We start from the raw sequence: 54,606 nt of genomic DNA on the forward strand, positions 1-54,606 counted from the left end.
CTTCTCGCTCCGGCTCGACGCCGTTGCCCTTTCAGGCATGAGGCGAGATCTCCCCAGGTAAGAACGCACTCCTTCGCTGCGCAGCCGCCGGATTTACGCCGCCTCCCCTTGATCACGAGAACTTCGCGGCTTTTTGCCCGCTCGTCCTGGTCGGCACCGCCTTCTATCCGGTTCGTGTCCCTCGGCTCGCAGCTTCGCTCCACGCTTCCTCCCCACGATCGGTCGCCCTTTCGCAGTTGCGCTTCGCTTCGTTCGCTGTGATCAACTTACGGTGGGACTTGCACCCACAAGAGTGCGCCCATGCTGGGCGCACAAAAAAACGGCGCATGCCCAAGGGCATGCGCCGTCTTCTATCTAAAAGGCTGAGGTCGCGTCAGATCACGATGGTCTGGGCCTCGCCCTCGGCACGTTCGCGGATCTCACCGATCTGCCACACGGCTTCGCCGGCGGCCTGCAGGTGGCGGATGGCGCGTTCGGCGTCTTCCTTGGCCACGATCACGACCATGCCAATGCCGCAGTTGAAGACACGGTGCATTTCGTCGTCGGCCACGCGGCCTTGCGCCTGCAGCCACTGGAACAGCGGCGGCAGGGTCCAGGCATCACGATGCAGCACGGCCGTCACGTTCTGCGCCAGCACGCGCGGCACGTTCTCGGTCAGGCCGCCGCCGGTGATGTGGGCCATGCCCTTGACCGGCAGGGTTTCGATCAGCGACAGCAGCGGCTTCACGTAGATGCGCGTCGGCGCCATGATGGCATCCTGCAGGCGCTGGCCGTGGAAGTCGGCATTCAGGTCAGGCCTGGCCACCTCGATGATCTTGCGCACCAGCGAATAGCCATTGGAATGCGCGCCCGACGACGCCAGGCCCAGCACCACGTCGCCCGGGGTGATGGTGCTGCCGTCGATGATCTTCTTCTTTTCGACCGCGCCGACGGCAAAGCCGGCCAGGTCATATTCGCCGTCCGGGTACATGCTCGGCATTTCAGCGGTCTCGCCGCCAATCAGCGCGCAGCCGGCCAGTTCGCAGCCGCGGGCGATGCCCTGGATCACGGTGGCGGCGGTGTCGACGTCCAGCTTGCCGCAAGCGAAGTAGTCCAGGAAGAACAGCGGCTCGGCACCCTGCACCAGGATGTCGTTGACGCTCATTGCGACCAGGTCCTGGCCGACGGTGTCGTGGCGGTTCAGCTGGAACGCCAGCTTGAGCTTGGTGCCCACGCCGTCGGTGCCCGATACCAGCACCGGCTCCTGGAATTTCTTCGACAGCTCGAACAGCGCACCGAACCCGCCGATGCCGGCCATCACGCCTTCGCGCATGGTGCGCTTGGCAAACGGCTTGATGCGGTCGACCAGCGCGTCGCCGGCATCGATGTCAACACCGGCGTCGCGGTAGGAAAGGCCGGCCTGGCCGTCGGTCGGGGATGCGCTCATGGGAACCTGCTTGTCCTGGAGGAATAAAGGGAGGAACTAAAGTGACAAATCCGGCGCTCGCGCAGTCGGGCTTTCCGTCGCAGCTTCCGTCGCTTGGCATCGGAAGGCGGGCGCGAGTCCAGTAGAATCGCAATTTTAACGGATAGAGGCCCCCGGCTTCCAGTTTCCGGCACACTTGGGCCGCAAACCGGCCCCAAGTGCCTCGTCGCCCTCCTTATTGATGAACGCCCCGCTGCTGAACCACGAGACCAAACGCATCCTGCTCTGGATCGCAGTGGCCGCCGCCCTGTTCGCCGCGATCATCGCGCTGGCGCCGGTGCTGACGCCGTTCCTGTTCGCGTTCATCTTCGCCTATATCCTGAACCCCGGCGTGGACTGGCTGCAACGGCGCCGGGTGCCGCGCGCGATCGGCGTGACGCTGATGATCCTGCTGCTGACGGTGATCTGCGTGATGCTGGTGCTGCTGCTGATCGCGGTGCTCCAGCGCGAGATCCCGCAGGTGCGCGAGCAGTTGCCGATCCTGCTCAAGAAGCTCAATGCCGTGGTGGCGCCGCGCCTGGCGGAGTTCGGCGTGCGTATCCGCTTTGACTTCCCGGGGCTGCGCAACATGATGTCGGACCGCTTCGCGGCCAGCCCGGAAGACCTGCTGGTGGTGTTGCTGAACTACGTCAAGATGTCGGGTTCGGCGCTGCTCGAGGTGGCCGGCATCATCTTTATCGTGCCTATTGTCATGTTCTACCTGATGATGGATTGGCACATGGTGATGCGCCGTATCGAGGGCGTGGTGCCGCGCCGCTGGGTGCCCAAGGTGCGCGAGCTGACCAACGAGACGGATGCCCTGCTGTCGCAATACCTGCGCGGCCAGATCCTGGTGATGGTGATCCTGGCGGCGATCTATTCGATCGGGCTGACCATTGCCGGCTTCGATATCGGCGTGCCGGTCGGGGTGTTCACCGGGCTGGCGGTCTTTATCCCGTACATCGGCTTCGGCGTCGGGCTGGTCATGGCGATCCTGGCGGCGATGCTGCAGTTCGGCAACTGGTATGGCCTGGGCGCGGTGGCGGTGGTGTACGGTTTCGGCCAGTTCATCGAGAGCTTCTACCTGACGCCTCGGCTGGTGGGCGAGCGCATCGGGCTGCACCCGCTGGTAGTGATCTTCGCGCTGCTCGCCTTCGGCCAGCTGTTCGGCTTTTTCGGCGTGCTGCTGGCGCTGCCGACATGCGCCGTGCTGCTGGTCGGCGCGCGCCAGCTACGCCGCGTTTACGTCGCCAGCGACCTGTACCGAAAATAGTCTCTGCCGATTGCCGCAATACTGACCGCACCACCGACCGCAACATCGCCCCCGACGCCCACCCCGGAAGTTAGCCATACGTCATGTCCCCGCGTCCCAACAAGCAACTGTCGCTCGAGCTGGGCAGTCCGCCGCCTTCGACCTTCGAGAATTTCGTGGTGGCGTCCAACCGCGAGCCGGTGCAGCGCCTGCAGGAACTACCCGCCGCGGTCGCGCAGGAGCGCGCCACCGACCGGCTGGTCTACCTGTGGGGCGAGGTCGGCTGCGGCCGCACCCACCTGCTGCACGCGGTCTGCGAGGCCGCGCCGCAACATGGCATCCGTTCGCGCTACCTGAGCCCGCACCACCCGTTGTCGGACTTCCTGTTCGACCCGTGGTGCCAGCTCTATACCGTCGACGATGTCGAACTGCTGGACGAAGCGCGCCAGATCGCGGTGTTCTCGCTGTATAACGAGGTGCGCGCCCACGTGCGCACCGCGCTGGTGGTCGCCGGCGGCCTGGCCCCGCGCGCCATGCCGGTGCGGGAAGACCTGCGCACCCGGCTGGGCTGGGGCCTGGTGTACCAGGTCGCGCCGCTGTCCGACGACGACAAGAAGGCTGCAGTGCTGCAAGCGGCACGCGAACGCGGCCTGCAGCTGTCGCCCGAGATCACGCACTGGCTGGTGACGCGCCATTATCGCGACATGCCCAGCCTGATGGCGCTGCTCGACGCGCTTGATACGTACTCGCTGGAACGCAAGCGGCCGGTCACGCTGCCGCTGCTGCGCGAGATGTTCGCTGAATTCCGGGACTAGGCGACGGCCCCGGCCCCGCCCGCTCCATTGCCCCATCCTGCCTTAAGGTAAAATCGCGCCCCATGAATCTGGCACTCTTTGACCTCGACCACACCCTGATCCCGACCGACAGCGACCATGAATGGGGCCGCTTCCTGGTCCGCCTGGGCATTGTCGACGAGGAAATTTACCGGCAGAAGAACGACGAGTTCTACAACCACTACAAGGCTGGCACGCTGGACATCCAGGCGTTCCTGCGCTTCGCGCTGGGGCCGCTGGCGGCCAACCCGCGCGACAAGCTCGACGCCATGCGCATGCAGTTCATGCACGAGGTGATCGACCCGGTGATCACGCCGCAGGCGCGCGCACTGGTCTACAAGCACATCGAGGCCGGTGACCTGTGCGCGGTGGTGACCGCCACCAACAGCTTCGTCACGGCGCCGATCGCCGCCGCCTTCGGCATCAAGCACCTGATCGCGACCGAGCCCGCCACCATCGACGGCAAGCCGGAAAGCCAGTTCACCGGCGAGGTCTTCGGCGTGCCCAGCTTCCGCGAAGGCAAGATCACCCGCGTCGAGGCCTGGCTGAAGGCCCAGGGCGCGGGCTGGGACAACTTCGAGACCACCACCTTCTACAGCGACTCGGCCAACGACCTGCCCCTGCTGGAAAAGGTCTCCGACCCGATCGCCACCAACCCGGACGATCGCCTGCGCCACCACGCCGCCGCAGCCGGCTGGCGCATCATGGATCTGTTCTGACGTGATCAAGAAGCTCATTACCCGGCTGCTGGGCAAACCCGGCCCCAAGCAGCGCCGCACCGGCCGCGCCCATACGCCGCGCATCGTCAACGTGGACGAACACCAGATCGATCCCACGCTGCTGTCTCGCAATGCCGTCAAGGTCACTTCCACGCTGCAGCAGGCCGGCTACCAGGCCTATGTCGTCGGCGGCGCCGTGCGCGACCTGCTGCTCGGCATCAAGCCCAAGGATTTCGACGTCGCGACCAATGCCACGCCCGAGCAGGTGCAGTCGCTGTTCCGCCGCTCGCGCATCATCGGCCGCCGCTTCCAGATCGTGCACGTCACCTTCTACGGCGGGCGCGAGCAGGAGATCATCGAAGTCTCCACCTTCCGCGCGCTGGTCGATGCCATCGCCAGCGAGACCCTGCCCGAAGGCCGACGCCTGAAGCGCGCCGAGCTCGACAGCAAGACCCATGCGATCGACGCCTCGGGCCGCGTGCTGAGGGACAACGTGTGGGGCTCGCAGGCCGAGGACGCGGAACGCCGCGACTTCACCATCAACGCGATGTACTACGACCCGGCCGCGCAGACCGTGCATGACTACCATCACGGCATGGAAGACATCCGCGCGCGCCTGCTGCGCATGATCGGCGACCCGGCCACGCGCTACCGCGAAGACCCGGTGCGGATGCTGCGTGTGGTGCGCTTCGCCGCCAAGACCGGCTTCGATATCGACGAGGCCACGCGCCACCCGGTCGCCGGCCTGGCCGAGCTGATCCACAACGTGCCGAGCGCGCGCCTGTTCGACGAGATGCTCAAGCTGCTGATGTCCGGCCACGCCTGGGCCTCGCTGCAGGAGTTGCGCAAGGCGGGCCTGCACAAGGGCCTGCTGCCGCTGCTGGACGTGGCGCTGGAGCAGCCCATGGGCCAGCGTTTCGTGCAGCTGGCACTGGACAACACCGACCGCCGCGTGCAGGCCGGCAAGCCGGTTTCGCCGGGCTTCCTGTTCGCGGCGCTGCTGTGGCACCACGTGCTGCAGCGCTGGAACCAGCTGCGCGAGGAAGGCGAACATGCCATTGCCGCACTCAACAGCGCCATGGACTCGGTGCTGGAAAAGCAGACCGGCCAGCTCGCGATCCAGCGCCGCTTCGTCACCGACATGCGCGATATCTGGGGCATGCAGCCGCGCTTCGAGAAGCGCGTGGGCCGCATGCCGTTCCGCCTGCTGGAGTCGCCGCGCTTCCGCGCCGGCTACGACTTCCTGCAGCTGCGCTGCCAGTCCGGCGAGTTGCCGGAAGAGCTGGCCGCCTGGTGGCACGACTTCCAGAACGCCGAGCCGCATGAGCGTGAGAACCTGATCGACGCCGTGCGCAGCGCGCGGGGCCAGGGTGGCGGCCAAGGTGGCGGCCAAGGCGGAGCCCAGGGTGCGGAAGGCGAAGGCCCGGCGCGCAAGAAGCGCCGCCGGCGCAGTCCGCGGAAATCGGATAAAGTTTCTTCCCGGAGCGACTCGGACGCGGGCCAGGCAGCACATGCCGGCCCCGGCCAGCCGGAGGAAACGTAAATGACTCTCGCCTTCATCGGCATCGGCGCCAATCTCGGCGATGCGCGCCAGGTCATCAAGGACGCCATCGTGTGCCTGGCCCAGCAGGTCGGCATCACGGTGCTGGCCCGTTCCTCGCTCTATCGCACCGCGCCGGTCGATGCAGGCGGCGACGACTACTACAACGCGGTGGTCAAGGTGCAGACTTCATTCACCGCGGCGCAGCTCTTGCGCATCTGCCACCACATCGAGGACCAGTTCGGCCGCGAGCGCCCGTTCCGCAACGCACCGCGCACACTCGACCTGGACCTCCTTGTGTTCGGCAACGAACAATGCGACGACGAGCACCTGACCGTGCCACATCCGCGCGTGACCGAGCGCGCCTTCACGCTGGTGCCGCTGGTGGAGCTTGACGCCGAGCTGTCGATCCCCGGGCGCGGCCGCGCCGCCGACTTCCTGGCCGGCGTGGCGTCCCAGCGCATAGAGAAAGTCTCCACCTGCAAGTGCCTGCGCCTGCAGGCCGAGGGCGGGGCCGGCCGTACCGGCTGAGGCCAGCCAGGCCATCCGCGCGAAGCGCCATGCTCGATCACCTGCGCCGCATCGTCGTCGAGGGCCCCGTCGGATCGGGCAAGACCTCGCTGGCCCAGCGCCTGGCGCGTACGCTGCAGGCGCACGAGCTGCCTGACTGCGCGCGCCGCAGTCCCTTCCTGGAACCGTTCTACCGCGATCCCGCGCGCCACGCGCTGGCGCTGCAGCTGTGGTGCCTGACCCAGCGCACCGTGCAGCTGCAGCAATGGCAGGCCGCGCTGCTGGCCGGCCAGCGCATGGTGACCAATTTCCTGATGGCGAAGGATCGCCTGCACGCGGCGCTGACGCTGGCGCCTGACGAACTGGCGCTGTACGACGCCATTGCCGCGCGCTTCAGCCTGCCGCCGCAGCGGGTCGACCTGGTCATCGTGCTGCAGGCCACGCCGTCGCTGCTGCGCGAGCGCATCGTGCGCCGCGGCGAGCCGGGCGAGGCCGGCATCGACGAACACTACCTGCAGCGGCTGGCCGACGCCTACGGCGAACTGTTCCACCGCTACGACGAGGCCCCCGTGCTGGTCGTCGATACCGCCCACTTCAATCCGGTGGACAACGATGACGATTTCCGTACACTACTGTCGCGCATTGAAAACATGCGCGGCCGCAAGGCCTTTCTCAATCTCGCTGCGCCCTGACAGGCCCCGCCTGCCAGCCACAACACAATAACGACGGCAGCCGTTGCCCTGCGTGGTATCGCGGGTAGTTTAGCGGCACAACCCGCCGTCACATTCGGGCACTGCCATGAGTTACCTCCTCGATCCCTCCCGCAAGACCATCACGATCCCCAAACTGCAGGCGATGCGCGACGCCGGCGAGAAAATCGCCATGCTGACCGCCTACGACTCCAGCTTTGCGGCGCTGCTCGATTACTGCGGCGTCGAGATGATCCTGGTTGGCGATTCGCTGGGTAACGTGATCCAGGGCCAGCAGACCACGCTGCCGGTGACGCTGGAACAGATGGCCTACCACACCGAATGCGTGGCCCGTGGCAACCAGACCGCCATGCTGGTGACCGACCTGCCGTTCGGCACCTACCCGACGCCGGAAGCCGCGTTTGCCAGCGCCGTCACGCTGATGAAAGCCGGCGCGCAGATGGTCAAGCTCGAAGGTGGCGACTGGCTCGCGCCCATCGTCAGGTTCCTGGTCGAGCGCAGCATCCCGGTGTGCGCGCATATCGGCCTGACGCCGCAGTCGGTGCATGCGCTGGGCGGCTTCAAGGTGCAGGGCAAGACCGACACGGGCGCCGCGCAGCTCAAGCGCGATGCGCTGGCGCTGCAGGAAGCAGGCGCGCAGGTGGTGCTGATGGAAGCGGTGCCGGCCAAGCTCGCCGGCGAGATCACGCAGCTGCTGAAGGTGCCGACCATCGGCATCGGCGCCGGCGCCGACTGCACCGGCCAGGTGCTGGTGCTGCAGGACATGATCAACGTCTACCCGGGGCGCAAGGCCAAGTTCGTGCGCAACTTCATGGAAGGCCAGGCCTCGATCGAAGGCGCCGTGCGCGCCTACGTGGCCGCGGTCAAGGACGGCAGCTTCCCCGCTCCCGAGCACACCTTCTCCGCCTGACCCGGTGGAGATCGCTGCCGCCACCGTCGCCGCATTCCGACTGCTCGGCAGCGGCGACCCGGGGCTGTGGTTCATCGTCTGGACCTCGCTGGCCATTGCGGTGCTGGGGCTGGCGATAGCCACCGTGCCCGCCATCGCCGCGGCCTGGCTCATCGCCACGCGGCAGTTCCCCGGCCGGCGAGTGGTGGTGGTGGTGGCGCAGGCTTTTCTCTCCTTCCCGACCGTGCTGGTCGGGCTGATCCTTTATCTCTTGCTGACGCGCCAGGGGCCGCTGGGCAGCCTGCACCTGCTGTTCACGCCCTCGGGCATGGTGCTTGGGCAGGCGGTGATCGGCTTCCCGGTGGTGCTGGCGTTTGCGTTGTCGACACTGCAGGGTGCCGATGTGCGCCTGCGCGAAACCGCATGGGTGCTGGGCGCCGGGCGCTGGCGCACCTTCTTCACGGTGCTGCGCGAGCTGCGCTTCGGGCTGATGGCGGCGGTGGTGGCGGGCTTCGGACGCGTGATCGCCGAGGTCGGCTCGGCGCTGATGATCGGCGGCAATATCGAAGGCTCCACCCGCACCATCACCACCGCGATCGCGCTGGAAACCAGCAAGGGCGAATTCGCGCAGGGCATCGCGCTGGGCATCGTGCTGGTGGCGCTGGCGCTGCTGGTCAATATCGGCATGGCGTGGCTGCAGGGCGCGGGAGGGTTCCGGCGATGACAGCCGCACCCCAGCCACCGGCATCCCCATTGCTGACCGTGCGTGGGCTGGCCCGCACCATCGGCCTGCGCCGCCTGTTTGCCATCGACGAACTTGTGGTCCCGCGCGCCACCGCGATCGTGCTGACCGGCATGAATGGCGCCGGCAAGACCACGATGCTGCGCATGCTGGCCGGGTTGGAGCGCGCGCCCGGCGCCACCGTCCAATGGACCGATGCCAACGGCCAGCCCCACAGCGCGCCGCTCGATCCGCTGCCGGCAGCGGTGCGCCAGCGCATTGCCTATCTGCACCAGCACCCCTACCTGTTCCGCACCTCGGTGCGTGCGAACATCGCCTACGGCCTGCATGCGCGCCGCATGCCGCACGACGAGATCGCGCGGCGCGTGGGCGAGGCGCTGGGCTGGGCCGGCGTGTCACACCTGCAGGACACCGACCCAGCGCACCTGTCGGGCGGCGAGATCCAGCGCGTGGCGCTGGCGCGCGCCAAGGTGCTGGAGCCTGAACTGCTGCTGTTGGACGAGCCTACCTCCAGTCTCGACGGACATGCGCGCGAACAGGTGATCGCGCTGGTCCGGGACCTGGCCACCGAAGGCCGCACCGTCATCATGGTGTGCCACGACCGCGAGCTGATCAACCTGCCGGGCGTGGTGCGCTGGAAGCTGGGCGACGGCGTGCTGGACACACATCACCCATAGCGCTCAGGTGAGAGTTGCCGGCAGCGCGCCGCGCAGTGCGTTGACTACCACGACGGCGTCGGCACGCGCCAGCATGGCGCGCGTGATGACGCCCTCCTCCACTGCTTCGCCGGGCGCGCCGAGTGCCGCGCCGCCTTGCTCCAGCACGACCGCGCGCATCACCCCGGGCAGGATGTCGGCCGACAGCGGCGGCGTCAGCCAGCGCCCATCGATGCGGACGAAGACCGAGCTGCGCCCGCCTTCCAGCAGCTCGTCGCGGGTATTGAAGAACAGGCGGTCGAAGCCGCCGGCGCGCTCGGCGGCCTGCCAGCCGGCGTCGTAGACCGCGCGGGCGCTGGTCTTGTGGCGGCGCAGCGGATCGGCGTCGGGCAATGGTTCGGGCGCCAGGTCGACCGCGACCAGCCCCTGCAAAGGCACCACTGCGCCGCTGGAGAAGGACAGCGTGCCCGCCTTGTCCAGCGCCAGACGCAAGCGCCAGGTACCGGCGCCAAGCTGCCCGGCCTGCGTGGCCACCGCCGCCCGTGCAGCGTCGGCATCGAAGGCAAACCCGAGCGCGCGCGCCGAGGCTCCAAGGCGCGCCAGGTGTCGGTCCGCCTGCAGGCATTCGCCGTCCTGCACGCGCATGGTCTCGAACAGCGTGAAGCCGGGATCGAGCCGCGTCAGGAAGCGCGCCTTCCAGCCGCATTCCGCGAATTCCCCGGCGGCCACGCTGTCGTGGACGATGCCGCCGCCGACGCCCATTTCGCCGCGACGCAGCCCGCTGGCCGATTGCGGCGCGAGCACCAGGGTGCGGATCGCCACGGACAGCGCAAACGGGCCCATGGCGGCGCCGGCTTGCGGGGCATCGAGCCAGCCGATCGCGCCGGTGTACAGGCCGCGCGGCGTGCCTTCCAGTTCGGCGATGATCTCCATGGTGCGCCGCTTGGGCGCGCCGGTGATCGAGCCGCACGGAAACAAAGCCGCCATCAGCGCGCCGAAGCCGGTGCCGGGACGCGCCGTGGCGGTGACCGTCGAGGTCATCTGCAGCACCGCGCCGAACGGCTGCACGGCAAAACGCTCGGGAACCGCCACGCTGCCCGGCTGGGCGATGCGGCCCAGGTCGTTGCGCAGCAGGTCGACGATCATCACGTTTTCGGCGCGGTTCTTGGCATCGGCGGCAAGTGCGGCCGCGGCCCGCGCATCGCGCTGCGCATCGCCCGAACGCGGGGCGGTGCCCTTCATCGGGCGCGTCAGCAGGTGGCCGCCGCCGTCGTGGCGCACGAACAGCTCCGGCGACAGCGACAGCACCCAGGCATCGCCCGGCAACCGTGCCAGCGTGCCGTAGGGCACCGGTTGCGCGGCGCGCAGCGCGGCGTACAGCGCTACCGGATCGCCGAAGGCATTGAAGCGCAGGCGCTGGGTGTAGTTGACCTGATAGGTGTCGCCGGCCTCGATCCACTGGTGGATGCGGGCGATGGCGTCATCGAAGGCCTCGCGCGGGGTGTCGGAAGCGACATCCATCAATCCGGCTGGCGCCGGCGCGGCGTTGGCCTGGAGCCAGTCGGCCACGGCCGCGCTGTCGAGGCGGCGCAGGTCGCGGAACCAGAGCAGGCGCAGCGCGCCGTCGTGGCATGGCATCTTCGCGCCGGTGTGGACCGGGGCATCGACCAGCGCGCCGCCGAACTCATAAGGGGCAAACAGCGTGGCGTGCCAGCCCTGGCGCCAGCCTTCGGCAAGCATCGCGTCGAGCCGGACGATATCGCTGCCGGCGGGCAGCACGTCTTCGCCGAGGAAGCCGGTGTAGAGGCGCGCTGCGGCTTGCGACGCGGGGGCGGTGGCGTCATCGAGAAGGACGAACACCTCTCCTTCCGCTGAGGGCGTGCTCCCCTCTCCCGCGCGCGGGAGAGGGGTCGGGGGGAAGGGCGGGGGCTGGATGCTTGCTACCACGGGGGCGAAACTCTGAGATTCAGCGGAACAGCCATGCATTATCGCGCGGCAATGAGCCTGGGGGAGAGCAACCGATAGGGCATCGGTACTGCCAGCGTCGGCCCTCACCCCCGGCCCCCTCCCGCGCGCGGGAGAGGGGAGAAAGAGGGAGCGTGCGTCGCGATCGTCGCACAAAAACAAAACCGGCCACGCTCACACGTGGCCGGTCTCATACAGCCAGGCCGGATCAGCTGAAGAAACTCTTCACCTTGTCCAGCCAGGATTGCTCCTGCGGGCTATGCCGCGAACCGCCCTCGTGCACCGAGCGGTCGAACTGGCGCAGCAGTTCCCTCTGCGCCTCGGTCAGCTTGACCGGCGTCTCCACGTTCACATGCACGTAGAGATCCCCCGGATAGCCCGAGCGCACGCCCTTGATGCCCTTGCCGCGCAGGCGGAAGGTCTTGCCCGATTGCGTCGCCTCGGGCACCGGGAAGGTGGCCTTGCCGTTCAGCGTCGGCACTTCCAGGTCGCCGCCCAGCGCCGCGGTGGCGAAGGAGATCGGCATCTGGCAGTGCAGGTCGTCGCCATCGCGCTCGAACACGGTGTGCTGCTTGATGTGGACTTCCACGTACAGGTCGCCCGGCGGCCCGCCGTTGATGCCCGGCTCGCCGTTACCCGACGAGCGGATGCGCATGCCTTCGTCGATGCCCGCCGGAATCTTCACTTCCAGCGTCTTTTGCGACTTCAGCTTGCCCTGGCCGTGGCACTTGGTGCACGGCTTGGGGATGAACTTGCCGCTGCCGTGGCACTTCGGGCAGGTCTGCTGCATGGTGAAGAAGCCCTGCGACACGCGCACCTGGCCGGCGCCATGGCAGGTCGGGCAGGTCTCGACGCTGGAGCCCGGCTCCGCGCCCTTGCCGTGGCAGTGGTCGCAGTCGTCCCAGTGCGGCACGCGGATCTGCGCCTCGTGGCCGTGCGCGGCCTGCTCCAGCGAGATTTCCATGCTGTAGCGCAGGTCGGCGCCGCGATAGGCCTGCGGGCCGCCAGCGCCGCGGCGACCGCCGCCCTGCTGGCCGAAGATATCGCCGAAGATGTCGCCGAAGGCCTCGGCGAAACCGCCGTAGCCCTGCGCGCCGCCGAAGCCGCCAGCCATGTTGGGATCGACGCCGGCGTGGCCGTACTGGTCATAGGCCGCTTTCTTCTCGGGGTCGGAAAGCATCTCGTAGGCCTCTTTGACCTCCTTGAATTTTTCCTCGGCTTCCTTGGCTTCCTTGCCTTCCGGATTGCGGTCCGGGTGGTACTTCATCGCGAGCTTGCGATAAGCCTTCTTGATTTCGTCGTCGCTCGCGTTCTTGCCTACCCCGAGCACTTCGTAGTAGTCACGTTTTGCCATGGTGGCTCATTACCCTTTGGCCGGCAGGCGCATGCGGCACCGTACCGGCGAATAGCAAAAAAGCCGAGCGAGGCATCCGACGGCGGTTTCCCGCTGGGTCCGATGGCCGCGCCCGGCGTCGGGGGCGGGAGCGGTGCCGGCCAGTGCCTGCACCGCCGCCCGCGTATCCCGATTACTTCTTGTCGTTGACTTCCTTGAATTCGGCGTCCACAACGTTGTCGTCCTGCGGCTGGGCTTGCTGCTGCGCGCCGGCACCCGCGGCACCCGCTGCGCCCTGCTCGCCGGCCTTGGCCTGCATGTCGGCGTAGACCTTCTCGCCCAGCTTCTGGCTGGCCTCCGACAGGGCGTTGACCTTGGCATCGATCTCGGCCTTGTCGCCGCCGCGGGCGGCGTCTTCCAGTTCCTTGATCGCGGCTTCGATCTTTTCCTTCTCGCCGGCTTCCAGCTTGTCGCCGTATTCGGTGACTGCCTTCTTGGTCGAGTGGATCAGCGCGTCGGCCTGGTTGCGGGCATCAGCCAGCTCGCGGGCCTTCTTGTCTTCCTCGGCGTTGGCCTCGGCGTCCTTGACCATGCGCTGGATCTCGTCTTCCGACAGGCCCGAGTTCGCCTTGATGGTGATCCGGTTTTCCTTTCCGGTCGCCTTGTCCTTGGCGCCCACGTGCAGGATGCCGTTGGCGTCGATGTCGAACGAGACTTCGATCTGCGGCGTGCCGCGCGCTGCGGGCGGAATGCCTTCCAGGTTGAACTCGCCCAGCAGCTTGTTGCCCGAGGCCATTTCACGCTCGCCCTGGAACACCTTGATGGTCACGGCCGGCTGGTTGTCGTCGGCGGTCGAGAACACCTGCGCATGCTTGGTCGGGATGGTGGTGTTCTTGGTGATCATCTTGGTCATCACGCCGCCCAGGGTCTCGATGCCCAGCGACAGCGGCGTCACGTCCAGCAGCAGCACGTCCTTGCGGTCGCCCGACAGCACCGAACCCTGGATCGCGGCACCGACGGCCACGGCTTCATCCGGGTTCACGTCCTTGCGCGCTTCCTTGCCGAAGAACTCCTTGACCTGTTCCTGCACCTTGGGCATGCGGGTCATGCCGCCGACCAGGATCACGTCGTCGATGTCGCTGACCTTGACGCCGGCGTCCTTGATCGCGGTGCGGCACGGCTCGATGGTGCGGGTGATCAGCTCTTCGACCAGCGATTCCAGCTTGGCGCGGGTGATCTTCAGGTTCAGGTGCTTCGGACCCGAGGCATCGGCCGTGATGTACGGCAGGTTGATCTCGGTCTGCTGCGAGCTCGACAGTTCGATCTTGGCCTTTTCAGCGGCTTCCTTCAGGCGCTGCAGCGCGAGCACGTCCTTGGACAGGTCCACGCCCTGGTCCTTCTTGAACTCGCCGATGATGTAGTCGATGATGCGCTGGTCGAAGTCTTCGCCGCCCAGGAACGTATCGCCGTTGGTCGACAGCACTTCGAACTGCTTCTCGCCGTCAACGTCCGCGATCTCGATGATCGAGATATCAAAGGTGCCGCCGCCGAGGTCATACACAGCGATCTTGCGGTCGCCCTTCTCGTTCTTGTCCAGGCCGAAGGCCAGCGCGGCCGCGGTCGGCTCGTTGATGATGCGCTTGACGTCCAGGCCGGCGATGCGGCCGGCGTCCTTGGTCGCCTGGCGCTGCGAGTCGTTGAAGTACGCCGGCACGGTGATCACGGCTTCGGTCACCGGCTCGCCGAGGTAGTCCTCGGCCGTCTTTTTCATCTTGCGCAGCACTTCGGCCGAAACCTGCGGCGGGGCCAGCTTCTGGTCGCGCACCGACACCCATGCGTCGCCGTTGTCGGCCTTGACGATGGAATACGGCATCAGGCCGATGTCCTTCTGGACTTCCTTCTCTTCGAACTTGCGGCCGATCAGGCGCTTGACCGCGTACAGCGTGTTACGCGGGTTGGTCACGGCCTGCCGCTTGGCGGGCGCGCCGACCAGGATTTCGCCGTCTTCCATGTAGGCGATGATCGACGGGGTGGTGCGTGCGCCTTCCGAGTTTTCGATGACCTTGGAGGTGTTGCCCTCCATGATCGACACGCAGCTATTGGTGGTACCGAGGTCGATACCGATGATCTTACCCATTATTCTCTCCTCTTGAGCCATCGCCATCCGCGCGGCTGCAATTCAACCTGAGGCCGAAATGTGGCCGTCCGGGGTCTTTTCAAGGGCAGAAGCGGCAAATCCGAGTAAATTTCTCGGATTTTGCGTTTCCTCAACGGCATTTGCGGCCGGTGCTTGAGCCAAAGCCCCGGCCGACGGCAAAAAAATGCCGCCTGATCTACTTCCGCGGCTCAGCTTCCCTGCCGGTCGCGCTGCCACAGCACGTCGGAGCCGCCGCCGGCCCGGTTCAGCACCCGCGCCAGCACGAACATCAGGTCCGAAAGCCGGTTCAGGTACTGGCGCGGCGCCTCGTTCAGCGGCTCGGCCGCGCCCAGCGCCACCAGCGCGCGCTCGGCGCGCCGGCACACGGTGCGGCACACGTGGGCCTGCGCCGCGGCGCGGCTGCCGCCGGGCAGGATGAACTCGGCCAGCCGCGGAAGGTTGGCGTTGTAGTCGGCCAGCCAGGTGTCGAGCTGCGCCACCTGCTCGGGCTTGAGCAGGGTGTAGCCGGGGATGGAAAGCTCGCCGCCCAGGTCGAACAGGTCGTGCTGGATATGCAGCAGCGCCGCGCGCACGTCGTCGGGAAGCGTCTCGGTCAGCAGCACGCCGAGGTGGCAGTTCAGTTCGTCGACGTCGCCGATGGCGGCGATGCGCAGGCTATCCTTGCCGGTGCGGCTGCCGTCGCCCAGGCCGGTGGTGCCGGCGTCGCCGGTGCGGGTGGCAATCTTGGACAGGCGGTTGCCCATGCCGGTCTCCTCTTGGCTGGTAAGCGTTGGGGGGAAATGGCGCATTATCGCGCCTGAGCGCATGGATCCGCCATGCGCGCGAGAGTCCGCCAGCCCCCTCCTTCGGTGCGTGGTCCCGCATGTGCGGCTCGCTTGTGCGGCTATCGGCCAGCCCGGCGCCGGCCAAGGGTGCATGAGCCGCCGCGCGGCGTAGAATGCCGTTATTCATCCATTCGACAACCGGGTCGCGCCCCGCCTGCCCCTCCGGACTACACCGGAACGCCACCGCCGGCAACACCGCCGCGCCGACCCGCCGGAGACCCGCATGAACCACCCCACGCCGCCCGCCGCGCTCGAACGCCGTCCCTTGCCGCCCGCCTTCAGCGAAGCCCTCGCGGCGCGCTTCGGCGAGCGCTTCACCACCTCGGCCGGCGTGCGCGAGCACCATGGGCGCGATGAATCGCCGTTCCCGCCCGCGGCGCCCGATGCGGTCGTGTTTGCCCACAGCACCGACGAAGTCGCCGAGGTGGCGCGCCTGTGCAACCACCACGGCGTGCCGCTGATTCCCTACGGCGCCGGCTCGTCGCTGGAAGGGCACCTGCTGGCCGTGGCCGGCGGCGTCAGCCTGGACCTGTCGCAGATGAACCGCGTGCTGGCGGTGCAGCCCGAGGACCTGACGGTGACCGTGCAGCCCGGCGTCACGCGCAAGCAGCTGAACCAGGAAATCAAGGACACCGGCCTGTTCTTCCCGATCGATCCTGGCGCGGACGCGTCGCTGGGCGGCATGTGCGCGACGCGCGCGTCCGGGACCAACGCGGTACGCTACGGCACCATGCGCGAGAACGTGCTGGCGCTGACCGTGGTGACCGCCGACGGCCGCGTGATCCGCACCGGCACGCACGCGCGCAAGTCGTCGGCCGGCTATGACCTGACCCGCCTCTTCATCGGCAGCGAAGGTACGCTCGGCATCATCACGGAGGTCACGGTGCGGCTCTACCCGCAGCCGGAGGCGATCTCGGCCGCGGTGTGCGCCTTCCCCAGCATGGGCAGCGCGGTGCAGGCCGTGATCCAGACCATCCAGCTGGGCGTGCCGGTGGCGCGCGTGGAGTTCGTCGATGCGCTCGCGATCCGCGCCATCAACCGCCACGACAGCCTGGCGCTGCCGGAAACCCCGCACCTGTTCTTCGAATTCCACGGCACCGAGGCCGGCGTGCGCGAGCAGGCCGAGACCGTGCAGCAGATGACCGCCGAGCACGGCGGCCAGGGCTTCGAGTGGGCCACGCGCCCGGAAGACCGCAGCCGGCTGTGGAACGCGCGCCATACCGCCTATTTTGCGATGCTGCAGCTCAAGCCGGGCTGCAAGTCGGTCACCACCGACGTGTGCGTGCCGATCTCGCGCCTGGCCGAGTGCGTGACCGAGACCGAGAAGGACCTGAACGCCTCCGCCCTGCCCTGCCCGATCGTCGGCCACGTCGGCGATGGCAACTTCCACGTGGCGATCCTGGTCGATCCCGACAAGCCCGAGGAAATGGCCGAAGCCGAGGCCATCAACCAGCGCATCGTCGAACGCGCGCTGGCGATGGGCGGCACCTGCACCGGCGAGCACGGCGTGGGTCTGCACAAGCAGCGCTTCCTGGTGAAGGAGCACGGCGAAGATGCGCTCGACCTGATGCGCGCGGTCAAGGACGCGCTCGATCCAAACCATATCCTCAACCCGGGCAAGATCTTCAGTGCCACCCGCGGCGGCGGCGCGCACTGAACCGGCCCGGCATGGCTTCCATGTTCAACCGCGTCCCGCCGCTGCACCTGCTGATCGCCTTCGAGGCCGCTGCGCGCCTGGGCAGCTTCGCGCGCGCGGCCGAGGAGTTGTCGGTCACGCCCAGTGCCGTATCGCACCGCATCAAGAACCTCGAGGAGCTATGGGGCGAGGACCTGTTCGTGCGCGCCAACGCCGCGCTGCGGCTGACCGCGGCCGGCACGCGCTACCTGCGCAACGTGCAGGACGCGCTCAAGTCGCTGAACGAGCTGGCGCGGCCCGAGTACAACAAGCTGCGCACGCGGCTGCGCGTGGCGATCCCGCCGACCTTCGGGCGCCAGCACCTGGTGCCGCGCCTGCCCGAGTTCGGCGCGCTGTACCCGCATATCGACCTGGAGTTGCATCTGGCGATCCCGTTCCTCGACGTCAAGGCCGAGGACACCGACGTGGAGATCCGCTACGGCACCGGCCGCTATCCCGACCTGAAGACCACCAGGCTGCTGGTCGAGCCGGTGTTCCCGGCATGCGGGCGCGAGTACTATGAACGCGTCAACGGCCGCGCCATCACCAGGCCCGAGCACCTGCACGGCCTGGTGCTGCTGCGCAGCCCGCTGGAGCCGTGGAAGCCGTGGTTCGAGACCGCCGGGCTGGACTGGCCCGAGCCACAGACCGGGCCGCAGTTCAACGACATCGGCCTGATGCTGGAGGCGATCGCGTCCAACCAGGGCGTGGCGCTGGTGCGCCAGCGCATGGCGCGGCACTGGCTGTCGCTGGGGCAGATGGTGCGGCTGCTCGATATCGAGTCGGTATCGCCGCACGGCTATTACATCGTCGAGCGGGAACAGGCGCCGCTGAAGCCCGAGGCGCGCTATTTCGTCGACTGGCTGCTGAGCCTGGACTGGTAGGAGACTGCCCATATGGAGATCCGGCTGCTGACCCCCGCCGATGCCGATGCCTTCCACGCGCTGCGCCTGCAAGGCCTGGCCGAGGCGCCGGAAGCCTTTGCCGCCAGCCTGGAGGAAGAACAGGACCTGCTGCCCGAGGCGGTGGCGCAGCGGCTCGCGCCAAGCGCCGACAAGGCCGTGTTTGGAGCCTTCGAGGGCACCGCGCTGGCCGGCGTGGTGGGCATCATGCGCGAGCCGAGGCGCAAGCACTGGCACAAGGCCTCGGTCTTCGGCATGTACGTGGCCCCGGGCTGGCGCGACCGCAAGCTCGGGCGCGCGCTGATGGAGCGCGCGCTGCAACAGGCCGCCGCCATGGAAGGCGTGCGCCAGGTGACGCTGTGCGTCAATGCCGGCAGCGCGGGCGCGGTGCGGCTGTACGAGTCGCTCGGCTTCGAGCGGTTCGGCCTGGAGCCCGAAGCGCTGAATGTCGCGCCGCACTTCTACGACAAGCTAGACATGGTGCTGCGGCTGCCGGCCTCGGCACGCTGAGGCGGAGGCGCCACCTTTCACGCACTCTCCGGCCGGTGCTACGCTGAAACCAGGGCCGGTGCCTGCCCGGCATGATGAGCATTTTTGATCGGCTTGCCATGCCGAATTCACGTGCCTGGCGGTGCGCGCGGCAAGAGGCCTGCGCTATAGTCAGCCGTCCCGTCAGCCGTCCCCACGGCGGGCCGCCCGCCCGGCCCGACCAGAGTCCAGGAGTCGCCATGAATGCCCCGCACGAAGCCCGCACCCTCGCCACCGAAGGCAGCGCAGGCGCGCAGGCCACCGCCGAAGGCCGCCGCAGCGCGCTGCTCGCCGGCCTGGCGCAGATCCTGCCGGATGCCGCACTGCTGTCCAAGCCAGAGGACACCGTGCCCTACGAGTGCGACGGCCTGGCCGCGTACCGCCAGGTGCCGATGGCCGTGGCGCTGCCCGACACCGAGGAACAGGTCTGCGCCATCCTGCGCCTGTGCCACAAGCTGGGCGTGCCGGTAGTGCCGCGCGGCGCCGGCACCAGCCTGTCCGGCGGCGCCATGCCGATTGCCGAGGGCCTGGTGCTGTCGCTGGCCAAGTTCAAGCGCATCCTGTCGGTCGACCCGTATTCGCGCACCGCGGTGGTCCAGCCGGGCGTGCGCAACCTGGCCATCTCCGATGCCGCCGCGCCCCACGACCTCTATTACGCGCCCGATCCCTCGTCGCAGATCGCCTGCACCATCGGCGGCAATGTCAGCGAGAACTCCGGTGGCGTGCACTGCCTGAAATACGGCCTGACCGTGCACAACGTGCTGCGCGTGCGCGCCGTGACGATGGAAGGCGAGGTGGTCGTGTTCGGCTCGAATGCGCCCGACTCGCCCGGCCTGGATCTGCTGGCCGTGCTGATCGGCTCCGAAGGCATGCTGGCCGTGGTCACCGAGGTGACCGTGCGGCTGATCCCCAAGCCGCAGCTGGCGCAAGTCATCATGGCGTGCTTCGACGACGTCGAGAAAGGCGGCAATGCGGTCGCCGACGTGATCGCCGCCGGCATCATCCCGGCCGGGCTGGAGATGATGGACAAGCCCGCCACCGCCGCCGTGGAAGAGTTCGTGCACGCCGGCTATGACCTCGATGCCGCCGCCATCCTGCTGTGTGAATCCGATGGCACGCCCGAGGAAGTCGCGGAAGAGATCGAACGCATGAGCGCGGTGCTGAAGGCGTCCGGCTGCACCCGCATCGTGGTCTCGCAGAACGAAGCCGAGCGCCTGCGCTTCTGGAGCGGGCGCAAGAACGCCTTCCCGGCCGCGGGCCGCATCTCGCCGGACTACTACTGCATGGATGGCACCATCCCGCGCAAGCACATCGGCACGCTGCTGCGGCGCATTGAGGAGATGGAACGCAAGTACGCCCTGCGCTGCATCAACGTGTTCCATGCCGGCGACGGCAACATGCACCCGCTGATCCTGTTCGATGGCTCGGACCAGGACGAATGGCACCGTGCCGAGCTGTTCGGCTCCGACATCCTGGAAGCGTGCGTCGAGCTGGGCGGCACCGTCACCGGCGAGCACGGCGTGGGCGTGGAGAAGCTCAACTCGATGTGCGTGCAGTTTTCGCCCAGCGAGCGCGAGGCGTTCTTCGGCGTCAAGGCGGCCTTCGACCCGGCACGGCTGCTGAACCCCGACAAGGCCATTCCCACGCTGGCGCGCTGCGCGGAATACGGCAAGATGCACGTCAGGAAGGGACTGCTGCCGCATCCGGACCTGCCGCGCTTCTGAAGCCCGCGCCATGGCCAACGAACGCCGACGCCAGCACCAGGAAGCGGTGGCTCGCCAGCGCCTGGGCCAGCCCGAGACCGGCTGGCGCCAGCGCTGGTACACCATCATCTTCGAGGCCGACACGCGCGAAGGGCGACTCTTCGACGTCTCGCTGCTGATCGCCATCGTCGCCAGCGTGATGGTGGTGATGCTCGACAGCATGGCCGCGGTGCACAGCCGGCTTGGGCTGCTGTTCACGGTGCTGGAGTGGACCTTCACGCTGTTCTTCACGGCCGAATACGTCATGCGCATCCTGGTGGTGCGCCGGCCGTGGCGCTATGTCATCAGCTTCTACGGCATCATCGACTTCATCTCGATCATGCCGACATGGCTGGCGTTCTTCGTGCCGGAGCTGCACTTCCTGATCGACGTGCGGCTGCTGCGGCTGCTGCGCGTGTTCCGGATCCTCAAGCTGACGGTGTACTTCGAGGAAGCCGAGATCCTGTACCGGGCGCTGGTCAACAGCCGGCGCAAGATCTTCGTGTTCCTGGGCACGGTGTTCATCATCACCGTGATCCTCGGCACGGTGATGCATGTGGTCGAAGGACCGGAGCACGGTTTCCACAGCATCCCGGTAAGCATGTACTGGGCAGTGGTGACGCTGACCACCACCGGCTTCGGCGACATGGTGCCGAAGACGCCGCTGGGGCAGTTCATCACCTCGCTGACGATCCTGCTGGGCTACGGCATCATCGCCTTCCCCACCGGCATCGTCGGCGCCGAGCTGGCCGCGAGCATCCTGAAGAAGCCGCTGACCACGCGCACCTGCACCCACTGCCTGACCGAGGGCCACGAGCCCGACGCGAAGTATTGCAAGCACTGCGGCAGCGCGCTGCCGGATTACCAGAACGACAGGCCCGAAGTCCCCGGCGGCCGCGACGGCAGCCCCGGATCCTGAGCCGCCAGAAACAATATCCTCCTCATCACCCACGCATATGCAAGCCACCCTCGACGCCTTCCGCGACGCCGTCAGGCAAGCCACCGAAACCCGCACGCCGCTGCGGCTGCGCGGTGGCGGCAGCAAGGACTTCTACGGCCAGGCACCTGAAGGCCAGGTGCTGGACACGCGCGCCTATGCCGGCATCGTCGACTACGACCCGGCCGAACTGGTGATCACCGCGCGCTGCGGCACGCCGCTGGCGCAGATCGAAGCCGCGCTGGCCGAGAAGCGCCAGGTGCTGGCATTCGAGCCGCCGCACTTCGCGCTGCCCGGCCAGGCCAGCACGGCCACGCTGGGCGGCGCGGTGGCCGCCGGCTTGTCGGGCCCGCGCCGGCAGTCGGTCGGTGCGCTGCGCGACTTCGTGCTGGGCGCACAACTGATGGACGGCAACGGCGAAGTGATGAACTTCGGCGGGCAGGTGATGAAGAACGTGGCCGGCTACGATGTATCGCGGCTGCTGGCGGGGTCGCTGGGCACGCTCGGGCTGGTGCTGGAAGTCTCGCTCAAGGTGCTGCCCGCGCCGTTCGACGAAGCCACGCTGCGTTTCGAGCTGGGGCAGGCCGATGCGATCCGGCAGCTGAACCAGTGGGGCGGCCAGCCGCTGCCGCTGGCCGCGTCTGCCTGGCATGACGGCGTGCTGCACGTGCGCCTGGCAGGCGCCACCGCGGCGGTGCGCGCCGCATGCGCACGGCTGGGTGGGGAACGTGTCGATGACGCCAAGGCCGCCGCGCTGTGGCAATCGCTGCGCGAGCAGACCCACGCTTTCTTCGCGCCGGCGCACGCGGGCCGCGCACTGTGGCGCCTGGCGGTGCCGCCGGTCGCCGCGCCGCTGGACCTGCCGGGCCAGCAACTGGTGGAATGGGGCGGCGGCCAGCGCTGGTGGCTGCCTGCCGATGGCGCCACCAGGACCGACGCCGAAAGCGTGCGCGCCGTGGCCCAGGCCGCCGGCGGCCATGCCACGCTGTTCCGCAACGGCGACAAGTCGGTGGGCGTGTTCACGCCGCTGGCCTCGCCGCTGGCCGCAATCCACCGGCGCCTGAAAGCGACGTTCGACCCGGCCGGCATCTTCAATCCGCAGCGCATGTATCCCGGACTCTGATCCGGACCACCCAAGCGTTCCCACGCCCAGGCAAAGACCTCCCCACACCATGCAAACGACCCTGGCCGATTTTCTCCGCAACACGCCCGAAGGCGAGGAAGCCCAATCCATCGTCGGCAAATGCGTGCATTGCGGCTTCTGCACCGCCACCTGTCCCACCTACCAGCTGCTCGGCGATGAACTGGACGGACCACGCGGGCGCATCTACCTGATGAAGCAGGTGTTCGAAGGCAACGCCATCACGGAAAGCACGCGCCTGCACCTGGACCGCTGCCTGACCTGCCGCAACTGCGAGTCGACCTGTCCGTCGGGCGTGCGCTACGGGCGCCTGGTGGACATCGGCCGCAAGATCGTCGACGACAAGCTCGAGGCCGAAGGCATCCAGCGCCCGGCCGGCCAGCGCATCGCGCGCTGGGTGCTGCGCGAGGGGCTGACGCGCCCGAAGCTGTTCAGCACCGCGCTGCGGCTCGGCCAGATGGTGCGGCCGATCCTGCCGGACGCGCTGCGCAGCAAGGTGCCGGCGCTGTCGCAAGCCGCCGAGCCGGGCGCCTGGCCCCGCAATGTCCACGCACGCAAGATGTTGTTGCTGGACGGTTGCGTGCAGCCGGCGATGTCGCCCAACATCAATGCCGCGACGGCGCGTGTGCTCGACCGTGTCGGCGTACAACTGGTGCTGGCGCGCGAGGCGGGCTGCTGCGGGGCAATCCGTTTCCACACCGGCGACCACGACGGCGGCCTCGACAATATGCGCCGCAATATCGATGCGTGGTGGCCGCATATCGAAGCCGGCGCCGAGGCCATCGTGATGACGGCCTCCGGCTGCGGCGCGATGGTCAAGGATTACGGGCATTTGCTGCGCAACGATCCGAAATACGCAGAACGCGCACGACGCGTTTCCGCATTGACCCGCGACCTGTCCGAGGTCCTGCCGGACTTTGCCAACGACCTGCATGCGCTGGCGGGCGCGGTACCGCGCGACAGCCGGCGCGTCGCCTACCACCCGCCTTGCACGCTGCAGCACGGCCAGCAGATCCGCGGCAAGGTGGAGGCGCTCTTGACCGGCCTCGGCGTGGAGGTCAAACTCTGCGCTGACAGCCACCTGTGCTGCGGCTCGGCGGGCACGTATTCGGTGCTGCAGCCGGAACTGGCCTACCGCCTGCGCGACGACAAGCTCGGCAAACTGCAGGCCACGCAGCCCGAAGCCATCGTGTCAGCCAATATCGGCTGCATCACGCACCTGCAGAGCGGTACCGATACGCCGGTGATGCACTGGGTCGAACTGGTCGACCGCATGCTGGGCTGACTGGCACACGGGGCCGGATCACGGCCGTGTGGTTGTCTCCCCTCTCCCGCTCGCGGGAGAGGGGCGGGGGTGAGGGTGAGCGGTTCGTCGGGCGATATCGCATCAAGACGCGCCGGCCCTCACCCCCGGCCCCTCTTCCATTCATGGGAGAGGGGAGAAACAGAGCGACCTACGACGCGACCGCCCCCATGCTCCAGACCTTTGCCATCCTGCTGGTTTTCCAATCCGTCGGCGAGGTGATCAGCTACGCGCTGCACCTGCCCGTGCCCGGCCCCGTGCTCGGCATGATCCTGCTGTTCGGCTGGCTCGTCTTCGACGACCGCCTGCTGCCCATCATCCAGGGCACTACCAGCGAACTGCTCAAGCACCTGTCGCTGCTGTTCGTTCCCGCCGGCGTCGGCATCATGGTGCACGCCAACCGCATCGAAGGCGAATGGATGCCGATCCTGGTGGCGCTGGTGATTTCCACCTGGCTCGCCATCGCCACGACGGCGGTGGTCACGCGCGTGCTCATGCGCAAGCGCACCAACGCGCCGGGCGCCGACGCAAAGGGAGAGCAGGCATGATGACGCCACGCCTGAACGAGATCTGGGTCTACCTGGCCGCGAGCCCGCTGGTCGGGCTGACCGCCACCCTGCTCGCCTACGTCTTCGCCTTCCGCATCTACGAGAAGTCGCGTTTCTCGCCGCTGGCCAACCCGGTGATGATCGCGGTGGCGCTGCTGGTCACGGTGCTGACCGTCACCGGCACGCCGTACAAGACCTATTTCGACGGCGCGCAGTTCGTGCATTTCCTGCTCGGGCCGGCCACCGTGGCGCTGGCGGTGCCGCTGTACATGCAGCTGCCCAAGCTGCGCACCCATGTGTTCCCGCTGCTGGCCGGCCTGGTGGCCGGCTCGGTGGTCGCGGTGGTGTCGGCGGTCGGTATCGCCTGGCTGCTTGGCGCCTCGCCGGAAACCGTGCGGTCGCTGGCACCCAAGTCCGTGACCATCCCCATCGCCATGGGCGTGGCCGAGAAGATCGGCGGCCTGCCGTCGCTGACCGCGGTGCTGGTGATGGGCACCGGCATCATCGGCGCGGTCAGTGCAACCGCCCTGTTGAACCTGCTGCGCATCCGCGACTACAGCGTGCGCGGCTTTGCCACCGGCGTGGCCGCGCACGGCATCGGCACCGCGCGCGCGTTCCAGGTGAACCAGGAAGCCGGCGCCTTCGCCGCGCTCGGCATGGGCCTGAACGGCGTGCTGACCGCGATCCTGGTGCCGGTGATGGCGGCCTGGATGCCTCGCTGATGCCTCGCTGATGCCACGCTGACGGCCTACTGACAGCACGCTGTCAGCAGCCCCCGCGCATGATGCGAGCTCCTCACTCCCCATCAACCGGAACCAAGGAGCCCGTCATGAGCAACCGTCTGATCAACTGGCTGGAAATCCCTGTCGTCGACATGGTCCGCGCCATCGGATTCTACGAACAGGTCTTCGACACCAAGCTGCGCCGCGAAACCATGAGCCAGGTCGACATGGCCGTGTTTCCGCACCCAGATCCCGGCGGCGCGCTCGTCGCCGGCGAAGGCTACCGCCCCAGCAACTACTATGGCACAGTGCCCTACCTGCACGCACCCGAGCTGGACGCGCTGCTGGAGCGCGCCGCGCGCGCCGGCGGCAAGACCGTGTTCGGGCCGCTGCGCCTGCCGGGCGAGATCGGCCGCATCGCCCATATCACCGACAGCGAAGGCAACCGCATCGGGCTGCACGAGCCTGTTGCCGGGTAAGGGCACCTTTGCCACATCAGGGACGCCGCCACGGATGAGCCGCCGCGCCGACCGCCTCTTCCAGATCGTCCAGGTCCTGCGCGGCCGCCGCCTGACCACGGCGGCGCTGCTGGCGCAGCGGCTCGGCGTATCGGAACGCACTGTCTATCGTGATATCCAGGCGCTGTCGCTGTCGGGCGTGCCCGTCGAAGGCGAGGCCGGCATCGGCTACCGGCTGCGCGCCGATTTCGATGTCCCGCCGCTGATGTTCAGTGCCTTGGAGGTGGAAGCGCTGGTGGCCGGCCTGCGGCTGCTGAAGGCCTGGGGCGGCGGCGCACTCGCCGCCGCGGCCGATCCGGCGCTGGAAAAGCTGGTCGCCGCATTGCCGCCGCCACGCCGGCTGGCGGCGCAGCAGAGCCGCGTGTTCGCGCCCGAGTACGTCAACCAGTCACATGTGCGCGAAGCCTTCGACGTCGTGCACGGCGCGCTGGGCGAGCAAAAGCTGCTGCTGCTCGACTACTGCGACGCGCAGCAGCGCATCACCGAACGCGTGGTGATGCCGCTGGGCCTGTTCTTCTGGGGCAATGCGTGGCTGCTGGCGGCGTGGTGCACCACGCGCTCGGACTACCGCAGTTTCCGCCTCGACCGCTGCCGCACCATCCGCATGCTGGACGACCATTTCCATGAAACGCCGGACCGGTCGCTCAACGGCTTCCTGCGCGCCGTGCGCGCGAGCGGGGTATAGCCTCAGGCCGCCGGGTCAGACAGCAGCGTCTCGATATCCTTGCGCAGCTCATCCGGCTTGGTGGTCGGGGCGTAGCGTTCGTACACCGTGCCGTCGCGCCGCACCAGGAACTTGGTGAAGTTCCACTTGATCCCCTGCGTGCCCAGCACGCCGCGCTTCTCGGTGGTCAGCCAGCGGTACAGCGGATGCGCCTGGTCGCCATTGACGTCGATCTTGGCGAACATCGGGAAGCTCACGCTGAAGCGCGATTCGCAGAACTGGCCGATCTGCTGCGCATCGCCGGACTCCTGCTTGCCGAACTGGTTGCACGGAAAGCCCAGCACTTCCAGCCCGCGCTCGCGGTATTCCTCATAGAGCTTCTGCAGGCCGGCGTACTGTGGCGTGAAGCCGCATTCGCTGGCGGTATTGACGACCAGCAGCACCTTGCCCTGGAACTGCGACAGCGGCACAGGTTGCCCGGACAGCGAATTGGCATCGAACTGGTAGATATTGCTCATGGCAGGCTCCTGCGGACTTCTTGCATGTGGCCGAAGCATACGCCCATGCACGCGGGCGTGCACGGCAGCCGGGCCCTAGATCACATTCAGGTGCTCGGTGCCGGCGCCCAGGTCGGTGTCCCTGGCGCGCGCGCTGTGCAGCTTGATCATCAGGCGCAGGTCATTGAGCGAGTCGGCATTGCGCAGCGCGTCCTCGTAGGTGATCTTGCCTTCCTCGTGCAGGTCGAACAGCGCCTGGTCGAACGAGATCATGCCCTGCTCGCGCGACTTCTTGATAACTTCCTTCAACTCGTGGATCTCGCCCTTGAAGATCAGGTCCGCCACCAGCGGCGTGCCGATCATGATCTCCACGGCCGGCACGCGGCCCTTGCGCCCGGCGCGCGGCAGCAGGCGCTGCGACACCATCGCCTTCAGGTTCAGCGACAGGTCGATCAGCAACTGCTGGCGCTTTTCCTCGGGGAAGAAGTTGACCACGCGGTCGATCGCCTGGTTGGCGTTGTTGGCGTGCAGGGTGGCCAGGCAAAGGTGGCCGGTTTCCGCGTACTGCATCGCGTACTCCATGGTCTCGCGGTCACGGATTTCGCCGATCAGGATCACGTCGGGCGCCTGGCGCAGCGTGTTCTTCAGCGCCACGTGCCAGGATTCCGTGTCGATGCCGACCTCGCGCTGCGTGACGATGCAGTTCTGGTGCGCATGCACGTATTCGATCGGATCCTCGATGGTGATGATGTGGCCGTAGGAATGCGCGTTGCGGTGGTCGAGCATTGCCGCCAGCGTGGTCGACTTGCCCGAGCCGGTCGCGCCGGTCACGATCACCAGCCCGCGCTTGGACATCACGATGTCGTGCAGCGTCGGGGGCAGGTCCAGGTCCGCCACCGACGGAATCCGCGTATTGATGGTCCGCACCACCATGCCGGCCTTGCCCTGCTGGATGAACGCCGATACGCGGAAGCGCCCCGCCTTGGGCGCGGTGATGGCGAAGTTGCATTCGCGGCTGGTATCGAAATCCTGCACCTGGCGCTCGTTCATCACCGAGCGCACCAGGCCCAGCGCCTGCGTCGGGTTCAGCGGCTGCTGCGACACCGGCGTGATCTTGCCGTCCACCTTGATGGCCGGCGGGAAATCGGCGGTGATGAACAGGTCAGAGCCACGGTTGCCGACCATCAGCTCCAGCAGGTCGTTGATGTACTTGGCGGCGGATTCGCGATCGAGCATGGCGGTGTCCTGCAGGAGTGCGGCCGCCGCATGCGTGCGGGCGGCCTGAAGGCAAGGGGTCGGCGCTGGCTTCGGGGCCTCAGGGGTTGCCTCAGCCCATGAACGCGTCTGGGTTTTTGGCAATCGCGCGCGCATCGGTGTAGCTGATCATGCTGCGCTTGATCAGGTCCGACAGGCACTGGTCCAGCGTCTGCATGCCCAGCCCGCTGCTGGTCTGCATCATCGAGTACATCTGTGCGATCTTGTTCTCTCGGATCAGGTGCCGGATCGCCGGGGTGGCGATCATGATCTCGTGCGCGGCGGTACGGCCGTTGCCGTCGCGGGTCTTGAGCAGCGTCTGCGAGATCACCGCTTCGAGCGATTCGGACAGCATGGTGCGCACCATGTCCTTTTCTTCCGGCGGGAACACGTCGACCACGCGGTCGATGGTCTTGGCGGCGGAACTGGTGTGCAGCGTGCCGAAGACCAGGTGGCCGGTTTCCGCGGCGGTCAGCGCCAGGCGGATGGTTTCGAGGTCGCGCAATTCGCCCACCAGGATCACGTCCGGATCCTCGCGCAGCGCGGAGCGCAACGCGTTGGCGAATGAATGCGTGTGCGGCCCCAGCTCGCGCTGGTTGATCAGGCTCTTCTTGGAGTTGTGGACGAATTCGATCGGGTCCTCCACCGTCAGGATGTGACCCATGTCGTTTTCATTGCGATGGTCGACCATCGCCGCCAGCGTGGTGGACTTGCCCGAACCGGTCGGCCCCGTCACCAGCACCAGCCCGCGCGGCTTCATGCACAGGTCGGCGAACACCGCCGGCGCGCGCAGCTCTTCCAGCGTGAGGACCTTGGAGGGAATGGTACGGAACACCGCGGCGGCGCCGCGCTGCGTGTTGTAGGCATTGACCCGGAAGCGCGACAGGCCGGCGATCTCGAACGAGAAGTCGATTTCCAGCCGTTCTTCGTAGAGCTTGCGCTGGGTGTCGCTCATGATGTCGTACACCATGGCGTGGACATCCTTGTGCGCCATCGCCGCGACATTGATCCGGCGCATGTCGCCGTGGATCCGGACCATCGGCGGCATGTCCGACGACAGATGAAGATCGGACGCCTTGTTCTTGACGGCGAAAGCCAATAGCTGCGCGATGTCCATCTATAATGACCCCACCCTGAAATAGTTATCAGTACTTTAAGTACTTCTTTTATATGTCCGCCGGATTATGTCTGTGATTGCCGCCAACTTGCAAGCCGTGCGCCAGCGCATTGCGGCGGCGGCACAACAGGCTGGCAGGCAGCCCGGCGACATCGCCCTGCTGGCCGTTTCCAAGACCGTATCCGCCGACCGTGTACGCGCCGCCGCCGAGGCCGGACAGCTCGCCTTTGGCGAGAATTATGTCCAGGAAGGGGTGGAGAAGATCGCCGCGCTGGCCGATTTGCGGGACCGGTTGCAGTGGCATTTCATCGGTCCGCTGCAAAGCAACAAGACGCGGCTGGTGGCGGAGCATTTCGACTGGGTGCATGCCATCGACCGGCTCAAGATCGCGGAGCGGCTGTCGGCGCAACGTCCGGCAGGGATGGCGCCGCTGCAGCTTTGTATCCAGGTCAATATCAGTGGCGAGGCCAGCAAGAGTGGCGTGGCGCCAGCTGACGTGCCGGCGCTGGCGCAGGCCGTGGCCGCGCTGCCGGGCCTGCGGCTGCGCGGCCTGATGGCGATTCCCGAACCCGAGGACGATCCCGTTGCCCAGCGCCGGCCGTTTGCCACCATGCGCTCGCTGCTGCGCGGGCTGCGGGAGGCCGGCCTGGACGTCGACACGCTATCGATGGGCATGTCGGGCGACATGGAAGCCGCCATCGCCGAGGGCGCCACCATGGTGCGGATCGGCACCGCGATCTTCGGTGCGCGCGGCTGAGCCGGCGCCTTCCCTATCCACCAAGACACGACAGACATTCCCATGCTCGATACCCTTACCTTCGGCTTTCTCGGCGGCGGCAATATGGCTTCCGCGTTGATTGGCGGGCTGATTGCCCGCGGCGTTCCTGCTGGTTCGATCCGGGTGGTGGATCCTTTCCCGGAGGCACAGCAACGCCTTGCGCGGGATCTCGGCGTCCATGCCGCGGGAGCGCCCGATGCCGCGTTCGGGGCCAGTGATGTGCTGGTGCTGGCGGTCAAGCCACAGCAGTTCCGCGAGGCGGCGGCGCAGTTGCTGCCGCACCTGCCGGCCGGCGACGGCAACCTGGTGATCAGCGTGGCGGCCGGTATCCGGTTGCAGGACATGCAGCGGTGGCTGGGCGGCCGCAACCGGGTGGTGCGGGCGATGCCGAATACGCCGGCGCTGGCGGGGATGGGAATGACCGGGCTGGCGGCGCCGGCCGGGTTGTCGGACAAGGACCGGGACATCGCCAGTGCCGTGGCCCAGGCCGTGGGCAAGTGCGTGTGGGTGGAGAACGACGCGCAGATCGACGCCGTCACCGCCATTTCCGGTAGCGGCCCGGCCTATGTTTTCTATTTCATCGAGGCGATGCAGCGCGCCGCCACCGAACTGGGGCTGAGCGCCGATCAAGGGCGCGAACTGGCAGTGGAAACCTTCCGCGGCGCAGCCACGCTGGCCGGCCAGTCAGCGGAGCCGGTGTCGACGCTGCGCGAGCGCGTGACGTCAAAGGGCGGCACCACGTATGCGGCCCTGACGGCAATGGATGCGGGAGGGATCGCTGATGCCTTCGTGCGCGCGATGCATGCGGCGGCGGCGCGGGGCAAGGAGATGGGGGCGGAGTTCGGGAAGGATTGAACGTCGATATCCTGAGGGTTTTCTTCCCTTCGGGGAAGCAAACCCTCAGCAAGGCTTCAACGCACCGCGTAAGCCAGCGCCGTCCCCGCAAACACACACGCCCCCAGCCAGTTGTTGTGCCGGAACGCCGCAAAGCACCGCATCCTGTCGCGATCGCGGATTAGCGTGTAGTGGTAGGCCGCGCAGCCGGCCGCCGCCGCCAGCCCCAGCCAGTACGGCCACCCCAGGCCAAGCAGCATGCCTGCCCAGGCCATCAGCGCCAGGAATGCTGCGTAGCAGATCATGATCGCCGCCACGTCGAGTCGACCAAAGGTGATGGCCGACGTCTTCATGCCGAGCCGCAGGTCGTCATCGCGATCCACCATCGCGTAGGCCGTGTCATACGCCACCGCCCAGAACACATTGGCCAGCAGCATCAGCCAGGCCACCGCCGGCACCTGGTCCTGGATCGCGGCGAATGCCATCGGAATGCCGAAGCCAAACGCGATCCCCAGGTAAGCCTGCGGAATCGCGAAGAAGCGCTTGAAGAACGGATAGGTGCCCGCCACCACCACCGCCACCACCGCCAGCCACTTGGTCAGCGCATTGAGCGGCAGCACCAGCGTGAATGCCACCAGCGCCAGCACGGCGGCCACGGCCAGTGCTTCCCATGCGGCGATCTTGCCGGCGGTCAGCGGCCGGTCTTTCGTGCGCTTCACATGCTTGTCAAAATCCCGATCCGCCCAGTCATTGATCGCGCATCCAGCCGAGCGCATCAGGAACGTCCCCGCGACGAAAATCCAGAACAAGCCCCACGACGGCGGCCCGCCGGCAGCCATCCACATGGCCCACAACGTCGGCCACAGCAGCAGCAGCGTGCCGATCGGCTTGTCGATGCGCACCAGGCGCGCGTAGAGAGAAAGGCGTTCAAGCATGGGAGCGGGAGGCAACGGCGACAGGGACTGCACGGCGGGGATCCGGGAAGGAAGATTCAATGAAAACGCGCCGCAGCCCGGATGGCTGCAGCGCGCAATGCCGGCCGGCGGTGGCAGCGGCCGGAAGTCGCTCAAGCCGTCAGGCGAGCATCGCGCGCAGCATCCACGCGGTCTTCTCATGCGTTTGCATACGCTGGGTCAGCAGGTCGGCCGACGGCTCATCGCCGGCGGCGTCGATCACCGGGAAGATCGAGCGCGCGGTGCGCACCACGGCTTCCTGGCCTTCGACCAGCTTGCGGATCATGTCGGTCGCCTCGGGCACGCCCTCTTCCTCGGCGATCGACGACAGGCGGGCGTATTCCTTGTAGGTACCCGGTGCCGGGTAGCCCAGCGCGCGAATGCGCTCGGCGATCGAGTCCACGGCCAGCGCCAGTTCGGTGTACTGCGTCTCGAACATCAGATGCAGCGTATTGAACATGGGACCCGTCACGTTCCAGTGGAAGTTATGGGTCTTGAGGTAGAGGGTGTAGGTGTCTGCCAGCAGCTTGGACAGGCCTTCCGCAATCTTCTTGCGGTCCTTGTCGGAAATACCGATGTTCACGCTCATCTCATTCTTCTTTGCCATGGTAGGTATGCTCCATTCTGGTAAAGCGAGGTGCGCCGCCAAAATTGCCGAAAACACGGTTCGGGGCAGCGCATTACCCGCATTATTGCATTAGCCGGCGATCCCGGCCAAACCCCGGGCTATCTCGATAAACATCGCCGTGGCACCGAGCACGATCACGGCGACACCAACCTCCTTGCGCCACAGCTTGTGGCGCAACCGCGCGGCATCGGGGCGCTCCGGCCTGTCATGGCCATCGTGCCAAAGCTTGCGCCATTCGTCGACAAAGAACCGGATCATCGCCATGGTGCTTCTCCCGGGCACGGCAGCCATTGCGGGCTGCCGCGCCAGACTGGTTGCTTCAGGCCGAGCGCGCGCCTCACGTAGTTGGCATCGACCAGAGGCAGTCTATTAGCAAACTATTACATTGAGAATTTAATTATTTATACCTATGTATTAGTTCAAATCTATTCGACTTTCGAGACCAAGATCCTGACATCCCGGTTTGCGGGCGCGGAAAAACAAAGGCCGCAGCGGAAATCCCGCTGCGGCCTTGTCTTGGGGTCCGAGGCGAATCAGGCGGCTTCCGCCAACTCCTTGGCATCGAGCTTGCGCACACCCGGCAGCTCGCAGGCGGCCACGGCGTTGGCCAGTGCTTCCATCGCCGGCAGGCGGGTGAAGCTCTTGCGCCAGGCCAGCACCACGCGGCGGTCCGGCACCGGATCGGCGAACGGCACGTACGACAGCATGTCGCCTTTGGCCTTCAGGTCAGGCACCGAGGTGCGCGGCAGCACGGTAATGCCGACGCCGCTGGCCACCATATGGCGGATGGTTTCCAGCGACGAGCCTTCGAACGTCTTCTGGATGCCATCGGCGGCCTGCGAGAAGCGCGACAGCTCCGGGCACACACCCAGCACATGGTCGCGGAAGCAGTGGCCGCTGCCCAGCAGCAGCATGGTCTGCCGCTTCAGCTCGTCCGGATCGATCGCGCGCGCCTCGGCGAGATGGTGACCGCGCGGCACGGCGACAACGAAGGGCTCGTCGTACAGCGGACGCACCGTCAGGCCGGAATCGGGGAACGGCTCGGCCATGACCGCGCAATCGATCTCGCCCTGCTTGAGCAGCTCGATCAGCTTGTGCGTGTAGTTCTCCTGCAGCATCAGCGGCATCTGCGGCACGGTCTCGATCATCTGCTTGACCAGCGACGGCAGCAGGTACGGCCCGATGGTGTAGATCACCCCCACGCGCAGCGGCCCGGCCAGCGGATCCTTGCCCTGCTTGGCGATCTCGCGGATGGCCATGGTCTGTTCAAGCACGCGCTGGGCCTGCGCCACGATCTGCTCGCCGACGGAAGTCACCGACACCTCGGAGGTGCCGCGCTCGAAGATCTGCACGTTGAGTTCGTCCTCCAGCTTCTTGATGGCGACCGACAGTGTCGGCTGCGACACGAAGCAGGCTTCGGCAGCCCGGCCGAAATGGCGCTCGCGCGCCACGGCGACGATGTACTTGAGTTCGGTGAGCGTCATGACTTATCAAATCCGGGTAGTCGATAGATTTTACCTTCGATTCCGGGATCTGTCAGAGCGCCCTTGTGATTTGTGCGGTATGCGTACGATGCGGCACAAGCATCTGCCCAATCAGGCTTTCAGGTAGTGTTCGCGCCCGCCGAGCCAGCGTAACAGGTGCGTTTCCACCGCTTCCGGGAACTGTGCCAGCATCAGCTCGGCTGCTTCCTGCGCGTACTCCACCAGCCACGCGTCGGTCTGCAGGTCAGCGAAGCGCAACATGGCCTCGCCCGACTGGCGCGCACCCAGGAATTCACCCGGGCCGCGGATTTCCAGGTCGCGGCGCGCGATCTCGAAACCGTCGGTCGTCTCGCGCATGGTCGCCAGCCGCTCGCGCGCGGTGGGCGACAGCGGCGCCTGGTACATCAGCAGGCACACCGATTCGGCGCTGCCCCGCCCCACCCGGCCGCGCAGCTGGTGCAGCTGCGCCAGGCCGAAGCGCTCGGCGTGCTCGATCACCATCAGCGAGGCGTTAGGCACGTCCACGCCCACCTCGATCACCGTGGTGGCGACCAGCACCTGCATGCGGTTGGCGCTGAAGTCGTCCATCACCGAGGCCTTCTCGGCAGGCGGCAGGCGGCCGTGCACCAGCCCGACGCGCAGGTCGGGCAGCGCGGCCACCAGCGTTTCATAGGTCTCGACCGCTGTCTGCAGCTGCAGCGCCTCGCTTTCCTCGATCAGCGGACAAACCCAGTAGACCTGGCGGCCCTCTGCGGCAGCGTGGTGGATGCGCGCGATCACTTCATCGCGCCGCTCGTCGTTGACCAGGCGCGTGACGATCGGCGTGCGGCCCGGCGGCAGTTCGTCGATCACGGATACGTCCAGGTCCGCGTAATACGTCATGGCGAGCGTGCGCGGGATCGGCGTGGCCGACATCATCAGCTGGTGCGGCACGGTATCGGGCGCCGGCACATCGGTCGCCCCCGCCTTGCCGCGCAATGCCAGACGCTGCGCCACGCCAAAGCGGTGCTGTTCGTCCACCACCGACAGGCCCAGTTTCGCAAAGCGCACCGTGTCCTGGATCAGCGCATGGGTGCCGATCACCAGTTGCGCCTCGCCCGACTCCACGCGTGCCGCGGCCTCGCGCTTCTCGCGCGCCTTCAGGCTGCCGGCCAGCCAGACTACCGGCACGCCCAGCGGCTCCAGCCAGGCCGACAGCTTGCGAAAGTGCTGCTCGGCCAGGATTTCGGTCGGTGCCATCAGCGCGGCCTGGTAGCCGGCATCGATCGCCTGGCACGCCGCCAGCGCGGCGACGATGGTCTTGCCGCTGCCCACGTCGCCCTGCAGCAGCCGGTGCATCGGGTGCGGGAGCGCCATGTCGGCGGCGATCTCGGCTACCACGCGCTCCTGCGCGCCGGTCAGGCGGAACGGCAGCGCCGCCAGGAAGCGCGTCAACAGGCCGCCTTCACGGGGCGGCATGGTCGGCGCGGTCTTCTCGCGCCGCGCGGCGTGCGCGCGCCGCAGCGAGATTTGCTGCGCCAGCAGTTCGTCAAACTTGATGCGCTGCCAGGCCGGATGCGTGCGGTCGGCCAGGGCGGCCTCGCTTTCTTCCGGCGGCGGCGCATGCAGCAGGCGAAGGCAGTCGGCCAGCGGGCGCAGGTGCAGGCGCGCCAGCGGTCCCTGCAGCACCGGACGCGGCAGCGTCTCCGGCATGGGCGTGCGCGACAGCGCGCCGCCGATGGCCTTGCGCAGGTAGGCCTGCGAGATGCCGGCGGTGGCCGGGTAGACCGGCGTCAGGCGGTCCGGCAGCGCTTCGCCCTCCACCACCGGGCGCACCGTCGGGTGGACCATCTCGGCGCCGAAAAAGCCGCCGCGGACCTCGCCGCGCACGCGCAGCCGCACGCCTTCGGCCATCTGCTTGGTCTGGCTGCCGTAGAAGTTGAGGAAGCGCAGCGTCAGCTCGCCGGACGCGTCGGCGATCTTGACCACCAGTTGGCGGCGCGGGCGGAACGTGACTTCGTTGGAGATGACCTCGCCTTCCACCTGCGCCGGCTGGCCGAGCCCCGCGCGGCGGATCGCGTCGGCGATCGGCGCCAGCGTGGTCTCGTCCTCGTAGCGCATCGGCAGGTGCAGCACCAGGTCGACCGGGCGGCGCAGGCCTAGCTTGGCGAGGCGGGCTGCTGCGGACGAGGCGGCGGACGAGGTGGCGGACGAGGTGGCGGATGATGCCGGCTTGCCCTTGCCCTCCCCGGCCTTGCCGCGCGCGGGCGCGTCCGCCTCCTTGGCGGCATCGGCGGACAGGTCGGTCGTTTCGGTGGCGGTTCCGGGCATCGGCAACAAAGACTGGCGGCAGGGGCGGCCGGGGCCGCTGGCATCGGGCGGGAGCGCCGGCGAATAGCCGGTATCACGCCCGGCCCGGCGGCGAACACGCCCGTGGCCTTACAATATCGGATTCGCCGATTGTACCCATGCCGGCTGCCACCACGGGCGGCGAGTGCCGTTTTGTGCCTCGCTTTCCGACCCGTCGCGGGCCCCGCGCGCCGTTTCCACGATGTTGACGCTTTCCGATTTCGATTTTCCGCTGCCGCCAGAACTGATCGCCCAGAGCGCGCTGCCCGACCGCAGCGCCAGCCGGCTGCTGGTGGTGGAGCGGGTCGCACCCGCCGATACCGCCGATGCGGTACGCCTGGTCGACCGCGCCTTCAGCGACATCGTCGACTACCTGCGCCCTGAAGACCTGCTGGTGTTCAACGACACGCGCGTGATCAAGGCACGCTTCTTCGGCCACAAGCCCAGCGGCGGCAAGGTCGAGGTGCTGGTCGAGCGCGTGGTGGACTCCTATACCGTGCTGGCCCAGGTGCGCGCCTCCAAGACGCCCGCCGAGGACAGCGTGCTGCACCTGGCCGAAGACGCCTTCGCGGTGACGGTCGGCCCGCGGGTCGACCAGTTCTTCACCCTGCGCTTCCCCGAGCCGGCACTGGACCTGATCGAGCGCTACGGCCGCCTGCCGCTGCCGCCTTACATCACGCATGATCCCGACGCCTACGACGAGACCCGCTACCAGACCGTCTACGCGCGCAATCCGGGCGCCGTGGCGGCGCCGACCGCGGGGCTGCATTTCGATGACGCGCTGTTCGCGCGGCTGGATGCCGCCGGCGTGCGCCGCGCCTTCCTGACGCTGCACGTGGGCGCCGGCACCTTCCAGCCGGTGCGCACCGAAAACCTGGCAGAGCACAAGATGCATTCGGAGTGGTATGCCGTCTCCGAGGAACTGGCCCGGGCCGTGCGTGAAACCCGCGCCCGCGGCGGCCGCGTGATAGCGGTCGGCACCACTTCGCTGCGCGCGCTGGAATCGGCCGCGCAGCCAGACGGCACGCTGGCCGCCGGCAGCGGCGACACCGATATCTTCATCACCCCGGGCTACCGTTTCCGGCTGGTCGATGCCCTGATCACCAACTTCCACCTGCCCAAGTCGACGCTGCTGATGCTGGTGTCGGCGCTGGCCGGCGTGGAAGCCATCCGCGCCACCTACCGCCATGCGGTCGAGCAGCGCTACCGCTTCTTCAGCTATGGCGACGCCATGCTGCTGACCCGCCGGAATGGTGCCGATACCGCCGAAACCGCGGACACCGCGGCCTGAACCCTGACCCAAGCATGCTTAACTTCGAACTCATCACCACCGACGGCAACGCCCGCCGCGGCCGCGTCACGCTGAACCACGGCGTGGTCGAGACGCCGATCTTCATGCCGGTGGGCACCTATGGCTCGGTCAAGGCGATGTCGCCGCTGGAGCTGAACGAGATTGGCGCACACATCATCCTGGGCAACACTTTCCACCTTTGGTTGCGCCCGGGCCTGGACGTGGTCAACGCCCATGGCGGCTTGCACAAGTTCATCGGCTGGGACAAGCCGATCCTGACCGATTCCGGCGGCTTCCAGGTGTTTTCGCTCGGTGATCTGCGCAAGATCACCGAAGATGGTGTCACGTTTGCGTCGCCGGTCAATGGCGACAAGCTCTTCCTGTCGCCCGAGATTTCGATGCAGATCCAGCGCACGCTGAACTCGGATATCGTGATGCAGTTCGACGAGTGCACGCCGTACGAGATCGACGGCCGTCCCGCCACGCACGAGGAAGCGGCCAAGTCGATGCGCATGAGCCTGCGCTGGGCCAAGCGCTCGCGCGACGAGTTCGAGCGGCTGGCCAATCCCAATGCGCTGTTCGGCATCGTCCAGGGCGGCATGTACGAGGACCTGCGCGATGAATCGCTGGCGGGCCTGTCGGAGCTGGACTTCCACGGCTTCGCCATCGGCGGCCTGTCCGTCGGCGAGCCCAAGGAAGACATGATGCGCGTGCTCGAGCACGTGGCCCCGCGCCTGCCGGCCAACAAGCCGCACTACCTGATGGGCGTGGGCACGCCCGAGGACCTGGTCGCGGGCGTCGCCGCCGGCGTCGACATGTTCGACTGCGTCATGCCGACCCGAAATGCGCGCAACGGCTGGCTCTTCACCCGCTACGGCGACGTCAAGATCAAGAACGCCGCGCACCGCAGCGACCCGCGCCCGCTCGACGAAAACTGCGCCTGCTACACCTGCCGCAACTTCTCGCGCGCTTACCTGCACCATCTGCACCGGGTCGGCGAAATCCTCGGCGCGCGCCTGAATACCATCCACAACCTGCACTACTACCTGCAGCTGATGCGCGAGGTGCGCGAGTCGATCGAACTGCACCGCTTCGCCGACTTCCGCCGCCAGTTTGCGGCTGACCGCGCGCGCGGCACGCAGTAAAGCTGGCACGGCGTGCGAACTTTCCTGCCTGCGGCGGTCGAATAGCCGGGTCATTTTTTCCGTCATCCCCGCCTTCGCGGAAATGACGGGTGAGGCGTAGCGGGTAGCGCCGCGAGTCGCCCGTAAAGCACCCCGAACAAACCCGTATTCCGCCCTAGAATGCCAAAGGCGGGCGGAATGCGAATGGTAGAATGATCGATTACTTGACTGACTTTTGTGACGGAGAATCAACGTGCTGATTTCTAACGCATTTGCCCAGACCGCCGGTGCCGGCGGCGCGGCTGGCGGCCTGATGAGCTTCCTGCCCATCATCCTGATGTTTGCGGTGCTGTGGTTCATCATGATCCGCCCGCAAATGAAGCGCCAGAAAGAAGCGAAGGCAATGCTCGAAGCGCTGGCCAAGAACGACGAAGTCGTCACCGCCGGCGGTATCCTGGGCCGCGTGACCAGGGTCACCGACCAGTACGTCAGCCTGGAAATCTCGGAAGGCACCGAGATTACCGTGCAGAAGAACGCCGTGACCGCGGTGCTGCCGAAGGGTTCGCTTAAGGCGCTTTGATCCGGCGCTTTGATCCGGCGCTTTGATCCGCCGATCGCCCCGATCGACTAAGCGACTCCCGCCTTTGTCTTTTCCGGCATGCCCGTTCGCGCATGCCCCGGCAGCCGCCTGATCCAGCCCGACGGAGCCCCCGTGGCTCCGTGCCGTGGCTGCCAGGCGGCTGTTTGCCAAACCGGTTCGGCCCCGCCAACCGCTGAATGACTGGCCCGAGATGAATCGTTATCCGCTTTGGAAATACCTCGTGATCCTGGTGGCGCTGACCATCGGCATCCTCTACACCTTGCCGAACTTCTTCGGCGAGGCGCCCGCCGTGCAGGTGTCTTCGGGCAAGGCCACGGTCAAGGTCGACCTGTCGATGCAGAAGCAGGTCGAAGAGATCCTGGCGCAAAACCAGCTGCGGCCTGACGGCGTGTTCTTCGACATTTCCGGCCAGTCCGGCTCGGTCAAGGCGCGTTTCCGCACCACCGACGAGCAGCTCAAGGCCAAGGACGTGCTGTCGCGCGCGCTCAACCCGGATGCCGCCGATCCGACCTACGTGGTCGCGCTGAACCTGCTGTCGGGCTCGCCGCGCTGGCTGACCTCGCTGCACGCGCTGCCGATGTACCTGGGCCTGGACCTGCGCGGCGGCGTGCACTTCCTGCTGCAGGTCGACATGAAGGGCGCCGTCGACAAGAAGCTCGACAGCCTGGCCGGCGACGCGCGCACGCTGCTGCGCGACAAGAACGTGCGCCATGGCGGCATCGACCGCGACGGCGAGCGCCTGACGGTGCGCTTCAACAACGCCGACGACGCCAACCGCGCCCGCGCGCTGCTGGCCGACAACCTGCGCGAAGTGGCCTTCGCCATGGACGGCAACAACGTGGTCGGCACCTTCACCGAGGCCGCCCGCAAGGCCGTGCAGGATGCCGCCGTCAAGCAGAACATCACCACCCTGCACAACCGCGTCAATGAACTCGGCGTGGCGGAGCCGGTGATCCAGCAGCAAGGGGCCGACCGCATCGTGGTGCAGCTGCCCGGCGTGCAGGACACCGCCAAGGCCAAGGACATCATCGGCCGCACCGCCACGCTGGAAGCGCGGCTGGTCGACAACGACGCGCCGCGCAGCCCGCGTCCGGGCGACCCGATCCCCTTCGGCAGCGAGCTGTTCACGCATGGCAACGGCGCCCCGGTGGTGCTGAAGAAGCAGGTCATCTTCACCGGCGACCGCATCGAAAGCGCGTCGGCCGGCTTCGACCAGAACCAGCAGCCCTCGGTCAATATCAAGCTCGACGCCCAGGGCGGCCGCGTGCTGCGTGACGTCTCGCGCGAGAACCTGAAGAAGCCGATGGCGATCGTGCTGTTCGAGAAGGGCAAGGGCGAAGTGCTGACGGTGGCGACGATCCAGTCCGAGCTGGGCTCGAGCTTCCAGATCACCGGCTCCTACTCCACCGAAGCCGCCAACGACCTGGCGCTGCTGCTGCGCGCTGGCTCGCTGGCCGCGCCGATGGAGATCATCGAGGAGCGCACCATCGGCCCGTCGCTGGGTGCCGACAACATCGAGAAGGGTTTTGACTCGGTCGCCTATGGCTTTGCCGCCATCGGCGTCTTCATGATCCTGTACTACATGCTGTTCGGCGTGTTCTCTGTGATGGCACTGGGCGTGAACCTGCTGCTGCTGATCGCGGTGCTGTCGATGCTGCAGGCCACGCTGACGCTGCCGGGCATCGCCGCTATCGCGCTGGTGTTGGGCATGGCCATTGACGCCAACGTGCTGATCAACGAGCGAATCCGCGAGGAACTGCGCGCGGGCGCATCGCCGCAGATGGCAATCGCCGTCGGCTTCGACCGCGCGTGGGCAACCATCCTGGACTCGAACGTGACCACGCTGATCGCCGGCCTGGCGCTGCTGGCCTTCGGTTCGGGCCCGGTGCGCGGCTTTGCCGTGGTGCACTGCCTGGGCATCCTGACCTCCATGTTCTCGGCGGTGTTCTTCAACCGCGGCCTGGTCAACCTCTGGTACGGCCGCAAGAAGAAGCTGCAGAGCGTGGCCATCGGCCAGATCTGGAAGCCGGGCAACGCCTCTGACACCCCGGTCGCCAAGTAAGCGGCCGGGACAGCCGATCAGCAAAACTAGCAGTACAGAACAGGATTCAACATGGAATTCTTCCGCATCCGGCGCGACATTCCGTTCATGAAGCACGCGTTGGTCTTCAACGTGATCTCCTTCGTGACGTTTGCCGCAGCCGTGTTCTTCCTCTGGCAAAAAGGCCTGCACCTGTCGATCGAGTTCACCGGCGGCACGGTGATGGAGGTCAGCTACCAGCAGGCGGCCGACCTGGAAAAGATCCGCGGCCAGGTAAGCAAGCTGGGCTATAGCGACGTGCAGGTGCAGAACTTCGGCACCTCGCGCGACGTGATGATCCGCCTGCCGCTGCAGAAAGGCCCGGACGGCAAGCCCGTCACGTCGGCCCAGCAGAGCGAGCAGGTCATGGGCGCGCTGCAGGCCGCCTCGCCTGACGTCAAGCTGCAACGGGTCGAGTTCGTCGGCCCGCAGGTCGGCAAGGAGCTGGCGACCGATGGCCTGCTGGCGCTGCTGTGCGTGATAGTCGGGATCGTGATCTACCTGTCGTTCCGCTTCGAGTGGAAGTTCGCGGTGGCGGGCATCATCGCCAACCTGCACGACATCGTGATCATCCTGGGCTTCTTCGCCTACTTCCAGTGGGAATTCTCGCTATCGGTGCTGGCGGCGGTGCTGGCGGTGCTGGGCTACTCGGTCAACGAATCGGTGGTGATCTTCGACCGGATCCGCGAGAACTTCCGCAAGTTCCGCAAGATGACCACGCATGAAATCATCGACAACGCGATCACCAGCACGATCTCGCGGACCATCATCACCCACGGTTCGACCCAGATGATGGTGCTGTCGATGTTCTTCTTCGGCGGCCCGACGCTGCACTACTTCGCGCTGGCGCTGACGGTGGGTATCCTGTTTGGCATCTATTCGTCGGTGTTCGTGGCCGCGGCGCTGGCGATGTGGTTGGGCGTGAAGCGGGAAGACCTGGTCAAGGCCGACAAGAAGGGCGAGTCGACCGACCGCAACGACCCGAACTTCGGCGCGCAGGCCTGACGATCTGCTGCTCCGGTAAATAGAAATGGCGCCCCGAGGGGCGCCATTTCTTATTGCGGCGGGATGCAACCGCATCAGGCCTGTTGCGCGAACCGCTCGATCCACGCCGCCAATCGGTCGGCCGCGAACGTCTCCGTACGCGGCGCTGCGCGGCACAGGATGGTGTCCCCATCGCGCGCGAACTGCAGCGCGCCGCCGGCCTCGTCCAGCCACAGCAGGCTGGCCAGCCAGGCCGCGTGATGGGACGACACCGGCGTGCCCACCGGCTGCGCCAGGAATTCGACCAGCGTGGCCGGCGTGGTCCACACCACGGCATCGCCGTCGCGGCGCACCACGTCGCCGCCTAGCGCGTCGGCAATGACCACGACCGCATCGGCCGCGCCCTTGCCCGCGTTGGCGCTGCGCAGCGCCGCCAGCCGCATGGCCACGGCATGGCCGAAGCTGCCGCTGCGCTCGGACTCGGCGCGCACCAGGTCGGCGTAATCCATGCGCTGCCAGTCCGGGTCAGCGTTTTTCGCGCCGGCCAGGCTGACCGCCGCCAGGTAGGTCTCGACCGGCTGGAAGCGGCCCGGGCCGATCAGGCTCGCGCACAGCGCATGCAGCATGCCGATGCGGGTGGCCACGGTCTGGGTCTGCAGCACCGCCAGCTTCTCGCGCACCAGCTGGTCGCGCTCCTTGCGCAGTCCGGACAGCTCCAGCGCCTGCTTCAGTTCCATGCGCAATGCCGTGATGTCCCACGGCTTCTTGATATAGCGATGGATCTGGCCCTGGTTGACCGCCTCGACGGTCTGGTCCAGCTCGGAGTAGGCCGTGGTCAGGATACGCACGATATGCGGGTAGCGTTCGCGCGCATAGCGCAGCAGTTCGTTGCCGTATTCGCCGGGCATGCGCTGGTCCGACACCAGCACCGCCAGGCTGTCGGCGTGCGCGTCCAGCAGCGCCTTGCCCTCTTCCACCGAACCGCCGGTCACCACCGGTGCCAGCGCCCCGATGGCGCGCTGGAAATACTTGACGGCGGTTGCCTCGTCATCGACGAACAGAATCGCCGGGGGTGGTGCCTGGGTGGCATTCGGTTCGCTCATCGGTCACTCCTAATCATTCGATTCTTGAAACTCGGAAAGTCCAGCGTCACGGTCGTGCCGGCACCGGACGCGGACGCGATCCGGATGCCGCCGCCAAAGGACTGCATGACGCGGTTGCAGAAAATCATGCCCAGGCCGCTGCCGCCGGCGCTGGCGTGGGTGGTCACGGGGTCGACCAGCAAGCGCTCCATCACCTCGGGCGGGATGCCGGGTCCGTTGTCGGTGATATGGATTTCCTGGTGCGGCTGGGCCACCACCACGAAGCGCAGCGCCGGCGACGGCGTGCCGGCGAGCGCGCGCAGCGCGTTGCTCATCACTGACGAGAGCACCAGCGCCACGCAGTTGGGCAGCGTCTGTACCGGGAAATCGCCGTGCAGCTCGACCTGCACCCACTGGCGCTGGTCGCCGGAAAACGGGTAGGTATCGAGCAGCGACGCGACCAGCGCACCGGCGCTGACCTCGCCACCGGGCTCGGGCCGCGCTGCCTTGCTGCCGGCACTGTTGCGCACCGACTGCAGGAACGACGACAGCACCGCCAGGCAATACTGGGCGTTGTCGTGCATGGCGCTGGCGGCCTGGCCGATCTCGCCCTGGCGCTGCTCGGTGTATTCGCCCGCAACCCGGCTTTCGATGCCGCGCGCGAAGTTGGCGATCGCCGCCAGCGGCGTGTTCAGCTCGTGCGCCAGGAAAGCCAGAGTCTCGTCGATCGCCATCAGCCGGTGCTGGCGCAGCGCGCGTTCGCGGTGGCGCTCGCCGGCCAGGCGCAGCACTTCGCGCACCTGCGCCACGCTCAGCGGCTTCTCCAGGATGCGGAACACCTCGCCGCTGTTGACCGTCTGCAGCAGCATGTCCTTGTCGGCATACGCCGTCACCAGGATGCGCACGATCTGCGGGTACAGTTGCGCCACTTCGCGCAGCAGTTCTCCGCCATCGCGGCCGGGCATGCGGAAGTCGGTCACCAGGACGGCGATGCGCGCGCCCTCGGTGGCGAGCGTGGCGATAGCCTCCTCGGCACTGGCGGCCAGCAGTACTTCATACTCCGAGCCCACCGCGCGCGCGAAATACTTGCGCGCCATGTCTTCGTCGTCGACGTAAAGCAGGGTCGGCCGCGCTTGCTGCACCTCGGTCATGGCACTCATGACGGCTTACTCCGCGCGCGGCAGGTCAAAGCTGAACGCGGCCCACTGCCCCAGCTCGCTCTCGGCGAAGAGCTGGCCGCCGTGGCGCTCGATCACCGCGTAGCTGATCGACAGCCCCAGCCCCAGGCCCTGCCCCACGTCGCGCGTGGTGAAGAAGGGCTCGAACACGCGCGCCAGGTTTTCCTCGGCGATGCCGGGGCCATTGTCGCGCACCGTGACATGGAGCCGGCTGTCGGCCCAGCGCACCGTGGTATGGATCTCCGGCGCGGCCGTGCCGGCCTTGCGCATGGCCAGCGCGGCGTTGGAGAACAGGTTGATCAGCACGCCGATGACCGCGGCCTCATCGCCCAGCACCAGCGTGTCGCCCGGCAGCTCGCGCGTCACCTTGACGCCGCGCAGCTCGTGCGCGGTCAGGCGGATCGACGAGTCCAGCGCCTTCTCGAACAGGAATGGCGTGCCCTCTACCTCGGCGCCCGGCTTGCGGTAGGCGAAGGTCTTCAGGTCGGACACGATATGCTGGATGCGCTGCATGCCCTGCTTGGCATCGACCAGGCATTCGGTCAGCGATTCGCTTTCCTTGGCCTGCGGCTCCTCCATCGCCACCTCGATCGCCATCAGGCAGAAGTTGACCGGGTTGTTGACCTCATGCAGCAGCCCGGCCGCCAGCGTACCGATCGCGGCCATCTTTTCCTGCTGCAGCATCTGGCCCTTGATGTCGACCAGCTTGCGGTTGATGACTTCCAGCTCGGCGTTTTTCTCGGCCACTTCCGCTTTCAGGCGGAACAGGATGAAACGCGCGCGCTCATTGAAGAACGTATAGACCCCGCTGGCCGCCGCGGCGAACAGCAGGAACAGCGAGTTGACGATGAAGGTCCCCATCGGCTCGATGCCCCCGGCGTGGAACAGGCACGCCAGCACGTACAGCAGGTAGGAAAGCAGGCCAAAGACCAGGTTCTGCCACAGCCCGAACGGCAGCGCGATGCCCGAGGCGAAGATCGCCAGGTTCAGGCCGACGTAGTAAGGCGACTGCACGCCTTCGGTCTGCGAGATCATCCACGCGATCATGATCTGCGGCAGCAGCAGCCAGGTCAGCGTCAGCCAGGGTGCGAACCGGCGCCCGATGGCGCTGTACAGCATCACCACCACGCCCGCGATCAGCAGGGACACCACCACGCGCGCCACCGCGAACGCCAGCTGCTGCTGTGGATACTGGCCGTAGTCGAGCCCGACACCGAGCAGGACCAGCACGATCGCGGTATATGCGCCGCCACGGCTGAACGCCAGGCGGAAATCGGCCAGCTCGGACTGGTAGCCGGCGTAGAGTTGGTTGGTGCTCATGGGGTGGTCCGCCCGGACAGCCTCATTCAATGGTGGCTTCAGCAAAGACGTTGACGCCCGTGGCGTCGACGTAGATGCGGTGCGAATGCGAATTCTCCGGCAGCAGCTGCGCCATGCCGGCGTCGTCACGGTAGATCAGGTACCACTCCAGCAGGTGCTCCATGCCAAATTTCTCTGGATTGTTGGCATGCACGTTGGTGACCAGGATCTGGCCGCCCGTACGCGAACGCGAGGCGAAATACGCCAGCAGCCGCGTGCAGACCTTGTCCGACAGGTAGTCGAACAGCCCCGCGCAGTAGACCGCATCGAACTCCCGTGCACTGATATCGTCAGGCGAGATGCGGCGCTTGAGCAGATCGTGCACCGACTGGTGCACCATCTCGACCGATACCTTGCGCCCGGCGCCAGAGGCCGCCCGCTCGATCGAGTTGCGCGTGTAGTCCAGCGTCTCTTCACTGAAGTCGACCAGCTGGAACGACAGCAGCTCCGGATTGGGATACTCGCGCACGAAACGCTGGATCTCGAAGGCCGGTCCGCAGCCCACGTTGAGCACGCGGAGCGGGCGGCCGGCGGCGCGCGCACGCTCGGCCTGGCGCGTCAGGAAGTCCACCAGCAGGTCGATGCGGTTGCGGTGCGCGGTGGCCACTGCCGCCTTCAGGAAGGCGGTGTTGACGATCTGGAAGTAAGTGGTCGGGCCCTGCTGCGGATCGCTCAGGATCTGGTTGACCATCTCATAGTCGCCCGCGTACCCGAGCGGCTTGGTAAAGGTCCGGTACACGAACGGTGCGCGCAGCAGCAGCGGGTGCAGCGCGGACTGCGCATAGGTGCGGTGCACCGGCGCGATCTCCGGGTCCACGCGCTCGGCCTCGCCCTCGAGCCAGTCGAGATAGGTCTTGGTCCTGGCCATGATCGGCGTGGCCAGCTCGTAGAACACGTCCTCGCGCAGCTTGCCGTCCTTCTTGGGCAGCGATTCGGTCAGGTCGACCTGCTCGACCCAGCGCGACACTTCGGACAGGAAGGCGCGCATCTCGTTGACCACGATCTGGTAGTCGCGCCGGATATTGAAGCGCGTATCCCAGTCCTGCACGAACAGCTCGGCTTCGCGCGCGACCGACTTGGGCTCGTTGTTCAGGTCGGTCAGCTCGCGCCACTCGTCGATCAGCGTCAGCGATACCACCGCAGTCAGGCCGGTGTTCACCAGGCTCATCACCACGGCCTTGCCCAGGTAGGCATTCTTGGCGCCCATGCGGACGCTGAGCTCGCTCAGCACCTCGCTGACCTGCACGATCGAGTACGGATTGTAGATTTCCATCACCAGAGACTTTCTCTGGAGATTGATGATCGTGCCCCGCACCTGTTCGCCCTGCGAGTTGCGGAAACTAACTACCGGATCGATTTGCGTTTTGGAATACACGGTATTGCGCCAGGGAAATCCGAGAAACGCTGCGGGCCATACTGCCTGGGCGGGACGGCCGGGTACAGCAGGAGGGGCGAGAGAATCGCGGGGAAGGCTACCGGTATCGGGATGTGCAGCGAATGCTCATAGGAATGCGCTATAGCCTGTTGGCGGGCGGCGGGCTCACCCTTTGCGGGAAAGCACCGACATGCCCGGATCGTCTGGAATTGCCGCGGCCCATTGTACTGTGGCAATTGAGTCGCGTACAACCAAGTGCCTTGTCCGCCCCTCTAGCGGCGGGGTCGGCTACAGGATACCTAAAGCCATGAAAAAAGGCCGGCGATCGCCGGCCTTGTGTCGCTTTCTGTGAGCGGGCCCTGGCGGGCCAACCCGTGGCGCTTACTCGGCGCGCACGCCTTCCACCTGGATGGCGAGCTTGACTTCGGGCTTGAAGCCCATCTTCACACCGTAGTCCAGGCCGAAATCGGCGCGGTTGAACTCGCCCACGGCGTCGGCGCCGCAGGCTTCGCGCTTGAGCATGGGGTGCTGGATGCACTTGAATTCGCGGATTTCCAGCTTGACGGGCTTGGACACGCCGCGCAGCGTCAGCACGCCGTCGACTTCGGTCGGCACGTCGCCCTTGAACTTGCTGAACTTGCCCTTGTAGGTCGCCTCCGGGAAAGCTTCCACGTTGAACATGTCCGGACCCTTGGCGTGCTGGTTCAGCTTGGTATTGCCGAAATCGATCGAAGACGGATCGATCTTCACCTCGACGGTACCAGCCTTGGCGGCACGATCCAGCGTGACGGTGCCGCTGGACTTGTCGAACTTGCCGCGCCACGTCGACAGGCCACCCAGGTGGTCGGCCTCGAAGCTCGGATAGGTATGGGTCGGATCGAGGTTGTACGTCACGGTATTGGCCGAAGCCACGCCGAAGGCGGCGGTTGCGGAAATGGCCGCGACGGCGGCAACGACGGAACGCAGTTTCATGGGATCTCCCGACAAAAGCAGGTTAACAGGTTAAGCGGAACGTTCTTGGTTATTAACGTCCTGGTACGTCAGCGGATTGCCGGCCTTACTTCTTGGCCTGCACGATACGGAACTTGATCTGCACATCGTCAGCCACCACCGATGTGTCCTTCCACTCGCCGTCGCCGATGTTGAACGCGGTGCGCTTGATCGGCAGCGCGCCCTCGAACACCTGGCTGGCGCCTTCCTGGCGGTAGGTGGCCGGCACCACCACATCGACGGTCTTGCCCTTGATGGTCAGCTTGCCGGCGACGTCGTACTTGCCCGGCGTGCCGTTCTTGATGCTGGTGGACTGGAACACGGCCTTGGGGTACTTGGCCGCGTCGAACCAGTCCTTGCCCTTCACTTCCTTGGTGGTCTCGGCGTCGCCGATCTCGAAGCTGGCGACGTCGATCTCGACCTTGGCCGACGAGGCGGCCAGCTTGGCGGGATCGAAACTGACCTGCGCATCGAACTTCTTGAACTTGCCTTCCATCGGCACGCCGATCTGGCGCGCCACGGCGGTCACCGAGCTCTTGGCCGCGTCAACCTGGGCCCAGGCCAGGTTGGCGGCGATGCCTGCGGCGGCCAGCACGGCTGCCACGGTGGCGTTGAGGGCCAGCGAGCCGCGGCGGGAATGGCGATTCATCTTCAATGACTCCTGTATCAGGTTCGAGGTTCGGCGCAAGGCGCCGCAGTATGGGAAATGTCAGCGCAGAATATCAGCGCAGGAAGGGCAGCATCCGGCCCAGCGTGCCGTCGCGGTCGACGAACTGGTGCTTCACTGCCGCCGCCGCATGGACAACGACCACGGCGGCCATCAGGTAGTTCAGCCAGGCATGCGCAAACTTGAGCAATTCCTTCAGTTCGTCGTTCTTCTCGATCAGCACCGGCATCTTCCACAGGCCGAGGTAGACCACCGGCACGCCAGCCGCCAGGCTGTAGAAATAGCCGCTGATGGGAACGATCACGATCAACAGGTACAGCAGGTGATGCGCGCCGGCGGCGGCCCTGGCCTGCCATGCCGGCGTGCCGGGCGCGACCGGCGGGGCCGCGTGCGTGGCGCGCCACAGCACGCGCAGCAGCGCCACGGCGAAGATCGTCACGCCCAGCCACTTGTGCCACGAATACAGCTTCAGCTTCGTCGGCGTCAGCCCGGGGATGCCGGTCATGTACAGGCCGAGCCCGAACGCGCCGAAGATCGCCAGGGCGACGATCCAGTGCAGCGCGATGGCTGTGGCACCGTAGCCGGCCGGGGCATTGGCGGTAGAACGCATCTGTTTCCTCTCGCCCGGGTCATGGGCATTTCACAAATTTGGGGGAGCACCCTGGAATTGGATCCGCCGGGGCGCTGAAGATTCTCGCATTATTGCGGCGGGAAGTGCGCCCATGCAGGACAGTCCTTCATTAAGTTATTCAAATGCTTTGAAGTGTCATTCTGCCGCAAGCGCCACAACGCCGCAGACGGCTTCGAGGTAGCACAATCGGGCGCGGCCAAAGCAAAAAAGCCATCCTGGCGGATGGCTTTTTCTGACTGTGCCGGCGCTGCGGCCGACTGATGTGACGTTAAATGCGCTCTGCGAGCGAGACCGCCTTGCCGATGTAGCTGCCCGGCGTCATGTCGAGCAGCAGTTGCTTGGCATCGGCCGGGATCGCCAGGCCGTTGATGAAGGTTTGCAGCGCCTCGCGCGAGATGCCCTTGCCGCGGGTCAGCTCCTTGAGCTGCTCGTACGGATTGGGCACGCCGAAGCGGCGCATTACGGTCTGCACCGGCTCGGCCAGCACTTCCCAGCAGTTGTCGAGGTCTTCGTTCAGGCGCTCGGGGTTGGTTTCCAGCTTGCCCAGGCCGCGCAGGCAGGCCTCGTAGGCCAGCAGGCTGTAGCCGAAGGCCACGCCGATATTGCGCAGCACCGTCGAGTCGGTCAGGTCGCGCTGCCAGCGCGACACCGGCAGCTTTTCCGACAGGTGGCGCAGCACCGCGTTGGCAAGTCCGACGTTGCCTTCCGAGTTCTCGAAATCGATCGGGTTGACCTTGTGCGGCATGGTCGACGAGCCGATTTCGCCGGCCTTGGTCTTCTGCTTGAAGTAGCCCAGCGAGATATAGCCCCAGATGTCGCGGTTCAGGTCGAGCAGGATGGTGTTGGCGCGGGCGACCGCGTCGAACAGCTCGGCCATGTAGTCGTGCGGCTCGATCTGGATGGTGTACGGATTGAAGGTCAGGCCCAGGCGGGTCTCGATCACTTGCCGCGAGAAGGCTTCCCAGTCAAACGTCGGGTATGCCGACAGGTGGGCGTTGTAGTTGCCCACCGCGCCGTTCATCTTGCCCAGCAGCTCGACCTGCTCGATGCGCTGGATCGCGCGCGCCAGGCGCGCGGCCACGTTGGCCATTTCCTTGCCCAGCGTGGTCGGGCTGGCCGGCTGGCCGTGGGTGCGCGACAGCATCGGCTGGGTGGCATTGAGCCTGGCCAGTTCCACCAGGCGGGCGTGCACGCGCCTGAGCGCCGGCACGATGACGCCGTCGCGGGCGCCCTTGAGCATCATGCCGTGCGAGGTGTTGTTGATGTCTTCCGAAGTGCAGGCGAAGTGGATGAACTCGCTGGCCGCTTCCAGTTCGGCGTTGCCCTTGACCTGCTCCTTGAGCCAGTACTCGACGGCCTTCACGTCATGGTTGGTGACGGCTTCGATTTCCTTGATGCGGGCGGCATCGGCTTCGGAGAACTTGTCCACCAGTGCCAGCAGCGCGGCTTCGGAGGCGGCGGAGAACTTCGGCATGTCGGGCAGGCCGGTCTGGGCCAGCGCGATCAGCCAGTGCACCTCGACCTTGACGCGGTTGCGCATGAAGGCCGCCTCGGACAGCCATTCGCGCAGCGCGTCGGCCTTGGCGGCGTAGCGGCCATCGATCGGGGATAGAGCGGTGAGCGGCGAAAGCGAGGAGGTGGTCATGCTGGAAACCGGGGAAAGGAGGAAATAGGGGACGTACGGTGCACGCCGCGGGGGCTGGCGCGATATCAGCGTCGGATCGGCGGAAGCAACCGCCGGCAACAAGGGCGAAGCGCCCGATGCGCCGCACCGGCGGGTTCGCCCGCACGCGCCGCACCGGCGTCCGGCGCTGCGCAACGCGGGATTTTACCACCGCTGCCCCGGCTCCGGGGCAGCGGTCAAGTGCGCCCGCGGGGCATCGGTGCGCGACCCCGCATTCATCCGGCACCGCAGGTATACTCGCGCACGCCGTTCCAGTAGCCTGTTATGAAGTGCATCGGGCAGCAGCGCACCCCGGCGCCGCTGCCACGCCGCAGGCGATGCACTTCATAACAAGCTCAAGGGGAGAACATGAAGCTGTATGCGTCCCATACCAGTCCCTACGCGCGCAAGGTGCGCGTGGTGATGGCGGAAAAGAAGATCGACTACCAGCTGGTTGAAGAGGACGTCTGGTCGCCGGAATCGAAGATCGGCCAGTACAACCCCCTCGGCAAGGTGCCTTGCCTGGTGATGGAAGACGGCGGCGCCATCTACGATTCGCGCGTGATCGTCGAATATGTCGACACGCTGACGCCGGTCAGCCGGATGATCCCGCAAGGCGGGCGCGAGCGGCTGGAAGTGCGCTGCTGGGAAGCGCTGGCCGACGGCCTGCTCGACGCGGCCCTGCTGGCGCGCCTGGAAGTGACGCAGCGCGAGCCGCACGAGCGCAGCGAACGCTGGGTCAAGCGCCAGCTCGGCAAGATCGACGCGGCGCTGGCCGCCATGGCACACGGCCTGGCCGACCGCCCCTTCTGCACTGGCACGCACTATTCGCTGGCGGACGTCGCGGTGGGCTGCGCGCTGTCCTACCTGGATTTCCGCTTCCCCGATATCGCCTGGCGCGAGCGCCATCCCAACCTGGCGGCGCTGGAAGAAAAGCTGTCGAAGCGGCAGTCATTCATCGATACCGCGCCGCCGCGCGGCTGAAACCCGCCCGCCTTGATAAAAAACACCCGCACACAGCGGGTGTTTTTTATCCGGCCGCCGGCAGCGCCTACTGGATGATGCCGCCGCCCAGGCACACCTCGCCGTCATACAGCACCGCCGACTGCCCCGGCGTGACGGCCCACTGGGCCTCGGCAAATCCCAGCTGCAGCGTGTTCCCGTCCGCCGCCTGCACGGTGCAGGCGGCATCACTCTGGCGATAGCGGGTCTTGGCCGCCATCGCCGCGCCCGCGGCCGGTGGCGCGCCGGCCACCCACGACAGATCCGAGGCGGTCAGCACCGGCGTCAGCAACCACGGGTGGTCGTGGCCCTGCACCACGTATAGCGTGTTGTTCGCCATATCCTTGCGCGCCACATACCAGGCATCGCCGTTGCCATCGCGGCTGCCGCCCAGGCCAATGCCCTTGCGCTGGCCCAGCGTATAGAACGCCAGCCCGATATGCTCGCCCACGACCTTGCCCTCGGGCGTCTTCATCGGGCCCGGCCGGGTCGGCAGGTAGCGGTTCAGGAAATCGCGGAACGGCCGTTCGCCGATAAAGCAGATACCGGTCGAATCCTTCTTTTTCGCGTTCGGCAGGCCGATCTCGGCAGCGATCTCGCGCACGCGCGTCTTGGGGATCTCGCCCAGCGGGAACAGCGTGCGCGACAGTTGCGCCTGGTTCAGCCGGTGCAGGAAATAGCTCTGATCCTTGGTGTGGTCGAGCGCCTTGAGCAGCTCGAAGCGCCCTGCCGCGTTCTGGCGCACGCGCGCATAGTGGCCGGTGGCGATGGTCTCGGCGCCCAGCGACATCGCATGGTCCAGGAAAGCCTTGAACTTGATCTCGGCATTGCACAGCACGTCGGGGTTGGGCGTGCGGCCTGCCGAATACTCGCGCAGGAAATCGGCAAAGACGCGGTCCTTGTACTCGGCGGCAAAGTTGACCGCCTCGACGTCGACGCCGATCAGGTCGGCCACCGACACCACGTCCAGCCAGTCCTGGCGTGTGGAGCAGTACTCGCTGTCGTCATCGTCTTCCCAGTTCTTCATGAACAGGCCGATGACCTCGTAGCCCTGCTGCTTGAGCAGCCAGGCAGTGACCGACGAATCGACCCCGCCCGACATGCCCACGACCACGCGCTTGCCTTTCGCGTTTGCGTTCGCGCTCACAACTGTGCTCCCACGGACAACGCCGAAGGGTGCGTGTACAACGCGTCCAGCGCGAAGCGCTTGCCGGCCAGGTAATCGTCGACGCAGGCCACCACGAGCGGCGAGCGATGGCGTTCCGGGCACGCGCGGATCTCGTCGGCACTCATCCAGACCGTGCGCACGATGCCGGTGTCGAGCTGGCGGCCCGCGTCGAGCGAGCCCAGGTCGCCGGTAAAGGCAAAGCGCACGTATGTGACATCCGTACCGCTGCGCGAAGACAGCGAGCGGCCCATGTAGCAGCCCAGCAACGCACGCGGCTCGAAGGTGTGTGCGGTTTCTTCCAGGGTTTCGCGGATAACGGCGCGGATCAGGCTCTCGCCCGGATCCAGGTGGCCGGCGGGCTGGTTCAGCCGCAGGCCTTCCGCGGTTTCCTCTTCGACCAGCAGGAAGCGTCCGCCGCGCTCGATCACGGCGGCAACGGTCACGCTGGCATTCCAATCACGTGGCATGATGCTCAATTTTTAGGCAATCTCGCATTCTACCGGTTGCCGGGGCATCGTGCAGCGGCATCGGCCGCCGACCAGACAGCCAGGCGAAACTGTTCGGAACTGTCCGGAAATTCGTCGCCGCACTGCAACAAAAACCGACCGCGCGGTCACACCATAGCGCGTCAGATTGCTGTAAGCTGCGAAAAAATTGTGCGCTGCGGCCAGGCCGGCACGGCGAGCAACGGACCAGACGTCGGTCCGCCCAACCAGATCACGACGCCAGCTAAAGGAGAAATCGACGATGTACATCGGCATCCCGCAGGAGACGCGGGCAGGCGAAACTCGCGTCGCCGCCACCCCCGAGACGGTCAAGAAGTACGTCGCCCAGGGCCACAAGGTGGTCGTCCAGGCCGGCGCCGGCGTTCGCGCCAGCCAGCCCGACGGCGCGTATGAAGCGGTCGGCGCCACCATCGGCACCGCTGCCGAGGCGCTCGGGGCGCAACTGGTGCTCAAGGTACGCGCCCCCGAGCCGGCCGAACTGGCCCAGATGAAGGCCGGGGCTGTGCTGGTGGGCATGCTCAATCCCTTCGATGCCGAGAACAACGCACGCATGGCAGCAGCCAACGTGACCGCGTTCGCGCTCGAGGCCGCGCCGCGCACCACGCGCGCGCAGAGCATGGACGTGCTGTCGTCGCAGGCCAACATCGCCGGCTACAAGGCCGTGCTGGTGGCCGCGCACCACTACCAGCGCTTCATGCCGATGCTGATGACCGCCGCCGGCACCGTCAAGGCCGCGCGCGTGCTGATCCTGGGCGCCGGCGTCGCCGGCCTGCAGGC

General features: G+C 66.8%; 52 protein-coding genes. 29 read left to right on the plus strand and 23 right to left on the minus strand.

Going from position 1 to position 54,606, the window contains the following annotated elements; all coding sequences use genetic code 11:
* Positions 1 to 373 precede the first annotated feature (373 nt).
* A complete protein-coding gene (purM, locus tag K309_RS0124915) occupies positions 374 to 1,426 on the minus strand; it encodes a phosphoribosylformylglycinamidine cyclo-ligase (RefSeq protein ID WP_029048932.1) in 1,053 nt (350 codons plus the stop codon).
* Positions 1,427 to 1,646: 220 nt separating this feature from the next.
* Between purM and K309_RS0124920 the strand changes: the two genes are divergently transcribed.
* The 9 genes from K309_RS0124920 to K309_RS0124960 all read left to right on the plus strand — a co-directional run bounded on the left by K309_RS0124920 (position 1,647) and on the right by K309_RS0124960 (position 9,316).
* Positions 1,647 to 2,717, plus strand: coding sequence for an AI-2E family transporter (locus K309_RS0124920; protein WP_029048933.1), 1,071 nt, complete (start codon positions 1,647 to 1,649; stop codon positions 2,715 to 2,717).
* 83 nt (positions 2,718 to 2,800) lie between these two features.
* The gene (hda, locus tag K309_RS0124925; RefSeq protein WP_029048934.1) at positions 2,801 to 3,511 is read left to right on the plus strand and encodes a DnaA regulatory inactivator Hda; all 711 of its coding nucleotides are present in this window, start codon (positions 2,801 to 2,803) and stop codon (positions 3,509 to 3,511) included.
* Positions 3,512 to 3,573: 62 nt separating this feature from the next.
* The gene (locus K309_RS0124930; RefSeq protein ID WP_029048935.1) at positions 3,574 to 4,248 is read left to right on the plus strand and encodes a histidinol-phosphatase; all 675 of its coding nucleotides are present in this window, start codon (positions 3,574 to 3,576) and stop codon (positions 4,246 to 4,248) included.
* 1 nt (position 4,249) lies between these two features.
* Positions 4,250 to 5,791 (plus strand): polynucleotide adenylyltransferase PcnB, encoded by a 1,542-nt coding sequence (pcnB, locus tag K309_RS0124935; protein WP_029048936.1) that lies wholly within the window; start codon positions 4,250 to 4,252, stop codon positions 5,789 to 5,791.
* On the plus strand, positions 5,792 to 6,319 hold the full coding sequence (gene folK / locus K309_RS0124940) for a 2-amino-4-hydroxy-6-hydroxymethyldihydropteridine diphosphokinase (protein ID WP_029048937.1): 528 nt from the start codon (positions 5,792 to 5,794) through the stop codon (positions 6,317 to 6,319).
* A gap of 29 nt (positions 6,320 to 6,348) precedes the next feature.
* On the plus strand, positions 6,349 to 6,990 hold the full coding sequence (locus tag K309_RS0124945) for a deoxynucleoside kinase (RefSeq protein ID WP_029048938.1): 642 nt from the start codon (positions 6,349 to 6,351) through the stop codon (positions 6,988 to 6,990).
* 106 nt (positions 6,991 to 7,096) lie between these two features.
* A complete protein-coding gene (panB, locus tag K309_RS0124950; RefSeq protein ID WP_029048939.1) occupies positions 7,097 to 7,918 on the plus strand; it encodes a 3-methyl-2-oxobutanoate hydroxymethyltransferase in 822 nt (273 codons plus the stop codon).
* A 4-nt stretch (positions 7,919 to 7,922) separates the two neighbouring features.
* Positions 7,923 to 8,621: an ABC transporter permease gene (locus K309_RS0124955; protein ID WP_029048940.1), complete on the plus strand. Its 699-nt coding sequence runs from the start codon at positions 7,923 to 7,925 to the stop codon at positions 8,619 to 8,621.
* On the plus strand, positions 8,618 to 9,316 hold the full coding sequence (locus K309_RS0124960; protein ID WP_029048941.1) for an energy-coupling factor ABC transporter ATP-binding protein: 699 nt from the start codon (positions 8,618 to 8,620) through the stop codon (positions 9,314 to 9,316). Before K309_RS0124955 ends, K309_RS0124960 begins: the two co-directional genes overlap by 4 nt.
* Positions 9,317 to 9,319: 3 nt before the next feature.
* Here the strand turns inward: K309_RS0124960 and pabB are convergent, their stop codons facing one another.
* From pabB to K309_RS0124980, 4 genes are all read right to left on the minus strand, one after another.
* The gene (pabB, locus tag K309_RS0124965; protein WP_029048942.1) at positions 9,320 to 11,242 is read right to left on the minus strand and encodes an aminodeoxychorismate synthase component I; all 1,923 of its coding nucleotides are present in this window, start codon (positions 11,240 to 11,242) and stop codon (positions 9,320 to 9,322) included.
* A 226-nt stretch (positions 11,243 to 11,468) separates the two neighbouring features.
* Positions 11,469 to 12,614 (minus strand): molecular chaperone DnaJ, encoded by a 1,146-nt coding sequence (gene dnaJ, locus K309_RS0124970; RefSeq protein ID WP_029048943.1) that lies wholly within the window; start codon positions 12,612 to 12,614, stop codon positions 11,469 to 11,471.
* A 172-nt stretch (positions 12,615 to 12,786) separates the two neighbouring features.
* A complete protein-coding gene (dnaK, locus tag K309_RS0124975; protein WP_029048944.1) occupies positions 12,787 to 14,730 on the minus strand; it encodes a molecular chaperone DnaK in 1,944 nt (647 codons plus the stop codon).
* Between the two features lie 209 nt (positions 14,731 to 14,939).
* The gene (locus K309_RS0124980; protein WP_029048945.1) at positions 14,940 to 15,494 is read right to left on the minus strand and encodes a cob(I)yrinic acid a,c-diamide adenosyltransferase; all 555 of its coding nucleotides are present in this window, start codon (positions 15,492 to 15,494) and stop codon (positions 14,940 to 14,942) included.
* Between the two features lie 304 nt (positions 15,495 to 15,798).
* On the opposite strand from K309_RS0124980, the gene K309_RS0124985 reads away from it, so the two are divergent.
* The 11 genes from K309_RS0124985 to K309_RS0125035 all read left to right on the plus strand — a co-directional run bounded on the left by K309_RS0124985 (position 15,799) and on the right by K309_RS0125035 (position 26,276).
* Positions 15,799 to 17,232 carry an FAD-binding oxidoreductase gene (locus K309_RS0124985; protein ID WP_029048946.1) on the plus strand — a complete coding sequence of 478 codons (1,434 nt, stop codon included), beginning with the start codon at positions 15,799 to 15,801 and terminating at the stop codon, positions 17,230 to 17,232.
* 11 nt (positions 17,233 to 17,243) lie between these two features.
* Entirely contained in the window at positions 17,244 to 18,134 is an 891-nt protein-coding gene (locus K309_RS0124990; protein ID WP_029048947.1) for a LysR substrate-binding domain-containing protein, read from the plus strand.
* A gap of 12 nt (positions 18,135 to 18,146) precedes the next feature.
* Positions 18,147 to 18,662 (plus strand): GNAT family N-acetyltransferase, encoded by a 516-nt coding sequence (locus K309_RS0124995; protein ID WP_029048948.1) that lies wholly within the window; start codon positions 18,147 to 18,149, stop codon positions 18,660 to 18,662.
* 218 nt (positions 18,663 to 18,880) lie between these two features.
* Positions 18,881 to 20,404, plus strand: a complete 1,524-nt coding sequence (locus tag K309_RS0125000) for an FAD-linked oxidase C-terminal domain-containing protein (RefSeq protein WP_029048949.1) — start codon at positions 18,881 to 18,883, stop codon at positions 20,402 to 20,404.
* Positions 20,405 to 20,414: 10 nt separating this feature from the next.
* Complete coding sequence (locus K309_RS0125005; protein ID WP_029048950.1) at positions 20,415 to 21,341, plus strand: ion transporter; 927 nt, start codon at positions 20,415 to 20,417, stop codon at positions 21,339 to 21,341.
* Positions 21,342 to 21,378: 37 nt separating this feature from the next.
* On the plus strand, positions 21,379 to 22,482 hold the full coding sequence (gene glcE / locus K309_RS0125010; protein WP_029048951.1) for a glycolate oxidase subunit GlcE: 1,104 nt from the start codon (positions 21,379 to 21,381) through the stop codon (positions 22,480 to 22,482).
* A 49-nt stretch (positions 22,483 to 22,531) separates the two neighbouring features.
* Positions 22,532 to 23,785: a glycolate oxidase subunit GlcF gene (gene glcF, locus K309_RS0125015; protein ID WP_029048952.1), complete on the plus strand. Its 1,254-nt coding sequence runs from the start codon at positions 22,532 to 22,534 to the stop codon at positions 23,783 to 23,785.
* Between the two features lie 188 nt (positions 23,786 to 23,973).
* Positions 23,974 to 24,351, plus strand: coding sequence for a CidA/LrgA family protein (locus K309_RS0125020; protein WP_029048953.1), 378 nt, complete (start codon positions 23,974 to 23,976; stop codon positions 24,349 to 24,351).
* Positions 24,348 to 25,073: an LrgB family protein gene (locus tag K309_RS0125025; RefSeq protein ID WP_029048954.1), complete on the plus strand. Its 726-nt coding sequence runs from the start codon at positions 24,348 to 24,350 to the stop codon at positions 25,071 to 25,073. The genes K309_RS0125020 and K309_RS0125025 overlap by 4 nt, the downstream gene beginning before the upstream one ends.
* A 107-nt stretch (positions 25,074 to 25,180) precedes the next feature.
* A complete protein-coding gene (locus tag K309_RS0125030; protein WP_029048955.1) occupies positions 25,181 to 25,552 on the plus strand; it encodes a VOC family protein in 372 nt (123 codons plus the stop codon).
* A 34-nt stretch (positions 25,553 to 25,586) separates the two neighbouring features.
* Positions 25,587 to 26,276, plus strand: a complete 690-nt coding sequence (locus K309_RS0125035; RefSeq protein WP_029048956.1) for a helix-turn-helix transcriptional regulator — start codon at positions 25,587 to 25,589, stop codon at positions 26,274 to 26,276.
* 2 nt (positions 26,277 to 26,278) lie between these two features.
* On the opposite strand, the gene K309_RS0125040 is transcribed toward K309_RS0125035, so the two are convergent.
* The 3 genes from K309_RS0125040 to K309_RS0125050 form a co-directional block, all read right to left on the minus strand.
* Positions 26,279 to 26,773, minus strand: coding sequence for a glutathione peroxidase (locus K309_RS0125040; protein WP_029048957.1), 495 nt, complete (start codon positions 26,771 to 26,773; stop codon positions 26,279 to 26,281).
* 75 nt (positions 26,774 to 26,848) lie between these two features.
* The gene (locus K309_RS0125045; protein ID WP_029048958.1) at positions 26,849 to 27,988 is read right to left on the minus strand and encodes a PilT/PilU family type 4a pilus ATPase; all 1,140 of its coding nucleotides are present in this window, start codon (positions 27,986 to 27,988) and stop codon (positions 26,849 to 26,851) included.
* Positions 27,989 to 28,079: 91 nt separating this feature from the next.
* A complete protein-coding gene (locus tag K309_RS0125050; RefSeq protein ID WP_029048959.1) occupies positions 28,080 to 29,123 on the minus strand; it encodes a type IV pilus twitching motility protein PilT in 1,044 nt (347 codons plus the stop codon).
* A 67-nt stretch (positions 29,124 to 29,190) separates the two neighbouring features.
* Here K309_RS0125050 and K309_RS0125055 point away from each other — a divergent pair, with 67 nt between their 5' ends.
* Positions 29,191 to 29,880, plus strand: a complete 690-nt coding sequence (locus K309_RS0125055; protein WP_029048960.1) for a YggS family pyridoxal phosphate-dependent enzyme — start codon at positions 29,191 to 29,193, stop codon at positions 29,878 to 29,880.
* 42 nt (positions 29,881 to 29,922) lie between these two features.
* Positions 29,923 to 30,756 (plus strand): pyrroline-5-carboxylate reductase, encoded by an 834-nt coding sequence (gene proC / locus K309_RS0125060; protein ID WP_029048961.1) that lies wholly within the window; start codon positions 29,923 to 29,925, stop codon positions 30,754 to 30,756.
* 56 nt (positions 30,757 to 30,812) lie between these two features.
* On the opposite strand, the gene ubiA is transcribed toward proC, so the two are convergent.
* The 5 genes from ubiA to recG all read right to left on the minus strand — a co-directional run bounded on the left by ubiA (position 30,813) and on the right by recG (position 36,110).
* A complete protein-coding gene (gene ubiA, locus K309_RS0125065) occupies positions 30,813 to 31,670 on the minus strand; it encodes a 4-hydroxybenzoate octaprenyltransferase (RefSeq protein WP_029048962.1) in 858 nt (285 codons plus the stop codon).
* Positions 31,671 to 31,809: 139 nt separating this feature from the next.
* The gene (locus tag K309_RS0125070) at positions 31,810 to 32,295 is read right to left on the minus strand and encodes a Dps family protein (protein WP_029048963.1); all 486 of its coding nucleotides are present in this window, start codon (positions 32,293 to 32,295) and stop codon (positions 31,810 to 31,812) included.
* A gap of 90 nt (positions 32,296 to 32,385) precedes the next feature.
* Positions 32,386 to 32,580, minus strand: a complete 195-nt coding sequence (locus K309_RS0125075) for a hypothetical protein (protein WP_029048964.1) — start codon at positions 32,578 to 32,580, stop codon at positions 32,386 to 32,388.
* Between the two features lie 269 nt (positions 32,581 to 32,849).
* Complete coding sequence (locus tag K309_RS0125080; RefSeq protein ID WP_029048965.1) at positions 32,850 to 33,800, minus strand: LysR substrate-binding domain-containing protein; 951 nt, start codon at positions 33,798 to 33,800, stop codon at positions 32,850 to 32,852.
* Positions 33,801 to 33,911: 111 nt separating this feature from the next.
* Positions 33,912 to 36,110 carry an ATP-dependent DNA helicase RecG gene (recG, locus tag K309_RS0125085; protein WP_029048966.1) on the minus strand — a complete coding sequence of 733 codons (2,199 nt, stop codon included), beginning with the start codon at positions 36,108 to 36,110 and terminating at the stop codon, positions 33,912 to 33,914.
* 220 nt (positions 36,111 to 36,330) lie between these two features.
* Here recG and queA point away from each other — a divergent pair, with 220 nt between their 5' ends.
* From queA to secF, 5 genes are all read left to right on the plus strand, one after another.
* A complete protein-coding gene (queA, locus tag K309_RS0125090) occupies positions 36,331 to 37,419 on the plus strand; it encodes a tRNA preQ1(34) S-adenosylmethionine ribosyltransferase-isomerase QueA (protein ID WP_029048967.1) in 1,089 nt (362 codons plus the stop codon).
* Positions 37,420 to 37,433: 14 nt separating this feature from the next.
* Complete coding sequence (gene tgt / locus K309_RS0125095; RefSeq protein ID WP_029048968.1) at positions 37,434 to 38,564, plus strand: tRNA guanosine(34) transglycosylase Tgt; 1,131 nt, start codon at positions 37,434 to 37,436, stop codon at positions 38,562 to 38,564.
* Between the two features lie 232 nt (positions 38,565 to 38,796).
* Complete coding sequence (gene yajC / locus K309_RS0125100) at positions 38,797 to 39,123, plus strand: preprotein translocase subunit YajC (protein WP_029048969.1); 327 nt, start codon at positions 38,797 to 38,799, stop codon at positions 39,121 to 39,123.
* Between the two features lie 211 nt (positions 39,124 to 39,334).
* The gene (gene secD / locus K309_RS0125105) at positions 39,335 to 41,206 is read left to right on the plus strand and encodes a protein translocase subunit SecD (protein ID WP_029048970.1); all 1,872 of its coding nucleotides are present in this window, start codon (positions 39,335 to 39,337) and stop codon (positions 41,204 to 41,206) included.
* A 51-nt stretch (positions 41,207 to 41,257) separates the two neighbouring features.
* Positions 41,258 to 42,229, plus strand: a complete 972-nt coding sequence (secF, locus tag K309_RS0125110; protein ID WP_029048971.1) for a protein translocase subunit SecF — start codon at positions 41,258 to 41,260, stop codon at positions 42,227 to 42,229.
* Between the two features lie 74 nt (positions 42,230 to 42,303).
* Here secF and K309_RS0125115 read toward each other — a convergent pair whose 3' ends face one another.
* From K309_RS0125115 to purB, 8 genes are all read right to left on the minus strand, one after another.
* Entirely contained in the window at positions 42,304 to 43,311 is a 1,008-nt protein-coding gene (locus K309_RS0125115; protein ID WP_029048972.1) for a response regulator, read from the minus strand.
* Positions 43,308 to 44,441 carry a hybrid sensor histidine kinase/response regulator gene (locus K309_RS0125120; RefSeq protein ID WP_029048973.1) on the minus strand — a complete coding sequence of 378 codons (1,134 nt, stop codon included), beginning with the start codon at positions 44,439 to 44,441 and terminating at the stop codon, positions 43,308 to 43,310. Before K309_RS0125120 ends, K309_RS0125115 begins: the two co-directional genes overlap by 4 nt.
* A 15-nt stretch (positions 44,442 to 44,456) precedes the next feature.
* Positions 44,457 to 45,788: a sensor histidine kinase gene (locus tag K309_RS0125125; protein WP_029048974.1), complete on the minus strand. Its 1,332-nt coding sequence runs from the start codon at positions 45,786 to 45,788 to the stop codon at positions 44,457 to 44,459.
* Between the two features lie 22 nt (positions 45,789 to 45,810).
* Positions 45,811 to 47,202 (minus strand): class I SAM-dependent methyltransferase, encoded by a 1,392-nt coding sequence (locus K309_RS0125130; RefSeq protein WP_029048975.1) that lies wholly within the window; start codon positions 47,200 to 47,202, stop codon positions 45,811 to 45,813.
* Between the two features lie 381 nt (positions 47,203 to 47,583).
* The gene (locus tag K309_RS0125135) at positions 47,584 to 48,174 is read right to left on the minus strand and encodes a YceI family protein (RefSeq protein WP_029048976.1); all 591 of its coding nucleotides are present in this window, start codon (positions 48,172 to 48,174) and stop codon (positions 47,584 to 47,586) included.
* A gap of 85 nt (positions 48,175 to 48,259) precedes the next feature.
* Entirely contained in the window at positions 48,260 to 48,841 is a 582-nt protein-coding gene (locus tag K309_RS0125140) for a YceI family protein (RefSeq protein WP_029048977.1), read from the minus strand.
* Positions 48,842 to 48,914: 73 nt separating this feature from the next.
* Positions 48,915 to 49,469: a cytochrome b gene (locus tag K309_RS0125145; protein ID WP_029048978.1), complete on the minus strand. Its 555-nt coding sequence runs from the start codon at positions 49,467 to 49,469 to the stop codon at positions 48,915 to 48,917.
* A gap of 289 nt (positions 49,470 to 49,758) precedes the next feature.
* Complete coding sequence (gene purB, locus K309_RS0125150) at positions 49,759 to 51,135, minus strand: adenylosuccinate lyase (RefSeq protein WP_029048979.1); 1,377 nt, start codon at positions 51,133 to 51,135, stop codon at positions 49,759 to 49,761.
* Between the two features lie 387 nt (positions 51,136 to 51,522).
* Between purB and K309_RS0125155 the strand changes: the two genes are divergently transcribed.
* Positions 51,523 to 52,137: a glutathione S-transferase family protein gene (locus K309_RS0125155; protein ID WP_029048980.1), complete on the plus strand. Its 615-nt coding sequence runs from the start codon at positions 51,523 to 51,525 to the stop codon at positions 52,135 to 52,137.
* Between the two features lie 67 nt (positions 52,138 to 52,204).
* On the opposite strand, the gene mnmA is transcribed toward K309_RS0125155, so the two are convergent.
* Positions 52,205 to 53,302, minus strand: a complete 1,098-nt coding sequence (gene mnmA / locus K309_RS0125160) for a tRNA 2-thiouridine(34) synthase MnmA (RefSeq protein ID WP_084402534.1) — start codon at positions 53,300 to 53,302, stop codon at positions 52,205 to 52,207.
* Positions 53,299 to 53,790: an NUDIX hydrolase gene (locus K309_RS0125165; RefSeq protein ID WP_029048982.1), complete on the minus strand. Its 492-nt coding sequence runs from the start codon at positions 53,788 to 53,790 to the stop codon at positions 53,299 to 53,301. Before K309_RS0125165 ends, mnmA begins: the two co-directional genes overlap by 4 nt.
* A gap of 280 nt (positions 53,791 to 54,070) precedes the next feature.
* Here K309_RS0125165 and K309_RS0125170 point away from each other — a divergent pair.
* Positions 54,071 to 54,606: hypothetical protein (locus K309_RS0125170; RefSeq protein WP_029048983.1), on the plus strand; the 536-nt coding region annotated here is incomplete at its 3' end.

This window comes from Cupriavidus phytohabitans (assembly GCF_000426345.1).
Lineage (GTDB): Bacteria > Pseudomonadota > Gammaproteobacteria > Burkholderiales > Burkholderiaceae > Cupriavidus.

Coding starts and splice junctions, on each gene's coding strand:
- purM (WP_029048932.1), bottom strand. CDS start 1,426: ATGAGCGCATCCCCGACCGACGGCCAGGCCGGCCTTTCCTACCGCGAC.
- K309_RS0124920 (WP_029048933.1), top strand. CDS start 1,647: ATGAACGCCCCGCTGCTGAACCACGAGACCAAACGCATCCTGCTCTGG.
- hda (WP_029048934.1), top strand. CDS start 2,801: ATGTCCCCGCGTCCCAACAAGCAACTGTCGCTCGAGCTGGGCAGTCCG.
- K309_RS0124930 (WP_029048935.1), top strand. CDS start 3,574: ATGAATCTGGCACTCTTTGACCTCGACCACACCCTGATCCCGACCGAC.
- folK (WP_029048937.1), top strand. CDS start 5,792: ATGACTCTCGCCTTCATCGGCATCGGCGCCAATCTCGGCGATGCGCGC.
- K309_RS0124945 (WP_029048938.1), top strand. CDS start 6,349: ATGCTCGATCACCTGCGCCGCATCGTCGTCGAGGGCCCCGTCGGATCG.
- panB (WP_029048939.1), top strand. CDS start 7,097: ATGAGTTACCTCCTCGATCCCTCCCGCAAGACCATCACGATCCCCAAA.
- K309_RS0124960 (WP_029048941.1), top strand. CDS start 8,618: ATGACAGCCGCACCCCAGCCACCGGCATCCCCATTGCTGACCGTGCGT.
- dnaJ (WP_029048943.1), bottom strand. CDS start 12,614: ATGGCAAAACGTGACTACTACGAAGTGCTCGGGGTAGGCAAGAACGCG.
- dnaK (WP_029048944.1), bottom strand. CDS start 14,730: ATGGGTAAGATCATCGGTATCGACCTCGGTACCACCAATAGCTGCGTG.
- K309_RS0124980 (WP_029048945.1), bottom strand. CDS start 15,494: ATGGGCAACCGCCTGTCCAAGATTGCCACCCGCACCGGCGACGCCGGC.
- K309_RS0124985 (WP_029048946.1), top strand. CDS start 15,799: ATGAACCACCCCACGCCGCCCGCCGCGCTCGAACGCCGTCCCTTGCCG.
- K309_RS0124990 (WP_029048947.1), top strand. CDS start 17,244: ATGGCTTCCATGTTCAACCGCGTCCCGCCGCTGCACCTGCTGATCGCC.
- K309_RS0124995 (WP_029048948.1), top strand. CDS start 18,147: ATGGAGATCCGGCTGCTGACCCCCGCCGATGCCGATGCCTTCCACGCG.
- K309_RS0125000 (WP_029048949.1), top strand. CDS start 18,881: ATGAATGCCCCGCACGAAGCCCGCACCCTCGCCACCGAAGGCAGCGCA.
- K309_RS0125005 (WP_029048950.1), top strand. CDS start 20,415: ATGGCCAACGAACGCCGACGCCAGCACCAGGAAGCGGTGGCTCGCCAG.
- glcE (WP_029048951.1), top strand. CDS start 21,379: ATGCAAGCCACCCTCGACGCCTTCCGCGACGCCGTCAGGCAAGCCACC.
- glcF (WP_029048952.1), top strand. CDS start 22,532: ATGCAAACGACCCTGGCCGATTTTCTCCGCAACACGCCCGAAGGCGAG.
- K309_RS0125020 (WP_029048953.1), top strand. CDS start 23,974: ATGCTCCAGACCTTTGCCATCCTGCTGGTTTTCCAATCCGTCGGCGAG.
- K309_RS0125025 (WP_029048954.1), top strand. CDS start 24,348: ATGATGACGCCACGCCTGAACGAGATCTGGGTCTACCTGGCCGCGAGC.
- K309_RS0125030 (WP_029048955.1), top strand. CDS start 25,181: ATGAGCAACCGTCTGATCAACTGGCTGGAAATCCCTGTCGTCGACATG.
- K309_RS0125035 (WP_029048956.1), top strand. CDS start 25,587: ATGAGCCGCCGCGCCGACCGCCTCTTCCAGATCGTCCAGGTCCTGCGC.
- K309_RS0125040 (WP_029048957.1), bottom strand. CDS start 26,773: ATGAGCAATATCTACCAGTTCGATGCCAATTCGCTGTCCGGGCAACCT.
- K309_RS0125045 (WP_029048958.1), bottom strand. CDS start 27,988: ATGCTCGATCGCGAATCCGCCGCCAAGTACATCAACGACCTGCTGGAG.
- K309_RS0125050 (WP_029048959.1), bottom strand. CDS start 29,123: ATGGACATCGCGCAGCTATTGGCTTTCGCCGTCAAGAACAAGGCGTCC.
- K309_RS0125055 (WP_029048960.1), top strand. CDS start 29,191: ATGTCTGTGATTGCCGCCAACTTGCAAGCCGTGCGCCAGCGCATTGCG.
- proC (WP_029048961.1), top strand. CDS start 29,923: ATGCTCGATACCCTTACCTTCGGCTTTCTCGGCGGCGGCAATATGGCT.
- ubiA (WP_029048962.1), bottom strand. CDS start 31,670: ATGCTTGAACGCCTTTCTCTCTACGCGCGCCTGGTGCGCATCGACAAG.
- K309_RS0125070 (WP_029048963.1), bottom strand. CDS start 32,295: ATGGCAAAGAAGAATGAGATGAGCGTGAACATCGGTATTTCCGACAAG.
- K309_RS0125075 (WP_029048964.1), bottom strand. CDS start 32,580: ATGGCGATGATCCGGTTCTTTGTCGACGAATGGCGCAAGCTTTGGCAC.
- K309_RS0125080 (WP_029048965.1), bottom strand. CDS start 33,800: ATGACGCTCACCGAACTCAAGTACATCGTCGCCGTGGCGCGCGAGCGC.
- recG (WP_029048966.1), bottom strand. CDS start 36,110: ATGCCCGGAACCGCCACCGAAACGACCGACCTGTCCGCCGATGCCGCC.
- queA (WP_029048967.1), top strand. CDS start 36,331: ATGTTGACGCTTTCCGATTTCGATTTTCCGCTGCCGCCAGAACTGATC.
- tgt (WP_029048968.1), top strand. CDS start 37,434: ATGCTTAACTTCGAACTCATCACCACCGACGGCAACGCCCGCCGCGGC.
- secD (WP_029048970.1), top strand. CDS start 39,335: ATGAATCGTTATCCGCTTTGGAAATACCTCGTGATCCTGGTGGCGCTG.
- secF (WP_029048971.1), top strand. CDS start 41,258: ATGGAATTCTTCCGCATCCGGCGCGACATTCCGTTCATGAAGCACGCG.
- K309_RS0125115 (WP_029048972.1), bottom strand. CDS start 43,311: ATGAGCGAACCGAATGCCACCCAGGCACCACCCCCGGCGATTCTGTTC.
- K309_RS0125120 (WP_029048973.1), bottom strand. CDS start 44,441: ATGACCGAGGTGCAGCAAGCGCGGCCGACCCTGCTTTACGTCGACGAC.
- K309_RS0125125 (WP_029048974.1), bottom strand. CDS start 45,788: ATGAGCACCAACCAACTCTACGCCGGCTACCAGTCCGAGCTGGCCGAT.
- K309_RS0125135 (WP_029048976.1), bottom strand. CDS start 48,174: ATGAAACTGCGTTCCGTCGTTGCCGCCGTCGCGGCCATTTCCGCAACC.
- K309_RS0125140 (WP_029048977.1), bottom strand. CDS start 48,841: ATGAATCGCCATTCCCGCCGCGGCTCGCTGGCCCTCAACGCCACCGTG.
- K309_RS0125145 (WP_029048978.1), bottom strand. CDS start 49,469: ATGCGTTCTACCGCCAATGCCCCGGCCGGCTACGGTGCCACAGCCATC.
- purB (WP_029048979.1), bottom strand. CDS start 51,135: ATGACCACCTCCTCGCTTTCGCCGCTCACCGCTCTATCCCCGATCGAT.
- K309_RS0125155 (WP_029048980.1), top strand. CDS start 51,523: ATGAAGCTGTATGCGTCCCATACCAGTCCCTACGCGCGCAAGGTGCGC.
- K309_RS0125165 (WP_029048982.1), bottom strand. CDS start 53,790: ATGCCACGTGATTGGAATGCCAGCGTGACCGTTGCCGCCGTGATCGAG.